Here is a 57,671-nt window from a genome sequence, read left to right on the forward strand (position 1 = left end):
CGGTTTCCTGCCGCACGGCTTTACCGGGCTTGTCATGATGATGGCTATCATCATGTTCTCTTTCGGCGGGCTTGAGCTGGTGGGTATCACCGCCGCTGAAGCGGATAACCCGGAGCAGAGCATTCCGAAAGCCACCAACCAGGTTATCTACCGTATCCTGATTTTCTATATCGGTTCTCTGGCGGTGCTGCTGTCACTGCTGCCGTGGACCCGCGTCACCGCGGATACCAGCCCGTTCGTACTTATCTTCCATGAGCTTGGCGATACCTTCGTGGCTAACGCACTGAACATCGTAGTACTGACAGCAGCGCTGTCGGTATACAACAGCTGCGTATACTGCAACAGCCGTATGCTGTTCGGTCTGGCAAAACAGGGCAACGCACCAAAAGCACTGGCGAAAGTCGACAAGCGCGGCGTGCCGGTCAATACCATCCTGACCTCCGCGCTGTTCACCGCACTTTGCGTATTGATTAACTACTTTGCCCCCGAGTCAGCGTTCGGTCTGCTGATGGCTCTGGTGGTTTCAGCCCTGGTCATCAACTGGGCGATGATTAGCCTTGCACACATGAAGTTCCGCCGCGCGAAGGCGCAGGAAGGCGTGACTCCGCGCTTCCCTGCTCTGTTCTACCCGCTCGGTAACTGGCTGTGCCTGTTGTTCATGGCGGCGGTGCTGGTCATCATGCTAATCACCCCAGGCATGGCGATTTCCGTTTACCTGATCCCGGTATGGATTGCCATTCTCGGTGTCGGCTACGTATGTAAACAAAAAAGCGCCAGCGCGGTGAAAGCCCACTAAGCACTTCCTTAACGCTGCGCCCATCCCGGGCGCAGCGTCCTGTTATCTCCCTCACACTTTCCTGCTGATAGCCATTTCATCCATATCGTCGCCCCTATACTGCAACGCATTTGGCGAACCGAAGACCAATAATTCTCTCCATATCACATCGGGGAGCGCTTTCCATGAGCAACAACGCACTGTCAGTCAGAGAAAAGATCGGCTACGGCATGGGTGATGCGGGATGTAACATCATCTTTGGCGCCATTATGTTGTTTGTTAACTACTTTTATACCGACATCTTTGGTCTTGCCCCGGCGCTGGTCGGCGTCCTTCTATTATCGGTTCGCGTTATAGATGCCGTTACTGACCCTATCATGGGGGCACTCGCCGACCGCACGCGCAGCAAGTATGGTCGGTTTCGTCCATGGCTTTTGTGGATTGCCTTCCCCTACGCCCTCTTCAGCGTACTGATGTTCACCACGCCGGAGTGGAGCTATAACAGCAAAGTTATCTATGCGTTCGTCACCTATTTCCTGCTCTCTATCACCTACACGGCAATCAACATCCCGTACTGCTCGCTGGGAAGCGTCATCACCAACGACCCGAAAGAGCGCGTCGCCTGTCAGTCTTATCGTTTTGTCCTGGTGGGCATTGCTACCCTGCTGCTATCGCTCACTCTGTTGCCAATGGTCGACTGGTTCGGTGGCGGTGATAAAGCCAGGGGTTACCAGATGGCCATGACCGTGCTGGCGTTTATCGGCATGTGTATGTTTCTGTTCTGCTTTGCGACCGTTCGTGAGCGTATCCGCCCGGCGGTACAAACTAACGATGAACTAAAGCAAGATCTCAAAGACGTGTGGAAGAATGACCAGTGGGTGCGCATTCTGCTGCTGACGCTGTGCAACGTCTGCCCGGGCTTTATTCGCATGGCTGCGACCATGTATTACGTCACCTGGGTGATGCAGCAGAGCACCCATTTCGCCACCCTGTTTATCAGCCTGGGCGTAGTCGGCATGATGATTGGCAGTATGCTGGCGAAGGTATTAACGGATCGCTGGTGCAAACTGCAGGTCTTTTTCTGGACCAATATCGCGCTGGCTATTTTCTCCTGCGCGTTTTACTTCTTCGACCCGCACGCCACCGTGATGATTCTGGTGCTCTATTTCCTGCTCAACATCCTGCATCAGATCCCTTCCCCGCTGCACTGGTCGCTGATGGCCGATGTCGACGACTATGGTGAATGGAAAACCGGTAAGCGCATCACCGGCATCAGCTTCTCAGGCAACCTGTTCTTCCTGAAGGTCGGTCTGGCGGTCGCCGGAGCGATGGTCGGATTTCTGCTCTCGTGGTATGGCTATGACGCCGGGGCAAAGCAGCAAAGCGCCGCCGCGATCAACGGGATCGTGATGCTGTTTTCGGTGATTCCGGGCGCTGGCTATCTCATTACCGCCGGGGTCGTTCGCCTGCTGAAGGTCGATCGTGGGTTTATGCTGCAGATTCAGTCCGATCTGGAAAAGCGCCGCACTAACTACCGCGAGCTGAGCGACTATCAGGAACAGAAAATAGCTGAACAGGAAAGGAAAGCATAATGAATCAATGGCCAAATCCATTTATTGAACAGCGCGCGGACCCTTTCATTCTGCGGCACGGAGGAGAGTACTACTTCATCGCCTCAGTACCTGAATATGACAGGCTGGAGATCCGCCGCGCCACAACGCTTGCAGGGCTGCGTGACGCTATGCCAGTGGTGGTGTGGCGTAAACCCGAACAGGGGCCGATGAGCGAGCTTATCTGGGCACCGGAGTTGCACAACATCGATGGCACCTGGGTTATCTGGTTTGCCGCAGCCGCAACGCAAACGCTTGATACGCTTGGCATGTTCCAGCACCGCATGTTCGCCCTCACCTGTGACAACCCGGATCCGCTGACCGGCCGTTGGGTGGAACGCGGGCAGGTAAAAACACCGTTTGATACTTTTGCCCTTGATGCGACGACCTTTAGTCATCAGGGTAAACACTGGTATCTGTGGGCACAGAAGGCACCAGACATCGCCGGAAACTCGAATCTTTATCTGGCAGAACTGGAAAACCCGTGGTCGATTAAAGGCGAGCCGGTGATGCTGAGCCGGCCAGAATTTGACTGGGAATGCCGGGGGTTTCTGGTGAATGAAGGCCCGGCGGTTATCACTCACGGAACGCGTTTATTTGTCAGCTATTCCGCCAGCGCCACCGATGAAAATTACTGCATGGGGCTACTGTGGATTAACCTCGAGGATGACCCGCTGCAGGCGGCAAACTGGCACAAATCTCCCCAACCGGTTTTCACAACAAGTTATGAAAACCGCCAGTACGGGCCCGGGCACAACAGCTTTACGCAAACGGAAGAGGGGGAGGATGTGCTGGTGTATCACGCGCGCAATTACACCGAGATTGAGGGCGATCCGCTGTATGACCCGAACCGCCACACGCGGCTGAAGCTGATTCGCTGGAATGAAAACGGGATGCCTGATTTTGGCACCCCGCCTGCGGATACGCTTACACTAACGTCCCATAAATCGTCAGTAATGCCATGATAACCACCGTCACATACGAGGTTTTCTTAGCCAGCGACACTGCTGCTTTTGGTGTTTCGACTTTATCGATATGAGGCTCACGCGCCAGCGAAAATTGGGCAAGCTGCGTTAATACCTGGTACTGCGGCGTGTGCCTGTCTCCGAGCGAAGCAAACCACGCGGGGAGCGCCTTCTCCCCGTGCCCCAGCAGAGCGTAGACTACGCCAACCAGACGTACTGGCAGCCAGTCCAGCACGTGCAAAATTGCATCAATACCTGACTGTAAACGGTGATGAGGCGTCTGATAGCGAGCAAGCCACGTCTGCCAGGCGCGGAGAAACGCATAGCCCACCAGGGTTACCGGGCCAAGCGGCCCGCCCACCACAAACCAGAACAGCGGCGCGAGATAAAAACGGTAGTTGATCCACAGCAGCGCATTTTGCAACTCGCGCAAATACTCACGCTCATCGCAGCCTGGCGGTACACCGTGGATAAGGGTCAATTCGCTGGCCATGGAGTCACGCGCGTGGTTGTCGCCGTGCGAAGCCGCTTTCAGATAGGCATGATAATGCATACGCACTTTGCCCGCGCCGATACACAAAAGCCCGATCAGGATCCAGAACACCAACAGCGGAACGTTAAACAGTAATCCACCCAGCGCCCGCTGGATGAGGAACACTACCGCCATCGCCACAATGGTCATCAGCAATGTGCCGATCATAGACCAGCGCTTAATGCGTCGGAACAGCACTTCCAGCCGGTGATCCAACTGCCAGTGTTCACCCAGCTTAAATAAGCGCTCGGCAATCAGCACCAGCAGCGTCGTAAACAGCGTCATGTCATCTCCTTATCTGACGAAGGGGTGACCAGCGCACGAAACTTTTTCCAGTCAAATGAAGAACCGGGATCCGTTTTGCGACCTGGCGCAATATCACTATGGCCGGTGATGTGGTTGCTCATCGCCGGATAAACCTGCATTAACAGCTGCGTGACCGCTGCCAGCTGTCGATACTGAGCGTCGGTGTAGGGCTCGATGTCCGTTCCCTCAAGCTCAATACCTATCGAAAAATCATTACACTTTTCCCGCCCCTGATAGCACGAAACCCCAGCGTGCCATGCTCGCTTATCGAAGGGGACATATTGCACAATTTCGCCATCACGGCGAATCAGACAATGGGCAGAAACCCGCAGGTGCGCGATCCCGGCAAAATAGGGGTGCGCTGTAGGATCGATTGTCCCGGTAAATAACGCGTCGATCCACGGACCGCCAAATTCACCGGGCGGCAGGCTAATGTTGTGTACCACCAGCAACGAAGGAACTTCATCATCCGGACGGCAATCATGGTGCGGCGAGGGCACGCGACGTGCGCCTTCCAGCCATCCCCCGTTTAACTGCATGCGGGCTCTCCTAATCTATGGTACTGATAACGGCTTCAGAGTAGCATGTTTCAATCTTATGATTGATGACCATTTTGGAGTTTTATCATGCCGCCTCGCCGCTACAACCCCGACCACCGACGTGACGCGCTGCTTGAACGCATCAACCTCGATATTCCCAACGTTGTCGCGCATGCGCTGCGTGAAGACTTAGGTGGAGACGTTGATGCCAACAACGATATTACGGCTCAATTATTGCCAGAGTCCTCCCATTCCCATGCCGTCATTATCACTCGTGAAGACGGTATCTTCTGTGGTAAACGCTGGGTAGAAGAGGTGTTTCTGCAACTGGCGGGCAGTGATGTGCAGATTACGTGGCACGTTGCCGATGGCGATACCGTCAAAACCAACCAGCCGCTGTTCGAACTGGAGGGCCCGTCGCGGGTTCTGCTGACGGGTGAACGTACCGCGCTAAACTTTGTTCAGACGCTCTCCGGAGTGGCCAGCGAAGTTCGCCGCTATGTCACCCTGCTGGAAGGAACGCGTACTCAATTGCTCGATACGCGTAAAACCCTGCCAGGGCTTCGCACCGCTTTGAAATACGCCGTCCTGTGCGGTGGCGGGACCAACCACCGTCTGGGCTTATCTGACGCTTTCCTGATTAAAGAGAACCACATTATCGCCTCGGGATCGGTTCGTCAGGCGGTGGAAAAAGCGTTCTGGCTGCATCCGGATGTACCGGTAGAAGTGGAAGTTGAAACCCTCGATGAGCTTAGCGAGGCGCTAAAAGCGGGTGCGGACATTATCATGCTCGACAACTTCACCACCGCATTGATGCGCCAGGCCGTTGCCATGACTAACGGACAAGCGCAGCTGGAGGTCTCTGGCAACGTCACCTTCGACACCATTCGCGAGTTTGCCGAGACCGGGGTCGATTTTATCTCCGTCGGCGCGCTCACCAAGCACATTCGCGCGATGGATCTGTCGATGCGCTTTAAGTAACACTGACGAAGGGGGCGAATTACGCGCCCTCTTCCACTTTCTCTGCACGCTCCGTGCAACTGCAAAAAATCCCCTGAAACAGCCTTCACAAACTAACTTTCTCTCCTCGCCGCTCCTGGTTTGCTCTGCCACTGTGCTCCCGTCATTCAAGGAGTCACAAATGAACAAACAGTATGGATTTACCCTGATAGAACTCATGGTGGTGATTGGCATCATTGCGATTCTGAGCGCCATTGGCATTCCGGCTTACCAGAATTACCTGCGCAAGGCGGCACTAACCGATATGTTGCAAACCTTCATGCCTTACCGCACCGCGATTGAGCTGTGCGCCCTCGACCACGGCGGCACCTCAGGATGCAGCGCCAGCAGCAACGGTATTCCCTCCCCCTCAACGACCCGCTACGTCTCAGCAATGAGCGTCTCACAGGGGACGGTGACGATGACCGGGCAGGAAAGCCTCAACGGGTTAACCGTCGTCATGACCCCACGGTGGGACAACGCCAACGGTATTACCGGTTGGCAGCGCGTCTGCAACGTACAAAACGATGGTGCACTGCAACAAGCCTGCGAAGACGTTTTCCGCTTTGATGGCACGCAGGAGGCAACGCAATGAAACTCGAACAGCTTGATGTACTATGCAAACGCCATCAGGCCCTGCTGTTGCACAGCAACGAGGCGATGCTGTGCATTGCGGTGGTGGGGACCCCCTCGCCTGAACTACTGGAAGCGCTACGCTTTGCCACCCAGAAACGTGTTGATATCGAATGCTGGGAGGCCGCCCGCATGGAGCAGCACCTGAGAGTGGAGGCCCACTCTCATCTTCCTGCCATCGCAGACGAGCAGGAAAATGCCGTCGCATTGCTCAATCGCATGTTTGAACAGGCGTTGGCCCAGCGAGCCTCCGATATTCATATTGAGCCCGACGAGCAGTGTCTGCGCATTCGTCTACGGGTGGACGGCGTGCTTCACACGCAGCCTCTGGTCGGCGCATCGCTCGCTCCTACTCTCACCGCCCGGCTCAAGGTGCTGGGTAATCTGGATATTGCCGAACGGCGCTTACCCCAGGATGGACAGTTCACCATCACGATCGCCAATGAGCCAGTGTCGTTTCGCATCGCCACACTCCCGTGTCGTCATGGAGAAAAAGTGGTTCTGCGCTTACTTCACCGTCAGGAACAGGCGCTGGAGCTGAGCGCCGCCGGCATGTCGCCGTTGCAGCTTGCTCAGTTCACTCACGCGCTGCTCCAGCCCCAGGGGCTAATTCTGGTTACCGGCCCGACCGGTAGTGGTAAAACGGTCACCCTGTACCGCGCCCTGCAACGGCGAAATACCCCCGAGGTTAACCTTTGCAGCGTGGAGGATCCGGTTGAAATTCCCCTGGCGGGCATCAACCAGACGCAGGTTAACCCACGTGCTGGTCTCACCTTTCAAAGCATCCTGCGCGCCCTGCTGCGCCAGGATCCGGATATTGTGATGGTAGGGGAAATCCGTGATACCGAAACAGCCGAAATTGCCATCAAGGCGGCGCAAACCGGGCATCTGGTGCTGTCGACCCTGCACACCAACTCCACCAGCGAAACCCTGACCCGCCTGCAACAAATGGGGGTAGCGAGCTGGATGGTGTCTTCCGCTCTGTTACTGGTGGTCGCGCAGCGTCTGGTACGAAAACTTTGTCCCCACTGCCAGCAGAGTGCCAGCGAGGACATTGTTCTTCCGCTCTCGCTGTGGCCACGCCCCCTGGCCCATCGGCAGGCTACTGGCTGCAAACGCTGCTACCACGGCTATTACGGGCGAGTCGCACTGTTTGAATTACTCCCGATTGGCAACGATATTCGCCACGGCATCACCACCGCTATGAGTGCTCGTGAAATAGAACACCTGGCACGTCAGGCGGGGATGACAACGCTGTTTGAAAGCGGCTGCGATGCGGTAGAAAAAGGGCTGACCAGTTGGGAGGAGATAGTCCGGGTGCTGGGGATACCGAATGTCCAGTAAACCTCTATGGCACTGGCGCGGCCTGACGCCGCAGGGTGAATATATCAGCGGAACCCTGTGGAGTCCTCACCGTGTGGCTGTCGTCAACACGCTGGAAGAGAGGCATATTTCAGCGCTCAGGATCCGCCGCTGTCGCGTTCACTCATCGCACTGGCACCCACAACGCAGCGGCGAAATGGTGGGACAGCTGGCAACGCTACTTCAGGCGGGGCTGACGCTATCCGATGGCCTCGAGCTGTTGGCAGCACAGCACCCGAGCGCGCAGTGGCAGGCCCTGTTGTACCAGTTAGCACGCGAATTACAGCAGGGCATCGCTTTTTCTGTTGCCCTGGAGGCATGGCCCGAAGCCTTCCCTCCTCTTTTTATCGCGATGATCCGCACCGGTGAGCTCACCGGAGAACTCGAACTCTGCTGCCAGCACTTAGCCCGCCAGCAGGAAAGCCAGCACCGGCTAAACCTGAAAGTAAAAAAGGCGCTGCGTTATCCGCTGATTGTGTTGAGCGTTACCCTAATAGTGGTGGTTGCGATGCTCGGATTTGTACTGCCAGAGTTCACGGCTATCTATCAGACGTTCAATACCCCGCTTCCTGCGCTGACGCGGGGTGTAATCGCAGCGGCAGCCCTGTTCCACGACAGTTTGATACCGCTTCTTGCCGTTTTATTGTCTGGTGCGTTGGTCGCAAAACGTTTCCATCGCCATCCCGGCTGGCAGCTCTATCGCCAGGCACTGTTACTCCGCCTTCCGTTAGCAGGCCCGTTAGTTCTCGGACAAACGCTAAGCCAGATTTTTACCGTTCTCTCACTTACGCAGAATGCAGGTATCGCCTTCTTACAGGGGCTCGGGAGCGTAGAAGTCACATTACAAAATCGCTGGTGGCAGAAAGTGATTCATCAGGTTCATGAGGAGGTCTCACAGGGTAGCGCCATCTGGCAGGCGCTGGCAAAACACCCGGTGTTTCCATCGTTGAGCCTGCAGCTCATCAGAACCGGCGAAGCTTCAGGTGCGCTGGACCGCATGCTTAATAATCTTGCGCAGCACTATCAGGTGCAGACTGAACAATTGGCAGATGAGCTGGCCACGCTACTGGAGCCACTGATGCTGCTGGTGACAGGCATTATCATCGGCACGCTGGTCGTCGCCATGTATTTACCGGTCTTCCATCTGGGGGATGCTATCGGGGGGATGGGAGGATGACGCTGGCGCAGGAGATGCGCCAGCGAATTCGCTTACAGGCTGTTGAACACGCGGTTCTCTTGTTCCTGCACGCGGATAAAGGTCGTACGCTTGGTCAGCTCTTTCAGGCGCGATGCACCAACATAGGTACATGCAGAACGCAGGCCGCCAAGAATGTCGCGTGCGGTATTCTCTACCGGGCCACGCAGCGGCAGCTTCACGGTCTTACCTTCTGCGGCACGGTAGCCCGCAACACCACCGACGTGACGGTTCATGGCAGATTCAGAGCTCATGCCGTAGAACAGCATGAATTTCTCACCGTTTTCTTCGACAACTTTACCACCGCTCTCTTCGTGCCCTGCCAGCATACCGCCCAGCATCACAAAATCTGCGCCGCCGCCAAAGGCTTTCGCCACGTCGCCCGGCATAGTACAACCACCGTCGCTGACAATCATGCCGCCCAGACCGTGTGCCGCATCCGCGCACTCAATCACGGCGGAAAGCTGCGGATAACCCACACCGGTTTTCACACGGGTAGTACAAACGGAACCCGGGCCAATGCCTACTTTCACGATGTCAGCACCGGAGAGGATCAGTTCTTCACACATCTCACCCGTTACCACGTTACCGGCAATAATGGTTTTATCCGGCCAGGCCGCACGTGCTTTTGCAACAAACTGAACAAAGTGCTCGGAGTAGCCGTTCGCCACGTCGATGCACACAAAATTCAGCTGTGGGTTTTGAATCAGGATCTGTTTGGTTTTTTCGAAATCGGCATCAGAAGTACCGGTCGACACCATGACGTGTTTCAGCACGTCAGCAGAAGCGCCCTGCACGAATGCCTGCCAGTTTTCGATGGTGTAGTGCTTATGCACAGCGGTAAGAATATCAAAAGCCGCCAGTGCGGTCGCCATTTCAAAGGTACCAACAGAGTCCATGTTGGCTGCGATGATTGGAACACCAGACCAGGTATGACCGGAATGCTTAAAGGTGAATTCGCGTTCCAGTTCTACTTCGGAACGGCTTTTGAGGGTAGAGCGCTTAGGGCGGATAAGGACGTCTTTAAAGCCTAACTTCAGATCTTCTTCAATACGCATGTGCGGATTCCTGGGGTATGTGGAAAATAAGTTCAAAGCACAACTCCAGTGACGTTATCATACGCAGTAATCAGGGCTTCGCAAGACTGCGATTTTCACTTTTTTTACGCTACAATCCTATAAATTTACCTGGTGAAAGGTGAAGTTAACACTCAGCACCAGGCATGTTGGTTGTTCTCTTTTCAACCGATTGATTTATCTCGTCTATTAAAATCCAGGAACGAGCCTTATGAAGTTTACGGTAGCGTTGACCGGCGGCATCGGGAGTGGCAAAAGCACCGTTGCAGAGGCATTTTCTCGCCTTGGGGTTAACGTCATTGATGCAGATGTGATCGCGCGCAAAGTTGTTGAGACCGGAACACCGGCTCTAAATGCCATTGCCGCACATTTTGGCCCACAGATGCTGACCACGGAAGGCGACCTGAACCGACGTTCGTTACGCGAGCGAGTTTTTGCACACCCTGAAGATAAAGCCTGGCTCAATGCGCTCCTGCATCCGCTCATCCAGCAGGAGACCCACCGCCAGATGCGCGAGGCCACCTCGCCTTATGTCCTCTGGGTGGTTCCACTGTTTGTTGAAAATCAGCTATTTGCCCAGGCAGATCGTGTTCTCGTGGTCGATGTTCCCCGCGAAACACAAATTTTCCGCACCATGCAACGCGACAACGTGTCGCGAGAGCATGCGGAGCATATTCTTGCCGCCCAGGCGACGCGTGAAGCGCGACTTGCCGCCGCGGACGACATTATTGATAACAACGGCGCACCAGATGCTATCGTATCGGATGTTGCTCGCCTGCACGCGCAGTATTTGCAGTTTGCCGCGCAGGCTGTTTCACAGGAAAAATCGTAATGCACACCCACATCCTTTTTGAGCACCCGCTTAACGAAAAAATGCGTACCTGGCTGCGTATTGAATTTTTAATCCAGCAGCTCAGCGCCCGATTGCCCATCAGCGATCATGCCAGCGCCCTGCATTTCTTCCGCAATATCGGCGACTTAATGGATGTGTTCGAGCGCGGCGAAGTGCGCACCGAGCTGCTCAAAGAACTGGAGCGTCAACAGCGTAAACTGCAGGCGTGGATGGAGGTCCCGGGCGTAGATCAGAGCCGCATTGACTCACTGCGCCAGCAGTTGAAAAGCAGCGGCAGCATCCTGATGTCTGCACCACGCATTGGGCAGGTACTGCGTGAAGATCGCCTGATTGGCCTGGTGCGCCAGCGCCTGAGTATTCCGGGCGGCTGCTGCAGTTTTGATTTGCCGACCCTGCATATCTGGTTACATGCGCCTCAGGATCAGCGTGACGCCCAAATTCAGGAGTGGATCGACAGCCTCTATCCGCTTAATCAGGCCCTGGTCCTGATCCTTGATTTAATTCGTAACTCCGCGCCGTTCCGTAAACAAACCAGCCTTAATGGTTTCTTCCAGGACAACGGTGACGATGCCGATCTCCTGCGTTTACAGCTGGCGCTGGATGAACAGCTTTATCCGCAAATCTCCGGCCATAAGAGCCGCTTTGCCATCCGTTTTATGCCACTCGATAGCGAAAACGGTATTGTGCCTGAACGTCTGGATTTTGAACTGGCTTGTTGTTAAGGAGTGAACATGTCTGAAGAGACAACGGTGAATTGCCCGACCTGCGGGAAAGTGGTTATCTGGAATGAACAGAGCGTGTTCCGCCCCTTCTGTTGTAAACGCTGCCAGCTCATAGATTTAGGCGAATGGGCTGCAGAAGAGAAAAGGATCCCCAGCAACGGGGATCTTTCTGATAGCGATGACTGGAGCGAAGAGCCGCTTTAAGCTTCAGCGATAAGCTTCGCGATCACCGGTTCGTTGGCAGGCGGAAATGCGTCTGCCAACAGATCCTTCTGCGCAATCCAGCGCCCCGGCTGGCCCTCTTTGCCCCACGGTTCCCCTTCCCAGCTTTCGACCAGCCAGAACCACAGCGTGACGTGTCTGTCTGGGAACTGGTATTCCAGTTTGTCGAACAACGTCGCGCTATGGGCAGTAATACCGACTTCTTCCTGCAGTTCGCGCACCATCGCCTGTTCCGGGGTCTCACTCTCTTCAATCTTGCCGCCCGGAAACTCAAGCTTATTCGCCATATGAGCATCAGCTGCGCGCTGGGTGATAAAGATCTCGCCCTGCGAATTGCGAATGATCCCGACGGCGATATTCAGTATTTTCATTATCTTACTCCCATAAAAAAGGCGCAGATTTCTGCGCCTTTTGAAGTTTCTCAGAACCTTAGCTCAGACGGCCGTGGCACTGTTTGTATTTTTTACCCGAACCGCAAGGGCAGGGATCGTTACGACCCACTTTGCGCTCACCGGTCTGGGCAGCCAGCGATTCTGCGGCAGCGCTATCATCGCTCTGATGGCTCAGTTGCTGCATCTGTGCAAGACGCTCGGCTTCTTCACGACGCTGTTGCTCCATCGCTTCAACCTCTTCCGGCATGCGAACCTGAACCTTGCTCAGGGTGCTGATGACTTCGTACTTCAGAGACTCAAGCATGGAAGCAAACATCGAGAACGACTCACGCTTGTACTCCTGCTTCGGATCTTTCTGCGCATAACCACGCAGGTGGATACCCTGACGCAGGTAGTCCATCGCTGCCAGGTGCTCTTTCCACAGGGAATCCAGCGTCTGCAGCATCACGCCTTTTTCGAAGTGACGCATCATCTCTGCACCAACAACTTCTTCTTTACGCTGATAGGTATCTACCGCGCTCTGCAGAATACGTTCACGCAGGGTTTCTTCGTGCAGTTCCGGCTCTTTATCCAGCCATTCAGAGATTGGCAGATCGAGGTCGAAATCATTTTTCAGGCGTTCCTGCAGGCCCGGGACATCCCACATTTCTTCCAGAGACTGCGGCGGAATATGCGCATCAATGGTCACTTTAAACACGTCTTCGCGGATGCTATTGATGGTTTCGCTTACGTCAGACACGTCCAGCAGTTCGTTACGCTGGGAGTAAATCGCGCGACGCTGATCGTTAGCGACATCATCATATTCCAGCAGCTGCTTACGGATATCGAAGTTACGGCTTTCCACTTTGCGCTGAGCGTTAGCGATGGCTTTAGTCACCCACGGGTGCTCGATGGCCTCGCCCGGCTTCATCCCCAGTTTACGCATCATGCCAGACACACGGTCAGAGGCGAAGATACGCATCAGGGCATCTTCCATCGACAGATAGAAGCGTGAAGAACCGGCATCACCCTGACGACCGGAACGGCCGCGCAGCTGGTTATCGATACGACGTGATTCGTGGCGTTCAGTACCGATGATGTGCAGGCCGCCCGCCGCCAGTACCGCTTCATGACGAACCTGCCAGTCAGCTTTAATCTGAGCTATCTGTTCCGGAGTTGGGTCTTCCAGCTGAGCAACTTCTGCCTGCCAGCTACCGCCCAGCACGATGTCGGTACCACGACCGGCCATGTTAGTCGCGATGGTCACCGTAGACGGGTAACCCGCCTGAGCAACGATATCCGCTTCACTGGCGTGGAACTTGGCGTTCAGTACGTTGTGCTTGATGCCCGCTTTAGTCAGTTCGTGAGACACCACTTCTGATTTTTCAATGGAGATAGTACCCACCAGTACCGGCTGGCCTTTTGCGGTACGCTCCTTGATGTCTTCGATGATAGCCTGGATTTTTTCCGCTTCGGTCATGTAGACCAGATCCGCCATATCTTTACGGATCATCGGACGGTTGGTCGGTACAACGACGGTATCGAGCTTATAGATGGAGCTGAATTCAAACGCTTCGGTATCTGCGGTACCGGTCATCCCCGCCAGCTTCTCGTACAGACGGAAGTAGTTCTGGAAGGTGATAGAGGCCAGCGTCTGGTTTTCGTTCTGAATATCCACGCCTTCTTTGGCTTCAACCGCCTGGTGCAGACCGTCGGACCAGCGACGCCCCTGCATGGTACGACCGGTGTGCTCATCAACGATGATAACTTCACCGTCTTTGACGATGTAGTCAACGTCACGGGTGAACAGCGCGTGGGCGCGCAGCGCGGCTGTCACGTGGTGCATCAGCATAATGTTAGTCGGGGAATACAGTGACTCACCCTCTTCCATAATGCCCTGGTTCACCAGCAGTTCTTCGATCAGCACCAGACCACGTTCGGTCAGGTTAACCTGACGGGATTTCTCATCAACGGAGAAGTGGCCTTCACCCTGGAAGGTTTCTGAGTCTTCTTTCTCCTGACGGACCAGGTGCGGAATGATTTTGTTGACCTTGCGGTACAGCTCGGAGCTGTCTTCCGCCGGGCCGGAAATAATTAGCGGAGTACGGGCTTCATCGATAAGGATGGAGTCAACCTCATCCACCAGCGCGTAGTGCAGTTTACGCTGAACGCGCTCTTCCGGGCTGAACGCCATGTTGTCACGCAGGTAGTCAAAACCGTATTCGTTGTTGGTACCGTAGGTGATATCAGCGTTGTAAGCTTCGCGTTTAGCCGGAGCCGGCAGGCCGGACATGTTGATACCCACGGTCATACCGAGGAATTCAAACAGCGGGCGGTTGTTTTCGGCGTCACGCTGGGCCAGATAGTCGTTGACCGTGACCACGTGAACCCCTTTACCGGACAGGGCGTTCAGGTATGCCGGAAGCGTTGCGGTCAGGGTTTTACCTTCACCGGTACGCATTTCCGCGATACAGCGGTCGTTCAGCACCATACCGCCCAGCAGCTGGACGTCAAAGTGACGCATACCAAAGACGCGCTTACTGGCTTCACGAACCACGGCAAAGGCTTCCGGGATCAGGCTTTCAATGCTTTCGCCTTTTTCAAGACGCGCGCGAAACTCAGCGGTTTTCGCCTTCAGTTCTTCATCAGAGAGCTTTTCCAGCTCAGGTTCCATGGCATTGATCTGAGCAACGGTCTTGCGCATACGGCGCAGAGTACGATCGTTACGGCTACCGAAAACTTTAGTTAACAATTTGATTAGCATAATAAAATCTCAAACGCCCCGCTTAGCGGAGTCAAAAATTAGTTGAAGGTGGTATTTTTCAGCTAAGGCGTTGAGGGCCGGCGCGGATCCCCTGCACCTGGCTCAGCCAGGCGGAGATGCTAAACGCGGCATGCGGAATAAATTCGTGGTAAGCGGTCTGTTTGACCAGAACCGGTGGCTGACTTTCGAGGGTCAGCAAAGCACTCAGCGTATCAATTAACGCCAGATGCTGGGCCTGCTGCAGCGGAGAGGTTTCTTCGGCAACCGGCAGAACCTGTGGCGCCATCGCGAAAGAGAGATGGCGAATAACCGTGCGAATGGCATGCTGATGCCAGTAGTCTACGGTGAAATTAGGACGGCGATTAGCCTCCAGCAGAGCAAGCTGGGTGAAATTGACCCGGGCTGTGGTCGCGTGATTAGTGGTCGTCGTTTTCGGCGGCGCAACGGTTTCTGCGTTCGCGCAGATTGCGGGCAGACCAAAGCTCGCCGCGACCATCCCCAACAGGAGATGCGGCCAGAAGTACCGTCTACCAAACTGTCGCCAACGCGTCAGTATTCCGTTCACGTAATTCGCTACCCTTGGGTTAATTAGCGTCGTTTATTTTTCAGCGCACAAATCTTATCACTAATAGCATCGTACAGCAGCAGGAATGACGACCCAAGTCGCATAAAAACGGTGAATAAATCAGCGATCGCGTTCGTTCAGGAAGTGATAAAAAAAGAAAGGTGAGAGAGTGACTGAAACGTCAAAAATAAAAACGACTGGTTCCCTGACCGGAGAGAGTGCCAGGTTGCCAGTCGAATTTTAGTTCAATGTCAGGCTTACGCCAGAACCATTGAAGGTGCTTTGAATGCCAGCGGCATTTCAGCTTCGTCTTCGAAGGTCACATACTCCCAGGCTTCCTGTTTTGCGAGGACTGCCTGCAGCAGTTTATTGTTCAGTGCGTGACCTGATTTGTACGCCGTAAATGCACCGATGATATTGTGACCACACATAAACAGGTCGCCAATCGCATCAAGCATTTTGTGACGAACAAACTCATCTTCAAAACGCAAGCCGTCTTCGTTCAGTACGCGATAATCGTCAACAACGATGGCACAATCGAAGCTACCGCCCAGGGCCAGGCCACGGGACTGCAGATATTCGATATCACGCATGAAACCGAAGGTACGCGCTCGGCTAATCTGACGCATGAACGCATCAGCAGAGAAGTTCATTTTGTAGCGCTGGTTGCTGGCATCAATCGCCGGATGGTTAAAGTCGATGGTAAAGTCCAACGAAAAACCATTAAACGGTTTGAATTCAGCCCATTTGTCGCCATCTTCAACGCGAACGGTCTCTTTAATGCGTACAAATTTCTTGGCGCAGTTCAGCTCATCAATGCCGGCATCCAGCAGCAAATAAACGAACGGTGCAGCACTGCCGTCCATAATCGGGATTTCTGGCGCATCGACTTCAATCATAATGTTGTCGATACCCAGACCCGCCAGCGCGGCGTTCAGGTGCTCTACCGTAGAAATCCGTACGTCATGCTCATTAACCAGGCAAGTACAGAGCATGGTATCACGCACAGATTTGGCATCGGCCGGAAAATCTACCGGTGGATTCAAGTCGGTGCGACGATAGATGACCCCGGTATTTGCCGGCGCAGGGCGCAGCGTCAGTGTGACCTTTTTGCCGGTATGTAAACCGACGCCAGTCGCCTGAACGATACGTTTAAGTGTCCTTTGTTTGATCATCGTATAATCTCGCCAAATTACCTATCCAACCGAAGTGTACTATACATTCGGTGGGCCAGTTTAGCACAAAGAGCGCAGTTTCCCAAATTCCAGCTAATTCTTAATCAGCCTGCTTGCGCAGGAAGGCTGGGATATCCAGGTAGTCAGGCTCTTTTGCCGTCTGCGGCGTATTGTCGTTAACCACTTTCGCGGCAGGTTTCTGCTCTTGCGTCAGCGGAGCCATACCGTGCTGCTGATAACGATCCATCACCGGCTGCTGTGACTGTTTGTTGGTCACCAGGGTAATTTCAGGACGTTTGTCCATGCCAATACCGGTAGCCACTACGGTCACGCGCAGTTCGTCGTTCATATCCGGGTCCAGAGAGGTACCGATAACCACGGTCGCGTTATCCGATGCGAAGGCACGGATGGTGTTACCCACGGTTTCAAACTCGTCCAGACGCAGGTCGAAGCCCGCCGTAATGTTGACCAGCACGCCGCGAGCGCCAGAAAGATCGATATCTTCCAGCAGCGGAGAAGAGATAGCCATTTCAGCTGCTTCTTCTGCACGGTCTTCACCACTGGCCACGCCAGAGCCCATCATCGCATAGCCCATTTCGGACATCACGGTGCGCACGTCAGCAAAGTCGACGTTCATCAGACCCGGACGGGTAATCAGCTCGGCGATACCCTGCACCGCACCTTTCAGTACGTCATTCGCCGCGCCAAACGCGTCGAGCAGGGAGATGCCGCGACCCAGCACTTTCAGCAGCTTGTCGTTTGGAATGGTGATGAGGGAGTCCACGTGCTTGGACAGCTCAGTGATACCCTGCTCCGCGAATGCCATACGCTTCTTGCCTTCGAAATTGAAAGGCTTAGTCACGACAGCAACAGTCAGGATACCTAAATCTTTTGCGACTTCAGCAACAACCGGCGCAGCACCTGTACCAGTACCACCGCCCATACCGGCTGCGATGAATACCATGTCAGCGCCGTCCAGTGCTGCACGCAGCGCTTCACGGTCTTCTTCAGCCGCATTGCGACCCACTTCCGGGTTAGCACCCGCGCCCAGACCTTTGGTGATACCGCCACCAATCTGAATCGTCTGGCCAACCGCTGTTTTACGCAGCGCCTGAGCGTCGGTGTTAACAGCGAAGAATTCAACGCCTTCGATGCGCTCGCGCACCATGTGCTCAACGGCATTACCGCCGCCGCCACCGACGCCGATGACTTTAATCACCGCGTCGTTGGTCAGTTCCATAGGTTCAAACATAGTTTCTCTCTCCGTTGTGCCTGTCGCCTGAGACCGCTAATTCTCTCCGGTCTCTTTAAAAAATTAAAACTCTTTTCGCAGCCACGTGTTCAGTCGCTTGATCCACGACCCAACCGTTACGCGTTTCTCTACTTCTGCTTCACCACTCAGATGAGACTCTTTTCCGTAGTGCAGCAGGCCCACCGCCGTTGAATAATACGGCTCCTGGGCATAATCCGTTAATCCGGTGATATTCAGCGGCGCGCCAATACGCACCTGGGTGTGGAACACCCGCTGAGCGCAGGCAGCCAGACCTTCAATCTGTGCCGCACCACCGGTCAGAACAATCCCCGCCGCCAGGTGGTGTTTAACCCCCTGCTGACGCAGCTGTTCCTGCAACTGCAAAATCTCTTCGTTCACCAGGTTCAACAACTCGGTATAACGAGGTTCAATCACTTCGGCCAGCGTCTGACGCTGCAGGCTGCGCGGCGGGCGTCCACCAACGCTCGGGACTTCAACGCTTTCGTCTTTCCCGACAATCGAACCTAACGCACAGCCATGACGAACTTTGATGGCTTCGGCATCGCTCGGTGGCGTACCGAAGGCATAAGCGATATCGCTGGTCACCACGTTCCCCGCGTAAGGGATAACTTTGGTGTGGCGCAGCGCGCCGCCAGTATATACGGCGATGTCCATTGTACCACCGCCAACATCGACCACACAGACACCCAGCTCACGTTCATCTTCCGTCAGTACGGAGTAGCTGGAAGCCAGACCGGCGAAAATAAGTTGGTCAACTTTCAGACCACAACGTTCCACGGCTTTCACAATGTTTTTCGCCATATCATTGTGACATGTGATCAGGTGCACTTTTGCCTGCATACGTACGCCAGATAAGCCCACCGGGTTTTTAATCCCTTCCTGGTAATCAATGGCGTATTCCTGCGGGATAACGTGAAGGACACGATGCTCATCACGCACGCGCACCGATTTGGCGGTATGCACGACGTTCTCAACGTCTTCCTGCGTCACCTCTTCTTCTGAAATCGGTACCATGCCGATTTCATTCTGACAGCTAATATGTTTCCCCGAAAGCGCCAGATATACCGAAGAGATCTGGCAGTCAGCCATCAGCTCGGCCTGGTCGATGGCGCGCTGTACGCATTTCACCACCGACTCTAAGTCATTCACACCGCCTTTATCCATCCCGCGAGAGGGGCAGCTTCCCACGCCAATGATATTGACCATACCGTCGGGCAGAACTTCCCCTACTAAAGCGGCAACTTTTGCGGTGCCAATCTCCAGTCCAACTACCAGTTTTCTGTCCGTCGCCTTGATCATTGTTGTTTTGCCTGTGCCTGATTCTGTTGTTGATTAGTGTCCTCAACGGGAGCAGGTTCCCAACCCACCGCCGCGCCGGAGTCATAGCGCAAATCAACGTAGCTTATCCGTTTCCCATCGGTCTGCGCCTGCTGTTGTAACACCGGATACAGTTCCATAAAGCGCTGAAGGCGTTTCATCGTGTCGCCACGACCAAGGTTGAGCTTAATATCGTTATTCAGCGTCAACTGCCAGGACCGACGCGCCGTCATTGCGGCAACTTTCAGCGTGAACTTATCCTTAGCCAGCACTTGCCCCATATCACGGTAACCCTGCAGTACTTCATTTTCACTGCCTTCCGGGCCATAAAGCATGGGCAAGAGTTGTTTGCTGGTACGATCGGTCGGAACGCTAAAGGCATTGCCCTGCGCATCCACCATGTGTTGATCATTCCAGCGTGCAATAGGCACATATTCAACCAGATGAATCTTCAATTCGTCCGGCCACTGCTTTCTGACGCTCGCCTGCTTAATCCACGGCAGACGTTCAATCTGGTTCTGGATGATATTGACATCCTGGGTCATAAAGGTTCCAGGAGACCCCAGCGCCAGAATAGACTGACGAATATCATCATTTCGCGTGTAATGACGCTCACCGGTCACGACCAGCTTCGACAGCGGCAGACGCTGCGCATCCTGCATCCAGCCAAGCACCATCCAGCCTGAGGCCAGAATGGTACACAGCACCGCCAGCAGGAAAATAATCCCTGCCAGACGCGCTCCGTTATTGCGTCGGGAAGAGACGTAGGTCTCTTCTTCTTCGCGGTTTCGCGTATTCAGCGCAGCCTGCGACATATCAACCCGCCAGGTCCAGAATGCGTACTACCAGCTGCGAGAAGCTCATCCCCGCCTGACGCGCCGCCATCGGCACCAGGCTATGGCTCGTCATCCCAGGCGAAGTGTTCGCTTCCAGCAAGTAAAACTGGCCATCATCGTCCAGCATCACGTCAATGCGTCCCCATCCGCGACAGCCAAGAACTTGCCAGGCTTTTGCGACCAGTGACTGCATTTCTGCTTCACGTGCAGGATCTTCCAGGCCAGGGCAGAAATATTGCGTCTCATCAGAGAGATACTTCGCCTCATAATCATAGAAGGTTCCAGCCACCTGGATACGAATTGACGGTAAAATTTCTTCGCCAAGCACCGCCACGGTAAATTCCGGACCGCTTAGCCATTTCTCAATTAAAACTTCGTCATCATGCTGAAAAGCCAACGCTAAAGATTCAGCAAGTTCCGCGCTTTCCAGCACTTTAGACATACCGACGCTGGAACCTTCCCGGCTCGGCTTAACAATCAGTGGCAGGCCGAGTGCTGCAATACGCTGCTTAGTTTCTGCCGAAAGCCCGGCGTTAAACTCGTTGCGGGTTAATGCCACCCACGGCGCGACCGGTAGACCAGCGCCTGACCACAGGAGCTTACTACGCACTTTATCCATTGAAATCGCGGACGCCATCACGCCGCTGCCGGTGTAAGGCATGCCAATAAGTTCCAGCAATCCTTGCAACGTGCCATCTTCACCGCCACGGCCGTGAAGTGCAATAAACACTTTCTGAAAGCCCATGCCTGACAGCTGGGTAACATCCACTTCACTGGGATCTACCGGGTGCGCATCGACACCCGCTTCACGCAGGCCGGCTAAAACCGCTGCCCCTGAATTGAGCGAAACATCGCGTTCAGCAGAAGTGCCGCCAAGCAGGACGGCGATTTTATCAGCCATGTCGCTCATCCTCGCTCTGCGGTTTCAGTTTGATTTCGGCCAGATTACGCGCGATTTTGCCGATATTACCGGCGCCCTGCACCAGAATCAGGTCATTGCCGGTGAGAACCGGGGCGAGCATCTCCGCCACCTGGGCGGCATCAGAAACCAGAATCGGGTCTACTTTGCCGCGGCCACGAATGGTGCGGCACAGCGAACGGCTGTCAGCCCCCGGGATCGGCGCTTCACCGGCGGCATAAACATCCAGCATCAGCAGCGAATCGACCTGGGTCAGCACGTTAGCAAAGTCATCGTACAGGTCACGGGTACGGGTAAAGCGGTGCGGCTGGAACAGCATGACCAGATTTTTGTCCGGCCAGCCTGCGCGGGCCGCTTTAATCGTGGCATCCACTTCCGTAGGGTGATGGCCGTAATCGTCCACCAGCATCGCGGTACCGCTCTTGCCGTTCACTTCCTGCAGCGGGAATTCACCCAGGAAGTCGAAGCGACGACCGGTACCCTGGAAGCTCGCCAGCGCGCGCAGAATCGCCTCGTCATCGATACCTTCTTCAGTGGCAACAGCCACTGCCGCCGCCGCGTTTAAGGCGTTATGACGGCCAGGTGCGTTCAGCATCACGCGCAGCGCGTCTCTCTCGTGACGCACGAGGGTGAAGTGCACCTGCGCGCCAATCTGCTGATAATCTTCAACGCGCACGTCGGCGTCGTCGCTGAAACCATAGGTAGTCACCTGACGACCAACGCGCGGCTGCAGTTCGCGGATAACAGGATCATCGATACACATCACCGCACGGCCATAGAACGGCAGGTTGTGCAGGAAGTTAATAAAGGTCTGCTTCAGATTCTCGAAGTCGCCCTGGTAGGTATCCATGTGATCGGCTTCGATGTTGGTCACGATAGCGACCATCGGCTGCAGATGCAGGAAAGACGCATCGCTCTCGTCGGCTTCTGCAATCAGATACCGGCTGCTGCCAAGGCGCGCGTGCACGCCTGCGGCTTTTACCAGGCCACCGTTAACGAAGGTTGGGTCGAGGCCCGCTTCGGCATAAATGCTCGATACCATCGCCGTGGTCGTGGTTTTACCATGAGTACCGGCAATCGCAATGCCATGACGGAAGCGCATCAGCTCAGCCAGCATCTCCGCACGGCGGATAACCGGAATACGCGCTTCGTGTGCCGCCACAATCTCCGGATTGTCGGCAGAAATAGCCGTAGAAACCACAACAACGCTCGCATCACGCACGTTTTCCGGGCGATGGTTGAAATAGATGGTCGCACCCAGCGCAGTCAGTTGCTGCGTGACCGGGTTTGGCGCCAAATCGGAACCGCTAATCTGATACCCTTCGTTCGCCAGCACTTCGGCAATACCACCCATGCCAGCACCACCGATGCCAACAAAGTGAATGTGCCGGACGCGACGCATCTCGGGTACGATAGAACGCAGTTTCGCCAGTTGTTGTGTATTCATTCTTTAAACGCCATCAACTACTTAAAAATTCGTGCAACGCAAAACGCGCTGCGAGGGTTAAGCCTTTGCAATCAGGCTCACTTCATTTGCTACCCGCTCGGTAGCGTCCGGGATAGCTGCCGCGCGAGCGCGTTCAGCCATCTCCAGCAGTGTGGTTCTGTTCCAGCCCGCCAGAGTGTCGGCCACGGACTGCGCCGTAAACTGCGGCTGTTCGAAAATCTTCGCGGCACCCGCTTTCTCAAGCGGCAGTGCGTTCCAGTACTGCTGACGGTCTTTGTGCTGGAAAGGCACAAACAGCGCCGGTAAACCGGCAGCGGCGATTTCACTCACCGTCAGCGCGCCGGAGCGGCACACCACCACGTCCGCCCAGGCGTACGCGGCAGCCATATCGTCAATAAATTCAGTGACCTTGTGCTGCGGCTGCCCGGCGTCGGCATAAGCCTGTTCCACCGACGGCTTCGCACCTTTGCCGCTTTGATGCCAGATGGTCACGCTGTCACCCAGCAGCGCCGCAACCTGCGGCATAGTCTGGTTCAGTACACGAGCGCCCTGGGAACCGCCGACCACCAGCACACGCGTCGGGCCTTCACGGCCAGCCAGTCGCTGTTCCGGCAGCGGAAGCGCCAGTACGTCAACGCGAACCGGGTTACCCACCACTTCGGCATTCGGGAAAGCCCCCGGAAAAGCCTGCATCACTTTGCTGGCAATCTTCGCCAGCCACTTGTTGGTGAGGCCCGCGATACCGTTTTGCTCGTGCAGCACAACCGGAATGCCAAGCGACCAGGCCGCCAGACCACCAGGTCCGGAAACATAGCCGCCCATTCCCAGCACCACATCGGGCTGATAACGCTTCATGATCGCCCGCGCCTGTCGCCAGGCGTTGAAAATACGTACCGGCGCCAGCAGCAAGGCTTTTACGCCTTTGCCCCGCAGCCCGGAGATGCGAATAAAATCAATCTCAATGCCGTGTTTTGGCACGAGGTCGGCTTCCATACGGTCAGCGGTACCCAGCCAGCGAACCTGCCAGCCCTGGTCCATTAAATGGTGCGCGACCGCCAGCCCCGGGAACACGTGTCCACCGGTACCGCCTGCCATCACCATTAACCGCTTTGCCTGACCACTCATCGCACACCCCGCGTAAACGCCTGGGCTTTCTCCAGACGCGTCTCATAATCAATGCGCAGCAAGAACATGATTGCTGTCGACATAATCAACAAACTTGAACCACCGTAACTGATAAGCGGCAGCGTCAGACCTTTAGTCGGCAGCATCCCCGCTGCGGCGCCAACGTTTACCAGTGCCTGGAAACTGAACCAGATACCGATGGAACAGGCGAGAAAACCGGCAAAACGCTGGTTGATCTCGAGTGCTTTACGCCCAATCGACATGGCGCGAAAAGCGACGAAGAATACCATTAAAAGTGCCAGTACCACACCGATATAACCTAATTCCTCACCAATAATGGCGAAGATGAAGTCAGTATGTGCTTCCGGCAGATACTCCAGTTTTTGGACTGAGTTTCCGAGTCCCTGGCCCCACATTTCACCGCGCCCGAAGGCCATCAGTGACTGGGTCAGCTGGTATCCGCTGCCGAAAGGATCTTCCCACGGGTTCCAGAAAGACGTTACACGGCGAATACGGTACGGTTCGGCAAGGATCAGCAGCACCACCGCCGATATGCCCATGCCGATGATGGCGATGAACTGCCAGAGCTTGGCACCGGCCAGGAACAACATCGCAAGCGTCGTCACAAACAGCACAACCACCGTCCCGAGATCCGGCTGCGCCAGCAGCAGGATAGCCAGCACGAAAATAACGCCCATCGGCTTTAAGAAGCCGCGCAGGTTATTTCGAACTTCGTCACCCTTGCGTACCAGGTAGTTGGAGATGTAGCAGAACAGCGAAAGCTTCGTGAACTCCGCCGGCTGAATACGCAGCGGCCCGAGTGCAATCCAGCGCGATGCCCCGTTAACCGAGCTACCCACGACCAGTACGATCAGCAGCATGACGATGGAAATAATCAGCATTGCCGTACTGTGCTTCTGCCAGAAGTCCATCGGCAGACGCAGCGTAATTAACCCCAGACAGAAGGCCAGAATGATGTACAGGCCATCACGCTTGGCAAACAGGAACGGATCGTTTGCCAGACGCTGGCCCACCGGCATTGACGCCGAGGTCACCATGATGAAGCCGATTGCCGCAAGACCCATCGTCAGCCACAGCAGCGTTCGGTCATACATCACCAGGCTGTCGGAATCTTTCTCCCGCGAGCCCATCACCCAGCCTTTCAGCGCGTTGAACAGCCAGACCATAATTCCCGATCCAGGCAGTCGCGGCACTCGCAGGCGAGGGAGAGATAAACGCATCAGCCTAACTCCCTTGCCAGGCGGGCGAACTGATCGCCACGCTGTTCGAAATTCTTAAACTGATCGAGGCTGGCACAGGCGGGTGACAACAGCACCATATCGCCCTTGCGCACGTTCGGTGCCAGCAGGCGCATCGCCTGTTCCATCGTTTCAGTCTGCGTCGCCACTTCCGGGCGCAGTGCGGCAAGCTCGGCACCATCGCGACCAAAGCAGTACAGGCGCACGTTATCGCCCATCAGATAACGCTTGAGCGAGCTGAAATCGGCAGATTTACCGTCACCACCCAGCAGCAAATGCAGGGTACCGTCAACGTGCAGGCCATTCAGCGCAGCTTCAGTACTGCCGACATTGGTGGCTTTTGAATCGTTGATCCAGCGTACGCCGTTATGCTCAAGCACCAGCTGGAAGCGATGCGCAAGGCCGGTGAACGTGGTCAGCGCCTTCAGGCTGCTGGCACGCGGTAGACCGACGGCATCCGCCAGCGCCAGCGCGGCCAGGGCGTTGCTGTAGTTATGCTGTCCGGAAAGCTTCATTTCGCGCACGTTGAGGATCTTCTCCCCTTTCACGCGCAGCCAGGTTTCGCCCTGCTGACGGTTCAGGTGATAGTCGCCAATGTTGACGCCAAAACTAATGCAGCGGTCATCTGCCCCGCGCACCGGCATTGTCAGCGCATCATCGGCGTTCACCACGCAGACTTTGGCATTTTCGTAGACCCGCAGTTTGGCCGCACGGTACTGCTGCAGACCAAACGGATACCGGTCCATATGATCTTCAGTGACGTTGAGGATCGTCGCCGCGGCGGCATGCAGGCTGGAGGTGGTTTCCAGCTGGAAGCTTGAAAGCTCCAGCACGTACAGCTCGCGAGAGACATCCAGCAGCATCAGCGCCGGAAGGCCGATATTGCCACCCACGCCGACGTTCACGCCCGCCGCTTTCGCCATCTCGCCCACAAGCGTGGTCACGGTGCTTTTACCGTTCGAACCGGTGATCGCCACAATCGGTGCCTGCGCTTCGCGACAGAAGAGCTCAATATCACCAACGATTTCCACGCCCTTCTCGGCGGCGGTAACCAGTGAAGGATGCGCCAGCGCAATACCCGGGCTCGCCACAATCAGATCCGCCGCCTGCAGCCATTCATCATTCAAACTGCCGGTATGGTGCTCGACGTTCTCGGGCAGCTTATCCAGACCAGGCGGCGTCATACGCGTATCCATCACGCGCGGCGTCACGCCGCGTGCGAGGAAGAAATCGACGCAGGAAAGTCCGGTCAATCCAAGACCAATAATGACGACTTTTTTGCCCTGGTAATCTGCCATGATTAACGTACCTTAAGCGTTGCCAGGCCAATCAGCACCAGCATCAGCGAAATAATCCAGAAGCGCACGATAACGCGCGGCTCCGGCCAACCCTTCAGTTCATAGTGGTGGTGAATCGGTGCCATTCGGAAGATGCGCTGACCGCGCAGCTTGAAGGACCCCACCTGCAGGATGACCGACAGTGTCTCCACCACGAATACCCCACCCATGATCACCAGCAGGAACTCCTGACGCAGCAGCACCGCAATAATGCCCAGCGCCCCGCCCAGGGCCAGTGAACCCACATCGCCCATGAATACCTGAGCCGGGTAGGTGTTAAACCACAGGAACCCTAAACCCGCACCTACAATCGCCGTACAGACGATAACCAGTTCACCTGCGTGACGCAGATAAGGAATGTGCAGATAGTTCGCAAAATTCATGTTGCCGGTTGCCCAGGCGACCAGCGCAAAACCCGCTGCCACGAAGACCGTTGGCATGATCGCCAGACCATCGAGGCCATCGGTCAGGTTCACGGCGTTGCCGGTACCGACGATAACGAAGTACGCCAGCACGATGTAGAACAGACCCAACTGCGGCATCACGTCTTTGAAGAACGGCACGACCAGCTCAGTTGCAGGCGTTCCTTTCCCGGCGATATACAGCGCAAAGGCCACACCCAGCGCAATCACCGACATCCAGAAGTACTTCCAGCGGGCTATCAGACCCTTAGTGTCTTTACGCACCACTTTGCGGTAATCGTCAACAAATCCGATGATGCCGTAGCCCACCAGAACGACCAGCACGCACCAGACGTACGGGTTCCACGGGTAGGCCCACAGCAGCACAGACACCACGATCGCGGTGAGGATCATAATCCCACCCATCGTCGGGGTACCGCGTTTACTGAAGTGCGATTCCGGACCGTCATTACGAACGACCTGACCGAAAGAGAGTTTTTGCAGGCGAGCGATCATCCGCGGGCCCATCCATAAAGAGATGAACAGCGCGGTCAGCAGGCTGACGATGGCGCGAAACGTCAGATAGGAAAAGACGTTAAAGCCGGAATAATATTTGACCAAGTGCTCGGCCAGCCAAACTAGCATGTTCCATTCTCCTGTAATGCGCGTACTACCTCTTCCATGGCGGCACTACGTGAACCCTTCACTAAAACGGTAATGATCGATTTTTCTTCGACTAACGCACGAAGATGAGCAATTAAGGAGGCCTTATCGGCAAAATGCTCCCCTGCCCCACTCGCGCTGCTGATAACTTTGCTCAGTACGCCAACGCTCAGTACACGGTCAATCCCTGCGTCTTTTGCAGCCTCTCCCACCTGACGGTGGCAGGCTTCACTTTCTTCGCCCAGCTCAGCCATATCGCCGACTACCAGCACGCGGTAGCCCGGCATATCAGCCAGAACCTGTACCGCAGCCGTCATCGAACCCACGTTGGCATTGTAGGAATCGTCCAGCAGCAGCTTATTCTCAGCAAGCGTAATCGGGAACAGGCGTCCCGGAACGGCTTCGAGCGTTGCCAGCCCCTGCTTTACCGCCTGCAGGTCAGCGCCAACCGCCATCGCCAGGGACGTTGCCGCCAGCGCGTTAGCAATATTGTGACGACCCGGCAGCGGCAGCAGCACGTCAACGTTCCCCTGCGGGGTCTGCAGCGTGAACTCGGTACCGTGGCTGGTAACATGAATGTTGGTGGCCGTAAAATCGCTGTTCGCGGCGTTCGGTGAGAAACGCCATACTTTGCGATTGCCAATGATGTTCTGCCAGTTCAGCCAGTCGTTGTTATCCGCATTCAGAATGGCGATGCCGTCCTGCGCCAGGCCGGTATAAATCTCCCCTTTCGCCTTCGCAACACCCGCCAGGGAACCAAAGCCCTCAAGGTGCGCCGCGGCCAGGTTATTCACCAGCGCCGCTTCCGGACGCGTCAGGTCGACGGTCCAGGCGATTTCGCCCTGATGGTTGGCGCCTAATTCAATCACCGCAAACTGATGCGCTTTCGTCAGACGCAGCAACGTCATCGGCACGCCGACATCGTTATTCAGGTTGCCTGCGGTATACAGCGTATTGCCGCACTGGCTCAGGATAGAAGCGGTCATTTCTTTGACCGAGGTCTTGCCGGAGGAGCCGGTCAGCGCCACTACGCGAGCCGGAACCTGCTGGCGGACCCACGCCGCCAGCTCACCGAAAGCGAGGCGAGTGTCTTTCACCACCACCTGCGGCAGTGCGCAATCAAGCTTACGGCTCACCAGCAGCGCACCCGCACCGGCTTCTTTAGCCTGCTGCGCGAAATCATGCGCATCGAAACGCTCGCCTTTCAGCGCCACAAACAGACAACCCGCCGTAATTTTACGGGTGTCAGTGGTGACAGCGTCGATGGTCAGGGAGTCACCGTGCAGTTCGCCATGGGTGATACTGGCAAGTTGGCTCAGCGTTACGCTAATCATGCCACCACTCCCAGCAGGCGGGCTGCGGTTACGCGGTCGGAATAGTCGAGACGGCGATGTCCGACTACCTGATAATCTTCATGGCCTTTGCCGGCCAGCAGAACGACGTCGTTCTCTTTCGCCTGCATGATCGCGTTGGTCACCGCTTCCGCACGGCCTTCTTTGACGATGGCGTGTCCGGCATCAACCATGCCAGCCAGAATGTCATTGATGATGGCGCGAGGCTCTTCGGTACGCGGATTATCATCCGTCACCACCGCGATGTCGGCGAACTCTTCGGCAATGGCGCCCATCAGAGGTCGTTTGCCTTTGTCGCGATCGCCACCGCAACCAAAGACGCACCACAGTTTGCCAGTACAGTGCAGACGCGCAGCCTGCAGCGCTTTCTCCAGCGCATCCGGCGTGTGGGCGTAATCGACCACAACCGTAGGCTTACCTGGCGCACTGAAGACTTCCATGCGCCCGCATACCGGCTGCAGACGCGCAGCGGTGCTCAGCAGACGGTCAAGCGGGTAATCCAACACCAGCAGCGTTGCCAGTGCCAGCAGCAGATTGTTGACGTTGAACGCGCCCATCAGGCGGCTTTCAATTTCACCGTCGCCCCAGCTTGAGGAGAACTGAATGGTCGCCCCGCTGTCGTGGTAGTTCACCGCGGTGGCTTTCAGCCAGCGGCCACGGCAGTTCGGATTGATGTGGTCTTCCATGGAAACCGCAACCGCATCCGGCAATTTTTCCAGCCAGCGGCGGCCCACTTCGTCATCGGCATTAATCACCGCCTGACCGCAGTGGTGTGTAGAGTAGAGCAGCCATTTTGCGGCTTCGTAGTGCTCCATATCACCGTGATAGTCCAGGTGATCGCGACTCAGGTTGGTGAACACCGACGCGGCAAATTTCAGCGCGGAAACGCGGTGCTGTACCAGACCATGGGAAGAGACTTCCATCGCTGCGAAGGTTGCTCCTTCAGCCGCCAGTCCCGAAAGCACGTGCTGTACGTCCACCGCGGAGCCGGTGGTGTTTTCCGTCGGTACCACTTTATCCAGCAGGCCGTTGCCGACGGTCCCCATCACCGCACTGGTTTCGCCGAGCAGCTGCGCCCATTGTGCCAGTAGCTGAGTCGTCGTGGTTTTACCGTTGGTTCCGGTGACGCCCACCAGACGCAGTTGTTCAGATGGCTCACCGTAGAAACGTCCGGCAAGTGCCGACAGGCGCTCATTCAGTTGGCTTAAATAGATAACCGGGACGCCGTGCATCTCGCGGATCTCGCCGTCATTGGCCTCATCTTTGGCCTCAGCAATAATGGCAGCAACACCTTGCGCTATCGCCTGCGGGATATATCGACGCCCGTCCGCCTGATGACCTAATACCGCAATGAAAAGATCGCCCGAAGCAGCCACACGGCTGTCGAGCGTCATCTCCCGCAGTTCTCGCGCAGGTGCATTCGGCACCCACGGAGCAAGAAGGTCGCGCAAATTACGATCTGCCACCTGTTCCCTCGCCTTGATTAATCACAAATTCACTTTTCTCGCCTGTCGCCAGCGCATCCGGTTCAATGTTCATGGTGCGCAGAACGCCGCCCATGATGGCACCAAACACCGGCGCGGAAACGGCGCCACCGTAGTATTTACCTGCCTGTGGATCGTTGATAACCACGACCAGCGCAAAGCGCGGCTGGCTCGCTGGCGCAACGCCCGCGGTGTAAGCAATATATTTGTTGATGTAGCGGCCATCCGGCCCTACTTTTTTCGCCGTACCGGTTTTAATCGCGATGCGGTAGCCTTTGATTGCGGCCTTCACGCCACCGCCGCCCGGCAGTGCAACGCTTTCCATCATGTGAACGACGGTACGAACGAGTGGTTCCGGGAAGATACGTTCGCCCGGAACCGGCGGATCAACCTTGGTAATCGACAGCGGACGATAAACGCCATAGCTACCGATGGTTGCGTAGACTCGCGCTAACTGTAACGGGGTTACCATTAGCCCATAGCCGAAAGAGAAGGTGGCCCTCTCTATGTCAGACCACCGTTGTTTTTGAGGATATAAGCCACTGCGTTCTCCGACCAACCCCAAATTGGTCGCTTTTCCGAGCCCAAAACGTGAGTAAGTATCTACTAACGCTGAGGACGGCATCGCTAACGCTAGCTTGGAGACGCCAACGTTACTCGACTTCTGTAGTACCCCGGTCAGGGTCAATTCGCTGTAGCGTGCCACGTCTTTGATCTCGTGGCCGTTAATTCGATATGGAATCGTATTCAGGACGCTGTTTTCATTGACAATGCCGCGCTGCAGCGCCGTCATGACCACCATCGGTTTAACCGTTGAACCAGGCTCGAACACGTCGGTGATGGCGCGGTTACGCATCGCGTCTTTTGCAGTGCCGGTGAAGTTGTTCGGGTTGTAGGAAGGACTGTTCGCCATCGCCAGCACTTCGCCGGTGGAAACGTCTACCAGCACCGCGGTTCCTGACTCGGCCTTGTTAAAGGCCACGGCGTTGTTCAGTTCGCGGTACACCAGCGCCTGCAGACGTTCGTCGATGCTGAGCGCGAGGTTGTGTGCAGCCTGACTGTCGGTGGAAGAGATATCTTCAATGACGCGGCCATAGCGATCTTTACGCACGATACGCTCGCCCGGCTGGCCGGTTAGCCATTTATCAAAGCTTTTTTCAACGCCTTCAATGCCTTCGCTATCGACGTTGGTGAATCCGATGAGGTGAGCGGTAACTTCGCCGGAAGGATAGTAGCGGCGCGACTCTTCACGCAGGTAAATACCCGGCAGTTTAAGTTTCTTGATGTAATCGGCCATGTCAGGGTTAACCTGACGGGCGAGGTAGATGAAGCGGCCTTTCGGGTTAGCGTTGATGCGCGACGCCATCTGATCGAGCGGCATTTTCAGGGCGTCTGCCAGCGCTTTCCAGCGGTTATCAAGGGTTATCCCCCCCGCATCATGCAGCGCTTTCGGGTCGGCCCAGATAGCTTTCACCGGCACACTCACCGCCAGCGGGCGACCAGAGCGGTCGGTTATCATGCCGCGCGACGTTGAGACTTCCTGAACGCGCAGTGAGCGCATATCGCCCTGACGCACCAGCATATCCGGGCTCACAATCTGTAGCCAAGCCACGCGGCCTAACAGGAAACCCAGCGCCAGCAGAATACAGCCGCACAGCAACGCAAAACGCCAACTGACAAAGTTGGCCTGTTCTTCCTGACGTTTTGCTTTCTGCGTTTTTGCCGCTGCTTTCATGCGTCGCAATAATCCTTATTTCTGTACAACGATGTTTTCCTGTGAAGGATCGACATGCTGCATCTGCAGCTTTTCCGTCGCGATCCGTTCCACCCGGCTATGGTCGCCGAGCGCGTTTTCTTCGAGGATCAGGTTGCGCCACTCAATATCGAGTGCATCACGCTCCAGAACCATCTGTTCACGTTGTGCGGTCAAAAGGCGCGTATGGTGCGCCGTAGTGACGACGGTCACCGCCGTCACGATAATGCATATGAACAAGCAGAGTGGCAGCTTCCCAAACCGCAAAAGATCGTCACCGATAACGCCAGGCAAGGCATGACGTTCGTTGCTTCCAATCGATCCTTTTACTTTGCTTAGGGCCTCTGTCACTCTGCTGATCATGCGTTCGTCCTTTCTGCGATACGCAGCACTGAACTACGAGCGCGTGGATTCTCTGCCACTTCATCTTCGCCCGGCATCAACTTGCCTAGTGCTCGCAAATGACGGCCACCCAGTTTCCTGAGTTGCTCCTCCGTCATCGGGATCCCCGCCGGGACTTGTGGACCGCGGCTTTGCTCACGCATGAAGCGTTTCACAATACGGTCTTCCAGCGAGTGGAAACTGATGATGGAAAGCCGCCCACCCGGGGCAAGCACGTCGAGCGAGCTTTTTAGCGCCTGCTCTATCTCCTCCAGTTCACTGTTCACCCAGATGCGCACCGCCTGGAAGGTACGGGTCGCGGGATGTTTGTACTTGTCTTTCACCGGTGTTGCTGCTGCAACCACCTCTGCCAGCTCTTTCGTGCGGGTCATCGGCTGTTCGCGGTTACGCTCAACAATGGCGCGGGCAATACGTTTGCCGAAGCGCTCTTCACCAAAGGTTTTGATGACCCAGGCGATGTCGGCTTCTTCCGCCGTTTGCAGCCACTCAGCTGCCGATTGTCCGCGGGTTGGGTCCATACGCATGTCCAGCGGACCATCGCGCATAAAGGAGAAACCGCGTTCCGCATCGTCAAGCTGCGGTGAAGAGACACCAAGATCGAGGAGGATCCCGTCAATCTTGCCGGTAAGTTCGCGCTCGGCAACGTAATCGCCCAGCGCGGAAAAAGGTCCATGCACGATGGAAAAGCGAGGATCATCGATGGTTTGTGCAACGGCGATCGCTTGTGGATCCCGGTCAATAGCCAACAGACGTCCTTCCGCCCCAAGCTGCGAAAGAATCAGACGCGAGTGGCCACCACGGCCAAAAGTGCCATCAATGTAAATACCATCCGGACGAATGTTCAGACCGTTGACGGCCTCGTCCAGTAGTACCGTTGTATGTTTAAAGTTTTCCATCATTTTATAAGGACAAATCCTGCAATCGTTCCGACAGCTCGCCGGTATCCGACTGCTCAGCGTCAATATCTTCCCTGACCCGTTGATACCAGGTCGTTTCATCCCACAGTTCAAACTTATTGAACTGCCCGACCAGCATCACTTCTTTGGTCAGTCCGGCGTGTTGCCGTAAAACCGGCGCTATCAGCAAGCGGCCCGCATTATCCATCTGACATTCGCTCGCATGTCCTAACAACAAACGCTGTACGCGGCGTTCGGCGGGATTCATGCTCGACAGTCGCGACAATTTTTGCTCAATAATTTCCCATTCCGGGAGCGGGTAAAGCAGCAGGCACGGGTGATGAATGTCAATGGTGCACACCATTAGACCGGAAGCGTCTTCGACTAGCCTGTCGCGGTACCGTGTTGGCACGGCTAAACGACCTTTGCTGTCGAGATTGACTAACGTTGCCCCTCGGAACATGCCAGCCTCACCCCTTTTCACCACTTTCACCCACAAATTCCCACATAAAGGAGTTTACGGAGCAGAGGAAAACCTTGTCAAGCCAGCACTGAGGCCAGAGGAGTTAAAAATCCCATTAATGACGGCAGATATTCGCCCTGTTTATTTTTTCATCAACCAACGAGGCAAATTAAGGCTATGAATATTTGTAAGAAAAAAACAAATCCATTCATGCTCGTTAAAAGAAACTCAATATCATCGAGGGAAAATATAAAGTGTCAGTTTGCGACGTGCGCGGCATTTTAGGACATTCTGCTGGTGGTTAACAGTCCCTGATGCTCGGCCCTGCCACCATTTTTCCGCCGCGCCACGACGGGTACGGCGCCGTTAGTGGGAGAAGTGTTTGTTAATTGGGCAAATCGACTGAGGATGTAACAAAATAATTCAAATGTAATGAATGGTTACTGCAATTTCTGGGGTAAAAGCAAGAATTGACCTGATTAAAATACGAATTTAATTAACGTCCTGGATAAATTAAAGAATTGTCTGAATATCAGCATAACCTTAATTTCCCAGGGGGAAAAAGTAATGAAGGTAGCCGGGGCTACCTCCATTTTTCAACTTAGTGGCGGCTCAAACTACCACGACGGTAGAGGTTACGTCGGATACGGCTGAGGCCTGGCTTTGGCTTACGTGGTTCATCGAGGCTCGCGAGCACGATCTCCAGCACGCGCTCGGCGACATCACGGTGACGCTGCGCAACGGCCAGCACCGGGCACTGCAGAAAATCGAGCAGCTCGTGATCGCCAAAGGTGGCAATCGCCAGCTCAGACGGCAGCTTGCCTTCACGGCGCAGCGTTACGTCCATGACGCCCTGCAGTAATGCAAAGGAAGTGGTGAACAACGCCTCCGGCATGGCGTGCGTCTCCAGCCATTTTTCAAACAGCGCGCCCGCCGCTTCACGTTCATAGCTGTTGGCATAGAGGAAGTCGACCGTGCGCGGATCATCTTTCCAGGCGGTACGGAAGCCCTGCTCACGCAGGAAGCTTACGGAAAGCTCTGGTAAAGCACCGAGGTACAACACGCTTTCAGCCGGGAATTTACGCAGTTCCGCCGCCAGCATCTCCGCATCGTCCTGATCCGCACCCACGACGCTGGTAAAATGTTCGCGGTCGAGGGCACGATCCAGCGCCACAATCGGGAACGAGTCATTAGCCCAGCGCTGATAGAAAGGGTGCTCTGGCGGCAGAGAGGTGGAAACGATAATCGCATCCACCTGGCGTTGCAGCAGATGCTCAATACAGCGCATTTCGTTGTCAGGCTGATCTTCAGAGCAGGCAATCAGCAGCTGATAGCCACGCTGACGCGCCTGGCGCTCCAGGTAGTTGGCGATCCGGGTATAGCTGGTGTTTTCCAGATCGGGGATCACTAATCCTATTGAGCGTGTGCGTCCTGCACGCAGACCCGCGGCAACCGCATTGGGGTGGTAGTTATGCTCACGCACAACGGCCATCACTTTTTCGACGGTTTTATCGCTAACGCGGTACTGCTTCGCTTTACCGTTAATCACATAGCTCGCGGTAGTCCGGGAAACACCGGCGAGCCGGGCGATTTCATCCAGTTTCACAATTGCCCCTTGCGTAAAATGTACAAACTATAACCACTGTTAAAATATGGGATAAATGCTACATCATCTAAACGCAGAATGCTGACTGCGGCAACCGCTTTTGTCGACACTTATCACGGGTTTTGCAAAAAAAAGCCCGACTGATGACCGTCGGGCTGAAGTTTTTCAGCAAAACCTTTAGCGCATGATCTTATCACCGCGCGATAAACCGACCACGCCGGAGCGCGCCACCTCGACAATCCGCGCCACATCTCGCAGTGACGCGAGAAACGCATCCAGCTTGTCGCTGGTGCCAGCTAGCTGAACAGTGTAAATCGAGGGAGTAACGTCGATAATCTGCCCGCGGAAGATTTCGGTGTTTCGCTTCACTTCTTCGCGTCCGTACCCGCTGGCCTGTACTTTCACCAGCATGATTTCACGCTCTACATGTGCCCCCTGCCCCAGCTCGCTGACGCGCAACACATCCACCAGCTTGTGTAGTTGCTTCTCTATCTGCTCAAGCACTTTCTCATCGCCAACGGTCTGGATTGTCATGCGTGAAAGCGTTGGATCGTCAGTCGGCGCTACGGTCAGGCTTTCAATGTTGTAGCCACGCTGGGAAAAAAGCCCAATGACGCGCGATAACGCGCCCGATTCGTTCTCGAGTAATACCGATAGTATCCGGCGCATAATCAGGTTCTCTCCGTTTTACTGAGCCACATATCACCCATTGTGCCACCGCGAATTTGCATGGGGTAAACGTGCTCGCTGCCGTCGACGGTAACATCAACAAACACCAGTCGGTTTTGCCGAACGGCTTCCAGCGCCTCCTTCAGCTTGCCTTCCAGCTCTTCCGGCTTATCAATGCGAATACCAACGTGACCATAGGCCTCCGCCAGGCGGACGAAATCGGGCAGCGATTCCATATAAGATTGCGAGTGGCGACCGGAATAAATCATGTCCTGCCACTGTTTCACCATTCCGAGATAGCGGTTGTTGAGATTCAGCACCAGCACCGGCAGCTCGTACTGAAGCGCAGTAGAAAGTTCCTGAATGTTCATCTGGATACTGCCATCACCGGTGACGCAAATTACCGTTTCACCCGGTAGCGCCATTTTCACCCCCAGCGCGGCAGGAAGGCCGAAGCCCATGGTGCCCAGGCCACCGGAGTTTATCCAGCGACGGGGTTTATCAAAGGGGTAGTAGAGCGCGGCAAACATCTGGTGCTGACCAACGTCGGAAGTCACGTAGGCGTCGCCGTTCGTTAACCGCCAGATAGTTTCAATCACCGCCTGTGGTTTAATCGCCAGGCTTTGGGTGTCGTACTTCAGGCACTGGCGCGCGCGCCATTGCTCAATCTGTTGCCACCAGTCGCGGACCTCATCCAGCGGTTGAGCTGCTGCCTCCTGATCGACAAGCTCCAGCATTTGATCCAGCACCTGACCCGCATCGCCAACGATGGGAATATCTGCGGCTACCGTTTTAGAAATAGAGGTGGGGTCGATGTCGATATGCAGCACCGTGGCATCCGGGCAGTATTTCGCCAGATTATTGGTCGTGCGATCATCAAAGCGAACGCCGACGGCAAAAATGACGTCAGAATGATGCATCGTCATGTTGGCTTCGTATGTGCCATGCATCCCCAGCATCCCCAACGCCTGCCGATGCGTTGCCGGGAATCCGCCAAGCCCCATCAGTGAAGAAGCCACTGGCAGGTTGAGCTTTTCAATCAACGTACGCAGCTGCGCATGGCACTGCGAATTTATCACTCCGCCACCGACGTAAACTACCGGCTTTTTTGCCGCAATCAGGGTCTGCAGCGCGCGTTTGATCTGCCCTTTGTGACCCGTCGTGGTGGGATTATAGGAGCGCATACTGACCGACTCCGGCCAGGAGTACGGCAGCTTATTTGCCGGGCTCAGGATATCTTTCGGCAGATCGACCACCACCGGGCCAGGGCGTCCACTGGCGGCAAGCCAGAAGGCTTTTTTCAGCACACCCGGGATATCTTCGGTTTGCTTCACCAGGAAACTGTGCTTCACCACCGGGCGCGAAATCCCCACCATGTCGCACTCCTGAAAGGCGTCATAGCCGATGAGCGACGTCGCTACCTGACCTGAGAGGATAACCAGCGGAATCGAATCCATATAAGCCGTTGCGATCCCAGTGATGGCGTTGGTCGCTCCCGGTCCGGAAGTCACCAGCACCACACCCACTTCCCCCGTAGCCCGTGCCAGACCGTCGGCCATGTGAACAGCGGCCTGCTCGTGGCGGACCAGCACATGATCAATGCCGCCAACGGTATGCAAAGCATCATAAATATCGAGGACAGCGCCCCCAGGATAGCCGAACACCTGCTTTACGCCCTGATCGATTAACGATCGGACTACCATCTCGGCTCCAGACAACATCTCCATGGTTCGCCTCCCGGCATGAACATAAACGCGCGTTTTCTCACATTCACTTAACATAACCGCTCGTTACCAGGCAGGCAATCACCCCCTAACCGGCGTCAAGCGCCTGAAAAAGCAGAAAAGAAAGCCATTAAACAAAAATATGGTGAATTACTTCAGAGATGGGAAAAGGAGATACTGATTACTCGGGATAATCGTTAAAGAACAGGAATTGATCCATTTTGTACGGAAAAAAGTAAGATAACCAAAACAACAAACAGAACGATATGCTGGATTATTTTATAATAACAAAACAAACAGGACGCCAAAGCGCCCGGGTTGTTTTGGGATTCACTAACGCTGACAAATAGCCGCCAGCAGTTCTTCCATCCACTGATGACCTTTATCGCGACCCGCAGCCTCATGCCAGGACAGATAACAGGTACGGCTGTTTAATTTCAGCGGCAAAGGTAATATCTGCAGATCGAGTTTATCAGCGAACTCTTCCGCCAGACCGCGTGGCGCAATAGCAACCATTTGCGTTTGGGCTACCACATTCAGAACGCTAATTAGCGCCATCCCCTGGTAAGCAACGCAGGATTGTTTATCTATCGTGTCATACCAGGGCTGACTGAATGAGGCATATCGCTCCAGCGAAACTACGGCATGTTGTTCCTGATAAATATCACTTTCTTTTAATGGACCGCTCAGGCGAGGATGCTTACGGCTGGCGACCAGAACCATTTCATCTTTAAATACAGGAATACATGAGAACTCCGGACGACGGAACTCCTCATAGCCCAGAACAAATTCAATTTCCTGATAGCGTAGCTGGTGTTCTGTATTTTGATTTAAGGATGACTTAAATACCAGGCTAATATTCGGTGCTATTTCTTTCACTCGATTAAAAATGAGTGATGTTAAATAGTTATCGAGCGGACTGCAGACACAGAGATGGAACACGCGTTCGCTGCTAAGCGGATCAAACTCGGATCCCGGCAGCTCATTTTGCACCAACTGCAGCGCCTGACGTACTGAAGCGAACAGCTGAAAAGCCCTGGCCGTAGGCTGGATCCCCCGCCCATAACGCACGAAAAGCTCATCATTAAACATCAGTTTCAGGCGGGCTACCGCGTTACTGACAGCAGGTTGCGACATCCCCAGCGTCTGTGCGGCACGCGTGATGTTTTGCTCCTGCATCACCGCATCAAACACGGTCAATAAATTTAAATCCACCATTCTGAGCTGTGGTTTAACCACAAACGACGGCTCAGCCTGGCGCTCAATTCTATCCACGGGCATTTCTAACTCCACTGTCACGATAAGCTCCCTTTGCATTAATGCAATAATAAATTCTGACAATATGATTTATCATGCATATAAAATCAGCAAAAGAGAAAAATATAAAAATAGGAAAATATAAAGACAGCCGGTGTCCACACGCGAAGATTCGGGTAAAAACGGTATTCGAATTCACCAAACCATAACTGGCCTTAATGAAACAAATGTAATCATAAACCAGAACAATAAGCAACGCTTGCGCTTAGCATAGATAATTGTAGTAAAAATAAATTGTATATTTAGTGACAATTAAACGATTAACAATTATTTTTCAAAAGAAACACGAATTTATTATTAAATTTATTTTCCAAATGAATAACATTAGACGAATCATATAGATAACTTTATCACATCAAAGATAAGCTGAAATAACCAGCTGCAAGCAAATTTAATAAAATGATTCAAAACATGTAAAACATGAACCGCCGTCGGAAGAATCATCGCCGCGACGCGGCGAGCATCAGCACGATAAGCTAATTCACCCTACCATAATCGTTAAAGAAAACGTGTTTTTCCGGACACAGGGGTTGACTTCAAATGGTGTATCCAGTACCACTAAAAGCATATCGAATTGAACTGGAGTTGGACAACATGATTCGCACGTCACATTTCACCAGCCTACTACTACTAAACGCCTCATTTGTGCGCGGTAGTCTGGTGGGCGACGTTCAGCGATAAGTCCTCCTCCAGAAACAAAGACAACCCGCGCCATTGCGCGGGTTTTTTTATGCTCGTAGCAAGGCGCCCAGAACCATCAAGGACCTAAACCATGAGCCAGCAAGTCGTTATTTTTGATACCACTTTACGTGACGGTGAACAGGCATTACAGGCAAGTCTGAGCGTAAAAGAGAAGTTGCAGATTGCTTTTGCCCTGGAGCGTATGGGCGTCGACGTGATGGAAGTCGGGTTTCCGGTCTCTTCCCCGGGCGATTTTGAATCCGTACAAACCATCGCCCGGCAGATCAAAAACAGCCGCGTTTGCGCTCTGGCACGCTGCGTGGAGAAAGATATCGACGTCGCCGCAGAGTCGTTGAAAGTCGCGGAAGCCTTCCGCATTCATACTTTTATCGCCACCTCACCGATGCACATCGCCACCAAACTGCGCAGCACCCTGGACGAGGTTATCGAACGCGCCGTCTATATGGTCAAGCGCGCACGTAATTATACCGACGACGTTGAGTTCTCCTGTGAAGACGCAGGTCGTACCCCGATTGCCGATCTGGCTCGCGTAGTGGAAGCGGCAATAAGCGCCGGTGCCACGACGATCAACATTCCTGACACCGTCGGCTACACCATGCCGTTTGAGTTCTCTAATATCATTACGGGTCTGTATGAGCGCGTCCCCAACATCGATAAAGCCATTATCTCTGTGCATACCCATGACGATTTAGGTCTGGCCGTTGGCAACGCCATTGCGGCAGTTCACGCGGGTGCCCGTCAGGTAGAAGGCGCAATGAACGGTATCGGCGAACGTGCCGGTAACTGCTCGCTGGAAGAAGTGATCATGGCCATTAAGGTGCGCAAAGACATCATGAATCTGCACACCAGGATCAATCACCATGAGATCTGGCGCACCAGCCAGACCGTCAGCCAGATCTGCAATATGCCGGTCCCGGCGAACAAAGCGATTGTTGGCACCGGTGCCTTCGCGCACTCCTCTGGGATCCACCAGGACGGCGTGATTAAAAACCGCGAAAACTACGAAATCATGACCCCGGAATCCATTGGCCTGAACCAGGTGCAGCTGAACCTGACCTCACGCTCCGGCCGTGCGGCGGTGAAGCACCGTATGGAAGAGATGGGTTATCAGGAAGCCGACTACAACATGGACCATCTGTACGATGCATTCCTGAAGCTGGCGGATAAAAAAGGCCAGGTCTTTGACTACGATCTGGAAGCTTTGGCCTTCATTAATAAACAGCAGGAAGAGCCAGAACACTTCCGTCTGGATTATTTCAGCGTGCAGTCTGGCTCAAGTGATATCGCTACTGCGTCAGTCAAACTGGCCTGCGGTGAGGAAATCAAAGCCGAAGCCGCTAACGGCAACGGCCCGGTCGATGCGGTGTATCAGGCCATTAACCGTATTACCAACTACAACATCGAGCTGGTGAAGTACGGCCTGAGCGCCAAAGGCCAGGGTAAAGATGCGCTGGGCCAGGTAGATATCGTGGCTAATTACAACGGCCGCCGCTTCCACGGCGTGGGCCTGGCGACCGATATCGTTGAGTCCTCCGCGAAAGCGATGGTTCACGTGCTGAACAATATCTGGCGCGCCGCCGAAGTCGAAAAAGAGCTGCAACGTAAAGCGCAGAATAATGAAAATAAAAAGGAAACCGTGTGATGTCGAAGAATTACCATATTGCCGTATTGCCGGGTGACGGCATTGGCCCGGAAGTCATGAGCCAGGCCCTGAAAGTACTGGAAGCTGTGCGCCAGCGTTTTGCGATTCGTATCTCCACCAGCCACTATGACGTGGGCGGGATTGCGATTGATAACCACGGAACACCGTTGCCGCAGGCGACGGTAGAAGGCTGCGAAAACGCCGATGCGGTACTGTTTGGCTCCGTTGGTGGTCCGAAATGGGAACATCTGCCACCCGCTGAACAGCCTGAGCGCGGTGCACTGCTGCCGCTGCGTAAACACTTTAAATTATTCAGCAACCTGCGTCCGGCAAAACTGTACCAGGGTCTGGAAGCGTTCTGCCCGCTGCGCGCCGACATCGCCGCTAACGGTTTCGATATTCTGTGCGTTCGCGAGTTAACTGGCGGCATTTACTTTGGTCAGCCAAAGGGCCGTGAAGGCAGCGGTCAGCATGAAAAAGCGTTCGATACCGAGGTGTATCACCGTTTTGAGATCGAACGTATCGCGCGTATTGCTTTTGAATCAGCGCGCAAGCGTCGCCATAAAGTCACCTCAATCGATAAAGCGAACGTCCTGCAGTCTTCCGTACTGTGGCGCGAAGTGGTCAACGAAATCGCCCGCGACTACCCGGACGTTGAGCTGGCGCACATGTACATCGACAACGCCACCATGCAGTTGATTAAAGATCCGTCGCAGTTCGACGTTCTGCTGTGTTCAAACCTGTTTGGCGACATCCTCTCTGACGAGTGCGCGATGATAACCGGTTCGATGGGGATGCTGCCTTCCGCCAGTCTGAACGAGCAGGGTTTTGGTCTGTATGAACCGGCAGGCGGCTCCGCGCCAGACATCGCCGGGAAAAACATCGCTAACCCGATTGCCCAGATCTTGTCTCTGGCGCTGCTGTTGCGCTACAGCCTGGACGCCGGCGAAGCCGCAAACGCCATTGAACGCGCGATCAATAAAGCATTAGAGAACGGCGTGCGTACGGGTGATTTATCCCGCGACGGCGCAGCGGTTAGCACCGATGAAATGGGCGATATTATTGCCCGCTATGTCGCTGAAGGGGTGTAATCATGGCGAAGACGTTATACGAAAAGTTATTTGATGCGCATGTGGTACACGAAGCGCCGAACGAAACCCCGCTGTTGTACATCGACCGCCATCTGGTGCATGAAGTCACCTCACCGCAGGCGTTTGATGGCCTGCGCGCCCACCATCGTCCGGTTCGTCAGCCTGGCAAAACCTTTGCCACAATGGACCATAACGTCTCTACCCAGACGAAAGATATCAATGCCTCCGGCGAGATGGCCCGCATCCAGATGCAGGAGCTGATTAAAAACTGTAATGAGTTTGGCGTCGAGTTGTATGACCTGAACCACCCTTATCAGGGTATCGTCCACGTCATGGGCCCGGAACAGGGTATCACTCTGCCAGGTATGACCATCGTCTGTGGTGACTCCCACACTGCCACCCACGGAGCCTTTGGCGCGCTGGCATTTGGTATCGGTACTTCTGAGGTTGAGCACGTGCTGGCCACGCAGACCCTGAAACAGGGTCGTGCCAAAACCATGAAGATTGAAGTGAAAGGCAAAGCGGCACCAGGCATCACCGCGAAAGATATCGTGCTGGCGATTATCGGTAAAACCGGTAGCGCAGGTGGCACCGGCCACGTCGTGGAGTTTTGTGGCCAGGCTATCCGTGACCTGAGCATGGAAGGCCGCATGACCCTGTGCAACATGGCGATTGAAATGGGCGCTAAAGCGGGTCTGGTTGCTCCGGATGAAACCACGTTTAACTACGTGCAGGGCCGTCTGCATGCCCCGAAAGGCCAGGATTTTGCCGACGCCGTCGCCTACTGGAAAACCCTGAAGACCGACGAAGGCGCAGCTTTTGACACCATTGTCACCCTGCAGGCGGAAGAAATTGCCCCGCAGGTCACCTGGGGTACCAACCCGGGTCAGGTCATCTCCGTCACCGACGCAATCCCCGATCCGGCGTCGTTCAGCGACCCGGTGGAGCGCGCTTCGGCTGAAAAAGCGCTGGCCTATATGGGCCTGAAACCCGGCATTCCGCTGACCGAAGTCGCTATCGATAAAGTTTTTATCGGCTCCTGTACCAACTCGCGAATTGAAGATTTACGCGCCGCCGCAGAAATTGCCAAAGGCCGTAAAGTCGCGCCAGGAGTGCAAGCGTTAGTGGTACCGGGTTCCGGCCCGGTAAAAGCGCAGGCGGAAGCAGAAGGTCTGGACAAAATCTTCATCGAAGCCGGTTTTGAATGGCGTCTGCCGGGCTGCTCGATGTGCCTCGCGATGAACAACGATCGTCTGAACCCTGGCGAACGCTGCGCGTCTACCAGCAACCGTAACTTTGAAGGCCGTCAGGGCCGCGGTGGTCGTACCCACCTGGTCAGCCCTGCAATGGCGGCAGCCGCAGCGGTCACCGGTCATTTTGCCGATATTCGCGGTATTAAATAAGGAGCACATCATGGCAGAGAAATTTACCCAACACACGGGCCTGGTGGTTCCTTTAGATGCCGCCAACGTCGATACCGACGCGATTATTCCCAAGCAGTTTTTGCAGAAGGTCACCCGCACCGGGTTTGGCGCACACCTGTTTAACGACTGGCGTTTTCTCGATGACAAGGGCGAGCAGCCGAATCCGGAGTTCGTGCTCAACTTCCCGGTGTATAAAGGCGCCTCTATTCTGCTGGCGCGGGAAAACTTTGGCTGTGGCTCTTCGCGTGAGCATGCCCCCTGGGCGCTGACCGACTACGGCTTTAAGGTCGTTATTGCCCCGAGCTTCGCCGACATCTTTTATGGCAACAGCTTTAACAACCAACTGCTGCCGGTAACGCTGAGCGAAGCGGAAGTGGATGAACTGTTTGCGCTGGTGCAGGCAAATCCGGGAATAACCTTTGAGGTGGATCTGGAAGCCGAAGTAGTGACAGCCGGTGATAAGACATACCGCTTCAGCATTGACGCATTCCGCCGTCACTGCATGTTGAACGGCCTCGACAGCATCGGGCTGACGCTGCAGCATGAAGACGCGATTGCCGCGTATGAGACCAAACAGCCCGCATTTATGCACTAAGGCTGATGCCGGATGCGGCTTCGCCTTACCTGGCCTACTCTATTGACGCCGTAGATGTAGGCCGGATAAGCGTAGCGCATCCGGCGTTTTTATCCCCTACACGTCCTTCACCCGCCAGGTCATCACCAGTGCCACCAGAGAAATGGCTGCAATCACCCAGTAGACGCTGAAGTGTCCGTAACTTTGCGCCAGCGCCCCCTGTATCACTCCCGCCAGGATAACCCCGGTAGAAATACTGTTAGTGAACAGCGTAGTCGCCGATCCGGCGCGCCCCGGCATCAGATCCTGGAACCACAGCATGCCGATCCCCGCCACAATACCGATAAACACCGCGTTGAAGAACTGCAATAACAACAGCGCAGTACGGCTATGGAACATAATCAATCCGACGTAAAACAGCACACCGGCGGCTACCGCCGTCAACATCATCCGCCGTTTCCCAAAGCGCTTCACCACGTAGCCCGCGAGGATCATCGCCGGGATCTCAAGCCCCGCGGCGGTTCCCATCAGGACGCCCGCGAGACTGTCCGGCAGCCCAAGATCGGCGCTTATCCACAGCGGCATATCGATGATATACATGGTGTTGCAGGTCCACATCAGCGTGGAGGCGATGAACAGCATTCTGACGTTCTTATCTCCCCACCCCGCAACGTCGGTCACGGCAACGGCGGCGGGCTGCTCCACCCGAGCCACCGCCGGCAACGCCAGCGCTATCAGCAGCAAGCTCACCACGAAGATCCCGGCGGCGATAGTGAACATGGTGGTAAAGCCGTAATTAAGCGCCAGCATGAACGCCAGCGGTGGGCCAATCACCCAGGCAAGCGACAACTGAGCACGCATGACCGAGCTGAACATCACCACTTCTCGCGCCGAACTGTCGGCATATTCACGCGCCAGGGCAAACAGCTGAGGCATGGCAGTATTGGCAAGCGATGCCAACAGCACGCCGCAGGTGATAAGCGTCAGGTAATGGCGGTTAAACGCGAACAACAACGCGTTACCCACCGCCATCAGACAGCACAGCATGATGAGCTTACGCCGATCGCCCCGGCTGTCGGACCGTTTCGCCAGCCACAGGCTGACAAGGATCCCGGCAATGGCGTTAACGGTATAAAACAGCCCGACCCAGAAAGGTTCCGCCCCCACTTCGCGGCTCAAAAACAAACTGAGCGTCGGAGCCTGCAGCGCACCGGCCACGCCCATCATGAAAGCCACCAGCATAAAAGCCGCGTAGACGCCGTTGAGCCGCCGTCCCATCGTCACCAACCAGAGCATGAATCATCCTTAACGCAAACAGGAAACGAAAAAAGCCAGCAGAAATTTTCTGCTGGCGGGTGATTACACCAATACTCAGTCACACATGATTCGGGCTGGCCGAGGAGCACATTAACGGGATGTAACTTCCAGGTGCATCATCGACTCGCTTCATCGAGAGCCATTATTGGCCTAATATAGGGATTAATAAATTGCTGAGTTTTTGTCGGGAGTTCCTCTTTTATGTCGTCTGCTCGCCTGCAACAACAGTTCATCCGCTTATGGCAGTGCTGTGAGGGGAAAACGCAAGAAACGACCCTGAATGAGCTGGCAGAGTTACTGAGCTGCTCGCGCCGCCATATGCGTACCTTGCTCAACACCATGGAATCGCGCGGTTGGTTGACGTGGGAAGCCGAAGCCGGACGCGGCAAACGCTCGCGCCTGACCTTCCTCTACACCGGCCTTGCCCTGCAGCAGCAGCGCGCCGAAGACCTGCTGGAGCAGGACCGCATCGATCAGCTGGTACAACTGGTTGGCGATAAGGCGACCGTGCGGCAAATGCTGGTATCGCACCTTGGTCGTAGCTTCCGCCAGGGGCGGCATATCCTGCGCGTGCTGTACTATCGCCCGATGCGCAACCTGCTTCCCGGTACGCCGCTTCGCCGCTCTGAAACCCATATCGCCCGGCAAATCTTCAGCTCGCTGACGCGTATAAATGAGGAAAATGGGGAACTGGAAGCCGATATTGCTCACCACTGGCAGCAAATTTCCCCTTTGCACTGGCGCTTTTTCTTGCGTCCTGGTATTCACTTCCACAATGGCCGTGAACTGGAAATGGCGGATGTGATCGCTTCTTTGAAGCGGGCTATCGCGCTGCCGTTATATGGCCATATCACGCAGGTCGCCTCTCCTACCGCCTGGACGCTGGACGTGCACCTTTCGCAGCCAGACCAGTGGCTGCCGTGGCTACTCGGGCATGTCCCTGCGATGATCCTGCCGCAGGAGTGGGCCTCAATGCCGCATTTCTCCCGCTTGCCGGTAGGCACGGGTCCCTACGCCGTTGCGCGGAATAATGAAAACCAGCTCAAGATCCACGCCTTTGAAGAGTATTTTGGCTACCGGGCGCTTATCGACGAAGTGAACGTCTGGGTACTGCCGGAAATCAGCGAAGAGGTTAGCTGCGGGCTGACGCTGGAAGGCCCGACAACCGGAGAAAAAGCGGTAGAGAGCCGTCTCGAAGAGGGTTGTTACTACATGCTGTACGATGCCCGCTCGCACAAGGGTGCCTGCCAGGATGTACGCCAGTGGGTAAGCCAGGTGCTCTCTCCGGCGAGCCTGTTGTATCACGCCGACCAACAGTATCAGGGATACTGGTTCCCGGCCTACGGCCTGCTACCGCGCTGGCACCATGCCCGCCCGGGCCAGGGTGAGAAGCCTGCCGGACTGGAATCCCTGACGCTGACCTACTATCGTGAACACGTTGAACATCACAACATCGCGCAAATCATGGCTCGGTTGCTCGCCGAACACGGGGTACAGCTCGAGATTCAGGAGCTGGACTACGACGAATGGCACCGGGGCGAAGTGGTGAGCGATATGTGGCTGAACAGCGCCAACTTCACCCTGCCGCTCGATTTCTCTATTTTTGCCCAGCTGTATGAAGTACCGCTTATTCAACACTGCATTCCTGTCGACTGGGAAAAAGAGGCTGCCCGCTGGCATGCCGGAGAGATGAATCTGGCGAACTGGTGCCAGCAGCTCATCAACCAGCGCGCCATTGTGCCGCTGATCCACCACTGGTTGATGATTCAGGGACAGCGCAGTATGCGCGGCTTGCGTATGAACACGCTCGGCTGGTTTGACTTTAAGTCAGCCTGGTTCGCGCCACCGGAGCCCTGATACTTTCGTAACCGAGGCAAAATCATTACACTAGGCCGTTCTCAACGGGGTGCTGCGCCTGCGCGGCTGAGAAAATACCCGTCGAACCTGATCCGGATAACGCCGGCGAAGGGATTTGAGGCTGACTCAAAATCCTTTGCCACCTGGTTAACTTGAGGTGCAAAGTGTTAAAAAAACTCCTGCCGTTACTGACATTGGCCGCGCTTCCTGCGTTCGCTAAACCCGTTCTGACCGTTTACACCTACGACTCTTTCTCCGCCGACTGGGGTCCGGGGCCGGTGGTGAAAAAAGCCTTTGAAGCCGACTGCGACTGCGAACTTAAGTTTGTGGCGCTGGAAGACGGCGTTTCTCTGCTTAACCGTCTGCGGATGGAAGGTAAGAACAGCAAAGCCGACGTGGTGCTGGGCCTTGATAACAACCTGCTCGAGGCTGCGACCCAGACCGGTTTGTTCGCCAAAAGCGGCGTTCCGACTGAGAGCGTAAAAGTACCGGGCGGCTGGAAAAACGACACCTTTGTGCCATACGACTACGGCTACTTCGCCTTCGTGTATGACAAAAACAAGCTGAAGAACCCGCCGAAGAGCCTGAAAGAACTGGTAGAAAGCGACCAGAAATGGCGCGTGATTTACGAGGATCCGCGCACCAGTACGCCGGGTCTCGGCCTGCTGCTGTGGATGCAAAAAGTCTATGGTGACAAAGCCCCTGACGCCTGGCAGAAGCTGGCGAAAAAAACTGTCACAGTGACCAAAGGCTGGAGCGAAGCCTACGGCCTGTTCCTCAAAGGGGAAAGTGACCTGGTGCTGAGCTATACCACCTCTCCGGCCTACCACATTATTGAAGAGAAGAAAGATCAGTACGCCGCCGCCGACTTCAGCGAAGGCCACTACCTGCAGGTGGAAGTTGCCGCCCGTACTGCCGCCAGCAAGCAGCCGCAGTTAGCAGAAAAATTCCTGAAATTTATGGTTTCTCCGGGCTTCCAGCAGGCGATCCCAACCGGCAACTGGATGTATCCGGTGACCGACGCTGCACTTCCTGCCGGATTTGAAAAATTGGCCAAACCGTCAACCACGCTGGAGTTCACCCCGCAGCAGGTGGCATCTGAGCGCCAGAACTGGACACGGGCATGGCAACGCGCCGTCAGCCAGTAATCCCTGGCTGGCTCATTCCCGGTCTGACGGCGTCCACGTTAATGGTCGCCGTCGCACTGGCGGCCTTTTTTGCCCTGTGGTTTAACGCCCCCGCCGGATCGTGGGGTGATTTGCTGCAGGACAGTTACCTGTGGCACGTGGTGCGCTTCTCGTTCTGGCAGGCGTTTCTCTCCGCGCTGCTCTCCGTGGTACCGGCTATCTTTCTCGCCCGCGCGCTCTACCGACGCCGTTTCCCCGGCCGCAACGCTCTGCTACGCCTGTGTGCCATGACCTTAATTCTGCCGGTGCTGGTGGCGGTATTTGGCATTCTTAGCGTGTATGGTCGCCAGGGCTGGCTGTCCACCCTGTTTCAGGCGCTGGGCTGGGAGTGGACGTTCTCACCCTACGGCCTGCAGGGCATTCTGCTGGCACACGTCTTCTTTAACATGCCGATGGCAACGCGCCTGCTATTGCAGGCGCAGGAGCAAATCCCCGGCGAACAGCGCCAGCTTGCCGCCCAGCTTGGCATGCGTGGGCTCGACTTCTTCCGTCTGGTGGAGTGGCCGTGGCTGCGCCGTCAGATCCTGCCGGTATCCGCACTGATTTTTATGCTCTGCTTCGCAAGCTTCGCTACCGTGCTATCCCTCGGCGGCGGGCCGCAGGCCACCACCATTGAGCTTGCGATCTATCAGGCGCTGAACTTTGATTATGACCCGGCGCGGGCGGCGATGCTGGCGGTTATCCAGATGGTCTGCTGCCTGGGACTGGTGTTGACCAGCCAGCGTCTGAGCAAAGCCATTGCGCCTGGCACAACCCGGATGAACGGCTGGCGCGATCCCGACGACCGGGTATGGAGCCGGATTGCTGACACATTGCTCATTGGCCTTTCGCTGCTACTGTTACTCCCCCCGCTGCTGGCGGTGATTGTCGATGGCCTCAACCGCCAGCTCCCACAGGTGTTGATGCAGCCGGTGCTATGGCAGGCACTGTGGACCTCTCTGCGCATTGCGCTGGCGGCAGGCATACTGAGCGTTGTCCTGACCATGATGCTGCTGTGGAGCAGCCGGGAGCTACGCGCCCGCCGTCGTCCACTGGCCGGCCAGGCGATGGAGCTCAGCGGTATGCTGATTCTGGCGATGCCTGGCATCGTGCTGGCTACCGGCTTTTTCCTGCTACTGAACAACTCCGTGGGATTGCCGGAATCAGCGGATGGTATCGTCATCTTCACCAACGCATTGATGGCAATCCCTTATGCTCTGAAGGTGCTGGAAACGCCGATGCGCGATGTCAGTACCCGTTACGGCACCCTGTGCCAGTCGCTGGGGATGCAGGGCTTCAATCGCTTACGCATTGTGGAACTGCGGGCGCTGCGTCGCCCCATAGCGCAGGCGCTGGCGTTTGCCTGCGTATTGTCGATTGGAGATTTTGGCGTGGTGGCGCTGTTTGGCAACGACAACTTCCGTACGCTACCGTTTTATCTGTTCCAGCAGATTGGCTCATATCGCGGCAACGATGGCGCTGTCACCGCACTCCTGCTGTTGCTGCTGTGCTTTATTCTTTTCACCGCGATTGAAAAACTTCCGGGACGCGATGCTAAAACTCAATGATGTCACCTGGCTGTATCAGCATCTGCCGATGCGCTTTACCCTCTCTGTACGCCAGGGAGAGCAGATAGCCGTACTCGGCCCCAGCGGGGCGGGAAAAAGCACACTATTAAATCTAATCGCCGGCTTTCTCACCCCGGCAAGCGGCACTATCCTGATAGAAAATCAGCCCCATACCCATACCCCGCCGTCGCATCGCCCGGTCTCCATGCTGTTTCAGGAGAATAATCTCTTCAGCCATCTGACGGTGCGCCAGAACATAGGGCTGGGTCTGGATCCGGGCCTGCGCCTCAGCGAGGCGCAGCAGCATAAGCTGGAAGTGATTGCTGAACAGATGGGGATCTCCTCGATGCTCAGCCGTTTGCCCGGTGAGCTTTCCGGTGGGCAACGTCAACGTGCGGCGCTGGCGCGCTGCCTGGTACGAGAACAGCCGATATTGCTGCTGGATGAGCCATTTTCAGCGCTGGATCCGGCACTGCGTCAGGAGATGCTGCTGCTGGTAAACGATGTCTGTCGCCGCCAGCACTTAACATTGCTGATGGTGTCTCATAGTGTGGAAGATGCCGCCCGTATCGCCGAGCGCGCGCTGGTGGTAGCGGAAGGCCGAATCGCCTGGGATGGGTTAACCGGGGAGTTACTCAGCGGCGAAGCCAGTGCCTCACCGCTGCTCGGGATTACACGCCGTTAGCGGCTGACCACTTTCGCCAGAATATCGAGGTATACCGGCATCAGCGGGTGGCGGAACACGGCCACCAGCGCCACCACTGCAACGCCAAGCAGTAACGGTGCCAGCCACAGCAGGCGACTACGCGGCAAATATCGCGTCAGCCGATCGCGGCTCGCCTTGCCACTGCGCCACAGACGCCAGCACAGATAGGCGGCAACCCATAACAGCAGCGCAGCCAGCAGCAATAACCATTTAAACCCACTGCTTTGCATGTCGGCAGGAATATCGATTGCCGCCCCTGCGAGGATCCCCGGCAGGAAATAGACCGGCGGCCACAGCAGGCAGCCGATGATATTCGGCAGCGCAAATTTGGCAACCGACAGATCCAGCATTCCTGCCACCATCGGCACCAGCGGACGGGTCGGCCCGACAAAGCGTCCTACCAGGATAGTAAACATGCTGTGCTGATGCAAAGCGTGTTCGGTCTTATCCAGTAGCGATTTGTTTTTCTTCATGAACGACCAGCGGTGCAGCGGCTTTTTGAAGCGCCAGCCAAGCCAGAAGGAGATCCAGTCGCCCAGCAGACAGCCGATGATGCCCGCCAGCCACGCCTGCCAGAAACTTATCTCGCCACCGCCAATGAGCGCACCAAGCCCGGCCATCATCACCGTTCCCGGCAGAATAAGCCCAACCAGCGCCAGTGACTCAAGAAACGCCACCAGTGCGACAGCAATCAGCGAATACATCGCCGACTGCGTAATGAAGTGTTCCAGCATTGCCTGCATAGCGCGTCCGGTCAGGAAAAAGAGTCAGGGATTCTCAAAGGGTCCCGGCGAGGAGTCAAGCAAAGTCGTTACTTTCCTGTAACAAAACAATACCACATAACGCAGGTTTTTTGCGGTAAGGCGACGCTTAAGGATATACTCGAAAAGCCAGCAGCAGACGCAGCTTTCCCAGTGAAATCACTGGCGGAGCGGCGAGTCGCCGTTCTGTATTTATTTCTGCGACATTGACCCTAAGGTGTTCCGGAGTACGACAGCACACTACGTGTGCGCGCTTCGCGAAGGTACACCTTCACACCTTACGGAATCATTTTGTGGTGCGCTGCTGCTGGCACCTCGATAAGGAGCATCGTTCGTATGAATGCCGCACAGCTTAGCCTGGTTTCGCTTGAACTTACCGGTCACCCGTACTGGAGCCCGCACAAACAGCTCCGCTGCCTGTACGCGCTCAGCAATCACAGCGAGCGTCATTACCGCACGCTTTCATTACCCAAGCGCAGCGGCGGCATGCGCAACATTCAGGTCCCCGACCCTCTTCTCAGGCAGGTTCAACGGCATATTCTGCGCCACGTGTTGTCACTACTGCCGCTCTCACCCTTCGCCACGGCCTGGCGCCCCGAGTACTCGTTGCGGCACAATGTTCTGCCGCATCTTGGGAAAAAACAGGTGCTGAAGCTCGATATTGAGAACTTCTTCCCTGGCATTATCTTTCCGCAGGTTCAGCAGTTAGCCTTCGCTAAAACCTGCCTGCCCTATGCCGCGACAACGCTTTTAAGTCACCTCTGCTGCTACCGGGACCGTCTGCCGCAGGGTGCCCCAACGTCACCGATGCTGGCAAACCTGGTGATGCGCCCTTTTGATGATTACATCGGTGACTGGTGCCAGCAGCAGGAGATCGCCTACACCCGCTACGGCGACGATATGACCTTTTCCGGTGATTTCGACGCCCGACGGGTGCAAAATAAAGTGGCCGGTTTTCTTGGCGAAATGGGTATGGTGCTCAACGAGGGTAAAACCCGGGTGATGAGGCGCGGTCAGCAGCAAATAGTCACCGGCATTATTGTTAACGAATCCACGCCCCGTGCCCCGCGCGAGATGCGCAGGGCGCTACGACAGGCGCTCTATTATTATGGAAAATATGGAGCTTCAGCCGTTCCCGAGGGCTTTGATGAGCAACAGTGGCTACAGTCGCTGCACGGCAAAATCACCTTCATCCTGCAGATCCACCCGGAAGATGCTGCCCTGCAGCATGCCCGCGGAATACTACAACGGCAACTGAAGGCTATTCGCAGCCAGCCCTGAACTCACTGGGGCTCGCCCCGGTGCATTTCTTAAAGACCCGTGAAAAATAGAGCTGATCTTCGAACCCCACGTTACGTCCCACGCTTGAAACCGGCATTCGCGTCGTACTGAGCAGCAGTTTGGCCTGGCTGATACGCTGGTCTTCACGCCAGCTAAGCACGCTGACGCCCAGCTGCTGCCGGAAAAGATGCGACAGCCGCGACGGTGAAAGGCACACGTGTTGCGCCACCCTTGCTATCTCAAAATGCGGGTCGGCCAGGTGATCGCTGATGTACTGGCAGGCATCGCGTACCCGATTGTCCATCGGCGGATGCAGCGACTCGTTGATGGCTTCCATTCGGCGTAGCAGTAACTGCTCCAGCAGGTTTATCGCCAGCAGTTCAGAGTAACGTCCGGCACCCTGCCCGGCTTCGATGATTTGCCCGAATAACCCGGCAAAGCAGGCCAGATGCGCATCATCCGGGCGGTAAAAACCGGTCTGACCGAAGAGGGTCGGCCAGCTCAGCCATTCGTGCCAGTAGGCGCGTGGGCGGAAGTAAACCCACTGGTGATACCACTCTTCTGCATCCGGATGGCGGCCATAGTGGTGAATTTCACCGGGAGGAAACAGAACGATATCACCCGGACGGCAAACAAACTGCCGGCCATGGTTGTTAATGATCCCTTCTCCGCGAACCGTCAGGTTAAGGATATAGCCCTTCATACCTGCCGGACGGTCGATAAAAAAATCGAGATACCCTTCGGCCTCAATAGGCGTTAATCCCGCCACCAGATGGGCATTAAACGAATAGCCAGGTAACAGAGGATCGTTCTGCGTTTCAGCCATTTTCTTCAGTACTCCCGGAGTTAATCAAGGAAACCAATTGTCCATATTGATATTTCTGTCCCTGGTACTGTTCTTCACGCCCGAAAGCCCAGAACATTATCGCTACAGCCCGCTTAGCTCAGGAAAGCGACTGCGAATAACGGTATCTGACGGGTAACGAAAGTGTCTATAAAGACGGCTGAAATGTCCACATTGATTCTTTGCACGACATCACACTTTGCTACGCCATAGCCATTTAGTCCATAAGATTAGCGGTTCCAGCCTGACCCTTTTTAACAGCGATATCTACTGTTTCCCCATGACCTTTCTTGCATGGAGTAACACGATGGCAATAGCAATTGGCCTCGATTTTGGCAGCGATTCTGTCCGCGCACTGGCGGTGGATTGCGCCGATGGCCGCGAAATCGCCACCAGCGTCGAATGGTATCCGCGCTGGCTGGAAGGACGCTTTTGCGACGCGCCGCACAACCAGTTTCGCCACCACCCGCTTGATTACATCGAAGCGATGGAAAGCGCGTTAAAAAGCGTGCTGGCGGAGCTTGGCGAAGCGCGGTGTGCGCAGGTGGTAGGGATTGGTGTAGACAGCACCGGTTCAACGCCCGCCCCGATTGACGCGCAGGGCAACGTTTTGGCTCTGCGCCCGGAATTCGCTGATAACCCCAATGCCATGTTCGTGTTGTGGAAAGATCACACCGCGGTGGAAGAAGCCGAAGCCATCACCCACCTGTGCCATCAGCCGGGCAATATCGATTACTCGCGCTATATCGGCGGAGTCTACTCCAGCGAATGGTTCTGGGCCAAGATCCTTCATGTTACTCGTGAAGACCGACGTGTGGCGCAGGCCGCCGCCTCGTGGGTGGAGCTGTGCGACTGGGTTCCGGCTCTGCTTTCCGGCACGACCGCCCCGGCATCACTTCGCCGGGGTCGCTGCAGCGCGGGGCATAAGTCGCTGTGGCACGAAAGCTGGGGAGGACTGCCGCCTGCCAGCTTCTTCGACGCGCTGGATCCGATTCTGAATCAGCACCTTGAATACCCGCTTTTTACCGATACTTTTACCGCCGACCTTCCGGTAGGGACGCTGTGCGCCGAGTGGGCCAGTCGCCTGGGGCTTGCACAGAGCGTAGTGATTTCCGGCGGCGCATTTGACTGCCACATGGGTGCCGTTGGCGCGGGCGCACAGCCGAATACTCTGGTGAAAGTCATTGGCACTTCTACCTGCGATATTCTGATTGCCGACCAACAGAGCGTGGGCGATCGCGCGGTGAAAGGGATTTGCGGCCAGGTCGACGGCAGCGTCGTCCCGGATTTCATTGGAATGGAAGCCGGGCAATCTGCCTTCGGTGATATCTACGCCTGGTTTGGCCGTATTCTCGGTTGGCCGCTTGAACAACTGGCACAACAGCACCCGGAACTCAAAGACCAGCTCCAGACGGCCCAGAAACAGCTGCTTTCAAACCTCACCGACGCCTGGGCGAAAAACCCGTCGCTGGAGCATCTGCCGGTGATCCTCGACTGGTTTAATGGCCGCCGAACGCCGGACGCCAACCAGCGTCTGAAAGGCGTCATTACCGATCTGAATCTGGCGACGGACGCCCCGGCGCTGTTCGGTGGGCTGATTGCCGCCACCGCCTTTGGTGCTCGTGCCATTATGGAGTGTTTCACCACCCAGGGGATCCCGGTCAACAACGTCATGGCCCTCGGCGGCATCGCGCGCAAAAACCCGGTGGTGATGCAGGTGTGCTGCGACGTTTTAAATCGCCCGCTGCAGATAATCGCCTCTGACCAGTGCTGCGCGCTGGGCGCCGCTATCTTCGCCGCCACCGCTGCGGGCGAATTCACCGATATTCCTGCTGCACAGCAGCGGATGGCGAGCAATGTCGAAGTGACGCTGCATCCGCGAGCGCAGCAGGCTCAACGCTTCGAGCAACTGTATCAACGCTATCGCCAGTGGGCCACCAGTGCGGAACAGCACTATCTCGCGAAACCCACAGTTTCTCAGCCAGCTCTGACTCATTAAGGACACCAGAATGAAGATTTTTAATCAGTATGAAGTGTGGTTTGTCATCGGCAGCCAGCATCTGTATGGCAGCGAAACGCTACGTCAGGTGACTCAGCACGCCGAACACGTGGTCAATGCACTGAATGCCGAAGCCGGGCTCCCTTGCCGTCTGGTGCTGAAACCACTCGGCACCACTCCGGATGAAATCACTCGTATCTGCCGCGATGCCAACTACGACGACAAATGCGCCGGGCTGGTGGTGTGGTTGCACACCTTCTCTCCGGCCAAAATGTGGATTAACGGCCTGACCATACTGAATAAACCGCTACTCCAGTTCCATACTCAGTTCAATGCCGCGCTGCCGTGGGACAGCATTGATATGGACTTCATGAACCTGAACCAGACCGCACACGGTGGCCGCGAGTTTGGCTTTATCGGCGCGCGCATGCGCCAGAACCACAGCGTGGTTACCGGGCACTGGCAGGATAAGCACGCGCACCAGCGTATCGGATCATGGATGCGCCAGGCCGTCTCAAAGCAGGATACCCGCCAGCTGAAAGTGGTGCGCTTCGGCGACAACATGCGTGAAGTGGCGGTGACCGACGGCGATAAAGTGGCTGCGCAGATCAAGTTTGGTTTTAGCGTGAATACCTGGGCGGTCGGCGATTTAGTGCAGGTAGTGAACGCGGTCAGCGAAGGAGATATCAGTGCGCTGGTTGATGAATATGAAAGCTGCTATCGGCTGACCCCTGTCGCACAGGTGAACGGCGACAAACGCCAGAACGTCCTTGATGCCGCCCGCATTGAGCTTGGCATGAAGCAGTTTCTTGAGCAGGGCGGGTTTCATGCTTTCACCACCACCTTCGAAGACTTACATGGTCTGAAGCAGTTGCCGGGTCTTGCGGTTCAGCGCCTGATGCAACAGGGCTACGGTTTCGCCGGTGAAGGCGACTGGAAAACCGCCGCGCTGCTGCGCATCATGAAGGTCATGGGTACCGGTCTTAGCGGCGGAACCTCTTTTATGGAGGATTACACCTATCACTTCGACAATGGCAACGATCTGGTGCTGGGTTCACACATGCTGGAGGTCTGTCCAGGCATCGCAACCGATGAAAAACCAATTCTCGATGTTCAGCCGCTCGGCATTGGCGGCAAAGCCGACCCTGCCCGCCTTATTTTCAACACCCGTACCGGCCCGGCGATTGTCGCGAGCCTTATCGATCTCGGCGATCGTTTCCGCCTGCTGGTGAACACCATTGAAGCCGTGAACACGCCGCATGCTCTGCCGAAACTGCCGGTGGCCAACGCGCTGTGGAAAGCACAACCGGATCTGCAGACCGCCTCAGAAGCGTGGATCATCGCCGGTGGCGCACACCATACCGTGTTCAGCCATGCGTTGACGCTTGACGACATGCGCCAGTTCTCCGAGCTGCACGGCATCGAGCTGACGGTCATTGATAACGACACCCGCCTGCCAGCGTTCAAAGACGCGCTGCGCTGGAACGAAGTGTATTACGGCCGTCAGCGTTAACCGTCTTGCCCGGTGCGCTTCGCTTACCGGGCCTACATTGTGGCGTAGGCCGGATAAGCAACGCGCATCCGGCATAAGGGAGAGCACTATGCTCAATACACTCAAACAGCAGGTACTGGACGCCAATCTGGCCCTGCCGCGGCACCATCTGGTCACTCTGACCTGGGGCAACGTCAGCGCGGTCGATCGCGAGCATGGCGTGCTGGTGATAAAACCGTCCGGTGTCGACTACAGCGTGATGACACCTGCCGATATGGTGGTGGTCAGCCTTGAAACCGGTGAGGTGATTGAAGGGAATAAAAAGCCGTCGTCAGACACG

The 57,671-nt window shown here is 55.5% G+C and carries 52 protein-coding genes and 1 riboswitch (1 of these 53 running past the window's edge); of the genes, 23 read left to right on the forward strand and 29 right to left on the reverse strand.

What is annotated here, in order from left to right; all coding sequences use genetic code 11:
- From GYRE_RS00475 to GYRE_RS00485, 3 genes are all read left to right on the forward strand, one after another.
- Positions 1 to 796 (forward strand): amino acid permease (locus tag GYRE_RS00475; protein WP_038252129.1); only part of this gene is annotated, 796 nt, incomplete at its 5' end.
- A gap of 164 nt (positions 797 to 960) precedes the next feature.
- Entirely contained in the window at positions 961 to 2,367 is a 1,407-nt protein-coding gene (locus tag GYRE_RS00480; RefSeq protein WP_006817162.1) for a glycoside-pentoside-hexuronide (GPH):cation symporter, read from the forward strand.
- Positions 2,367 to 3,350, forward strand: a complete 984-nt coding sequence (locus tag GYRE_RS00485; RefSeq protein ID WP_038252130.1) for a glycoside hydrolase family 43 protein — start codon at positions 2,367 to 2,369, stop codon at positions 3,348 to 3,350. Before GYRE_RS00480 ends, GYRE_RS00485 begins: the two co-directional genes overlap by 1 nt.
- Here the strand turns inward: GYRE_RS00485 and ampE are convergent.
- Entirely contained in the window at positions 3,313 to 4,167 is an 855-nt protein-coding gene (gene ampE / locus GYRE_RS00490; protein WP_006817160.1) for a beta-lactamase regulator AmpE, read from the reverse strand. The two genes, GYRE_RS00485 and ampE, sit on opposite strands and share 38 nt — an antisense overlap.
- The gene (gene ampD, locus GYRE_RS00495; protein WP_038252131.1) at positions 4,164 to 4,727 is read right to left on the reverse strand and encodes a 1,6-anhydro-N-acetylmuramyl-L-alanine amidase AmpD; all 564 of its coding nucleotides are present in this window, start codon (positions 4,725 to 4,727) and stop codon (positions 4,164 to 4,166) included. Before ampD ends, ampE begins: the two co-directional genes overlap by 4 nt.
- 87 nt (positions 4,728 to 4,814) lie before the next feature.
- On the opposite strand from ampD, the gene nadC reads away from it, so the two are divergent.
- The 4 genes from nadC (at position 4,815) to hofC (ending at position 8,898) form a co-directional block, all read left to right on the forward strand.
- A complete protein-coding gene (nadC, locus tag GYRE_RS00500) occupies positions 4,815 to 5,708 on the forward strand; it encodes a carboxylating nicotinate-nucleotide diphosphorylase (protein ID WP_006817158.1) in 894 nt (297 codons plus the stop codon).
- A gap of 160 nt (positions 5,709 to 5,868) precedes the next feature.
- Positions 5,869 to 6,321, forward strand: coding sequence for a prepilin peptidase-dependent pilin (gene ppdD / locus GYRE_RS00505; RefSeq protein ID WP_038252132.1), 453 nt, complete (start codon positions 5,869 to 5,871; stop codon positions 6,319 to 6,321).
- A complete protein-coding gene (gspE, locus tag GYRE_RS00510) occupies positions 6,318 to 7,703 on the forward strand; it encodes a type II secretion system protein GspE (protein WP_038252133.1) in 1,386 nt (461 codons plus the stop codon). The genes ppdD and gspE overlap by 4 nt, the downstream gene beginning before the upstream one ends.
- Entirely contained in the window at positions 7,693 to 8,898 is a 1,206-nt protein-coding gene (gene hofC / locus GYRE_RS00515; protein ID WP_038252134.1) for a protein transport protein HofC, read from the forward strand. The genes gspE and hofC overlap by 11 nt, the downstream gene beginning before the upstream one ends.
- A 32-nt stretch (positions 8,899 to 8,930) precedes the next feature.
- On the opposite strand, the gene GYRE_RS00520 is transcribed toward hofC, so the two are convergent.
- Positions 8,931 to 9,974, reverse strand: a complete 1,044-nt coding sequence (locus GYRE_RS00520) for a GMP reductase (RefSeq protein WP_038252136.1) — start codon at positions 9,972 to 9,974, stop codon at positions 8,931 to 8,933.
- Between the two features lie 229 nt (positions 9,975 to 10,203).
- Between GYRE_RS00520 and coaE the strand changes: the two genes are divergently transcribed.
- The 3 genes from coaE to yacG are packed head-to-tail and all read left to right on the forward strand — an operon-like array spanning position 10,204 to position 11,771.
- Positions 10,204 to 10,824 (forward strand): dephospho-CoA kinase, encoded by a 621-nt coding sequence (gene coaE, locus GYRE_RS00525; RefSeq protein ID WP_006817153.1) that lies wholly within the window; start codon positions 10,204 to 10,206, stop codon positions 10,822 to 10,824.
- A complete protein-coding gene (gene zapD / locus GYRE_RS00530) occupies positions 10,824 to 11,567 on the forward strand; it encodes a cell division protein ZapD (RefSeq protein ID WP_006817152.1) in 744 nt (247 codons plus the stop codon). The genes coaE and zapD overlap by 1 nt, the downstream gene beginning before the upstream one ends.
- Before the next feature lie 9 nt (positions 11,568 to 11,576).
- Positions 11,577 to 11,771, forward strand: a complete 195-nt coding sequence (gene yacG / locus GYRE_RS00535) for a DNA gyrase inhibitor YacG (RefSeq protein WP_038252137.1) — start codon at positions 11,577 to 11,579, stop codon at positions 11,769 to 11,771.
- Here yacG and mutT read toward each other — a convergent pair.
- The 23 genes from mutT to leuO all read right to left on the reverse strand — a co-directional run bounded on the left by mutT (position 11,768) and on the right by leuO (position 38,889).
- Complete coding sequence (gene mutT, locus GYRE_RS00540; RefSeq protein ID WP_006817150.1) at positions 11,768 to 12,160, reverse strand: 8-oxo-dGTP diphosphatase MutT; 393 nt, start codon at positions 12,158 to 12,160, stop codon at positions 11,768 to 11,770. The two genes, yacG and mutT, sit on opposite strands and share 4 nt — an antisense overlap.
- Before the next feature lie 58 nt (positions 12,161 to 12,218).
- Positions 12,219 to 14,924 (reverse strand): preprotein translocase subunit SecA, encoded by a 2,706-nt coding sequence (gene secA / locus GYRE_RS00545; protein WP_006817149.1) that lies wholly within the window; start codon positions 14,922 to 14,924, stop codon positions 12,219 to 12,221.
- A 58-nt stretch (positions 14,925 to 14,982) separates the two neighbouring features.
- The gene (secM, locus tag GYRE_RS00550; protein WP_038252138.1) at positions 14,983 to 15,489 is read right to left on the reverse strand and encodes a secA translation cis-regulator SecM; all 507 of its coding nucleotides are present in this window, start codon (positions 15,487 to 15,489) and stop codon (positions 14,983 to 14,985) included.
- Between the two features lie 257 nt (positions 15,490 to 15,746).
- Positions 15,747 to 16,664, reverse strand: coding sequence for a UDP-3-O-acyl-N-acetylglucosamine deacetylase (gene lpxC, locus GYRE_RS00555; RefSeq protein ID WP_006817147.1), 918 nt, complete (start codon positions 16,662 to 16,664; stop codon positions 15,747 to 15,749).
- 100 nt (positions 16,665 to 16,764) lie between these two features.
- On the reverse strand, positions 16,765 to 17,916 hold the full coding sequence (gene ftsZ, locus GYRE_RS00560) for a cell division protein FtsZ (protein WP_038252142.1): 1,152 nt from the start codon (positions 17,914 to 17,916) through the stop codon (positions 16,765 to 16,767).
- Positions 17,917 to 17,979: 63 nt separating this feature from the next.
- A complete protein-coding gene (gene ftsA, locus GYRE_RS00565; RefSeq protein WP_006817145.1) occupies positions 17,980 to 19,236 on the reverse strand; it encodes a cell division protein FtsA in 1,257 nt (418 codons plus the stop codon).
- Entirely contained in the window at positions 19,233 to 20,069 is an 837-nt protein-coding gene (gene ftsQ, locus GYRE_RS00570; protein ID WP_006817144.1) for a cell division protein FtsQ, read from the reverse strand. The genes ftsA and ftsQ overlap by 4 nt, the downstream gene beginning before the upstream one ends.
- 1 nt (position 20,070) lies before the next feature.
- Positions 20,071 to 20,991, reverse strand: coding sequence for a D-alanine--D-alanine ligase (locus tag GYRE_RS00575; protein ID WP_038252143.1), 921 nt, complete (start codon positions 20,989 to 20,991; stop codon positions 20,071 to 20,073).
- Entirely contained in the window at positions 20,984 to 22,456 is a 1,473-nt protein-coding gene (murC, locus tag GYRE_RS00580; protein ID WP_038252144.1) for a UDP-N-acetylmuramate--L-alanine ligase, read from the reverse strand. Before murC ends, GYRE_RS00575 begins: the two co-directional genes overlap by 8 nt.
- Before the next feature lie 57 nt (positions 22,457 to 22,513).
- Complete coding sequence (gene murG / locus GYRE_RS00585) at positions 22,514 to 23,581, reverse strand: undecaprenyldiphospho-muramoylpentapeptide beta-N-acetylglucosaminyltransferase (RefSeq protein WP_006817141.1); 1,068 nt, start codon at positions 23,579 to 23,581, stop codon at positions 22,514 to 22,516.
- Complete coding sequence (ftsW, locus tag GYRE_RS00590; RefSeq protein WP_038252146.1) at positions 23,578 to 24,822, reverse strand: cell division protein FtsW; 1,245 nt, start codon at positions 24,820 to 24,822, stop codon at positions 23,578 to 23,580. The genes murG and ftsW overlap by 4 nt, the downstream gene beginning before the upstream one ends.
- Complete coding sequence (murD, locus tag GYRE_RS00595; protein ID WP_006817139.1) at positions 24,822 to 26,138, reverse strand: UDP-N-acetylmuramoyl-L-alanine--D-glutamate ligase; 1,317 nt, start codon at positions 26,136 to 26,138, stop codon at positions 24,822 to 24,824. Before murD ends, ftsW begins: the two co-directional genes overlap by 1 nt.
- A gap of 2 nt (positions 26,139 to 26,140) precedes the next feature.
- Positions 26,141 to 27,223, reverse strand: a complete 1,083-nt coding sequence (gene mraY, locus GYRE_RS00600; RefSeq protein ID WP_006817138.1) for a phospho-N-acetylmuramoyl-pentapeptide-transferase — start codon at positions 27,221 to 27,223, stop codon at positions 26,141 to 26,143.
- Positions 27,217 to 28,575, reverse strand: coding sequence for a UDP-N-acetylmuramoyl-tripeptide--D-alanyl-D-alanine ligase (murF, locus tag GYRE_RS00605; protein WP_038252147.1), 1,359 nt, complete (start codon positions 28,573 to 28,575; stop codon positions 27,217 to 27,219). The genes mraY and murF overlap by 7 nt, the downstream gene beginning before the upstream one ends.
- Entirely contained in the window at positions 28,572 to 30,059 is a 1,488-nt protein-coding gene (gene murE, locus GYRE_RS00610; protein WP_038252148.1) for a UDP-N-acetylmuramoyl-L-alanyl-D-glutamate--2,6-diaminopimelate ligase, read from the reverse strand. The genes murF and murE overlap by 4 nt, the downstream gene beginning before the upstream one ends.
- Positions 30,046 to 31,812, reverse strand: a complete 1,767-nt coding sequence (locus tag GYRE_RS00615; RefSeq protein ID WP_006817135.1) for a peptidoglycan glycosyltransferase FtsI — start codon at positions 31,810 to 31,812, stop codon at positions 30,046 to 30,048. The genes murE and GYRE_RS00615 overlap by 14 nt, the downstream gene beginning before the upstream one ends.
- A gap of 15 nt (positions 31,813 to 31,827) precedes the next feature.
- Complete coding sequence (ftsL, locus tag GYRE_RS00620; RefSeq protein ID WP_006817134.1) at positions 31,828 to 32,193, reverse strand: cell division protein FtsL; 366 nt, start codon at positions 32,191 to 32,193, stop codon at positions 31,828 to 31,830.
- Complete coding sequence (gene rsmH, locus GYRE_RS00625; protein WP_006817133.1) at positions 32,190 to 33,131, reverse strand: 16S rRNA (cytosine(1402)-N(4))-methyltransferase RsmH; 942 nt, start codon at positions 33,129 to 33,131, stop codon at positions 32,190 to 32,192. The genes ftsL and rsmH overlap by 4 nt, the downstream gene beginning before the upstream one ends.
- A gap of 1 nt (position 33,132) precedes the next feature.
- On the reverse strand, positions 33,133 to 33,591 hold the full coding sequence (mraZ, locus tag GYRE_RS00630; protein WP_038252151.1) for a division/cell wall cluster transcriptional repressor MraZ: 459 nt from the start codon (positions 33,589 to 33,591) through the stop codon (positions 33,133 to 33,135).
- 601 nt (positions 33,592 to 34,192) lie between these two features.
- On the reverse strand, positions 34,193 to 35,197 hold the full coding sequence (gene cra, locus GYRE_RS00635; RefSeq protein WP_006817131.1) for a catabolite repressor/activator: 1,005 nt from the start codon (positions 35,195 to 35,197) through the stop codon (positions 34,193 to 34,195).
- Between the two features lie 177 nt (positions 35,198 to 35,374).
- Complete coding sequence (gene ilvN, locus GYRE_RS00640; RefSeq protein ID WP_006817130.1) at positions 35,375 to 35,866, reverse strand: acetolactate synthase small subunit; 492 nt, start codon at positions 35,864 to 35,866, stop codon at positions 35,375 to 35,377.
- A 2-nt stretch (positions 35,867 to 35,868) separates the two neighbouring features.
- Positions 35,869 to 37,593, reverse strand: a complete 1,725-nt coding sequence (gene ilvI, locus GYRE_RS00645) for an acetolactate synthase 3 large subunit (protein ID WP_038252153.1) — start codon at positions 37,591 to 37,593, stop codon at positions 35,869 to 35,871.
- Between the two features lie 330 nt (positions 37,594 to 37,923).
- Positions 37,924 to 38,889 carry a transcriptional regulator LeuO gene (gene leuO / locus GYRE_RS00650; RefSeq protein ID WP_087943231.1) on the reverse strand — a complete coding sequence of 322 codons (966 nt, stop codon included), beginning with the start codon at positions 38,887 to 38,889 and terminating at the stop codon, positions 37,924 to 37,926.
- Positions 38,890 to 39,501: 612 nt separating this feature from the next.
- On the opposite strand from leuO, the gene leuL reads away from it, so the two are divergent.
- The 5 genes from leuL to leuD all read left to right on the forward strand — a co-directional run bounded on the left by leuL (position 39,502) and on the right by leuD (position 44,361).
- Positions 39,502 to 39,588: a leu operon leader peptide gene (gene leuL, locus GYRE_RS25220; RefSeq protein ID WP_112471471.1), complete on the forward strand. Its 87-nt coding sequence runs from the start codon at positions 39,502 to 39,504 to the stop codon at positions 39,586 to 39,588.
- 91 nt (positions 39,589 to 39,679) lie between these two features.
- Complete coding sequence (gene leuA, locus GYRE_RS00655) at positions 39,680 to 41,251, forward strand: 2-isopropylmalate synthase (RefSeq protein WP_006817126.1); 1,572 nt, start codon at positions 39,680 to 39,682, stop codon at positions 41,249 to 41,251.
- On the forward strand, positions 41,251 to 42,342 hold the full coding sequence (gene leuB / locus GYRE_RS00660) for a 3-isopropylmalate dehydrogenase (RefSeq protein WP_006817125.1): 1,092 nt from the start codon (positions 41,251 to 41,253) through the stop codon (positions 42,340 to 42,342). The genes leuA and leuB overlap by 1 nt, the downstream gene beginning before the upstream one ends.
- A 2-nt stretch (positions 42,343 to 42,344) precedes the next feature.
- On the forward strand, positions 42,345 to 43,745 hold the full coding sequence (gene leuC, locus GYRE_RS00665; protein ID WP_038252155.1) for a 3-isopropylmalate dehydratase large subunit: 1,401 nt from the start codon (positions 42,345 to 42,347) through the stop codon (positions 43,743 to 43,745).
- Between the two features lie 10 nt (positions 43,746 to 43,755).
- Positions 43,756 to 44,361 (forward strand): 3-isopropylmalate dehydratase small subunit, encoded by a 606-nt coding sequence (leuD, locus tag GYRE_RS00670; protein WP_006817123.1) that lies wholly within the window; start codon positions 43,756 to 43,758, stop codon positions 44,359 to 44,361.
- Between the two features lie 96 nt (positions 44,362 to 44,457).
- On the opposite strand, the gene GYRE_RS00675 is transcribed toward leuD, so the two are convergent.
- Positions 44,458 to 45,636 (reverse strand): sugar efflux transporter, encoded by a 1,179-nt coding sequence (locus GYRE_RS00675; protein WP_038252157.1) that lies wholly within the window; start codon positions 45,634 to 45,636, stop codon positions 44,458 to 44,460.
- 222 nt (positions 45,637 to 45,858) lie between these two features.
- Between GYRE_RS00675 and sgrR the strand changes: the two genes are divergently transcribed.
- The 4 genes from sgrR to thiQ all read left to right on the forward strand — a co-directional run bounded on the left by sgrR (position 45,859) and on the right by thiQ (position 50,933).
- Entirely contained in the window at positions 45,859 to 47,514 is a 1,656-nt protein-coding gene (gene sgrR, locus GYRE_RS00680) for an HTH-type transcriptional regulator SgrR (RefSeq protein WP_006817121.1), read from the forward strand.
- Positions 47,515 to 47,549: 35 nt separating this feature from the next.
- Positions 47,550 to 47,646, forward strand: a riboswitch (TPP riboswitch).
- Between the two features lie 32 nt (positions 47,647 to 47,678).
- On the forward strand, positions 47,679 to 48,662 hold the full coding sequence (thiB, locus tag GYRE_RS00685) for a thiamine ABC transporter substrate binding subunit (RefSeq protein WP_038252159.1): 984 nt from the start codon (positions 47,679 to 47,681) through the stop codon (positions 48,660 to 48,662).
- Positions 48,638 to 50,248 (forward strand): thiamine/thiamine pyrophosphate ABC transporter permease ThiP, encoded by a 1,611-nt coding sequence (gene thiP / locus GYRE_RS00690; protein ID WP_038252161.1) that lies wholly within the window; start codon positions 48,638 to 48,640, stop codon positions 50,246 to 50,248. The genes thiB and thiP overlap by 25 nt, the downstream gene beginning before the upstream one ends.
- A complete protein-coding gene (thiQ, locus tag GYRE_RS00695) occupies positions 50,232 to 50,933 on the forward strand; it encodes a thiamine ABC transporter ATP-binding protein ThiQ (RefSeq protein ID WP_006817118.1) in 702 nt (233 codons plus the stop codon). The genes thiP and thiQ overlap by 17 nt, the downstream gene beginning before the upstream one ends.
- Here thiQ and GYRE_RS00700 read toward each other — a convergent pair.
- Positions 50,930 to 51,697, reverse strand: a complete 768-nt coding sequence (locus GYRE_RS00700) for a DedA family protein (RefSeq protein ID WP_006817117.1) — start codon at positions 51,695 to 51,697, stop codon at positions 50,930 to 50,932. The two genes, thiQ and GYRE_RS00700, sit on opposite strands and share 4 nt — an antisense overlap.
- 354 nt (positions 51,698 to 52,051) lie before the next feature.
- Here GYRE_RS00700 and GYRE_RS00705 point away from each other — a divergent pair, with 354 nt between their 5' ends.
- A complete protein-coding gene (locus GYRE_RS00705) occupies positions 52,052 to 52,996 on the forward strand; it encodes a reverse transcriptase family protein (RefSeq protein WP_038252162.1) in 945 nt (314 codons plus the stop codon).
- Here GYRE_RS00705 and araC read toward each other — a convergent pair.
- Complete coding sequence (gene araC, locus GYRE_RS00710; RefSeq protein ID WP_006817113.1) at positions 52,977 to 53,822, reverse strand: arabinose operon transcriptional regulator AraC; 846 nt, start codon at positions 53,820 to 53,822, stop codon at positions 52,977 to 52,979. The genes GYRE_RS00705 and araC overlap by 20 nt on opposite strands.
- Before the next feature lie 325 nt (positions 53,823 to 54,147).
- On the opposite strand from araC, the gene araB reads away from it, so the two are divergent.
- The 3 genes from araB to araD form a co-directional block, all read left to right on the forward strand.
- The gene (gene araB / locus GYRE_RS00715) at positions 54,148 to 55,839 is read left to right on the forward strand and encodes a ribulokinase (protein WP_038252165.1); all 1,692 of its coding nucleotides are present in this window, start codon (positions 54,148 to 54,150) and stop codon (positions 55,837 to 55,839) included.
- A gap of 10 nt (positions 55,840 to 55,849) precedes the next feature.
- The gene (araA, locus tag GYRE_RS00720; RefSeq protein ID WP_038252168.1) at positions 55,850 to 57,352 is read left to right on the forward strand and encodes an L-arabinose isomerase; all 1,503 of its coding nucleotides are present in this window, start codon (positions 55,850 to 55,852) and stop codon (positions 57,350 to 57,352) included.
- An 88-nt stretch (positions 57,353 to 57,440) separates the two neighbouring features.
- Positions 57,441 to 57,671, forward strand: the start of a protein-coding gene (gene araD, locus GYRE_RS00725) for an L-ribulose-5-phosphate 4-epimerase (protein ID WP_038252170.1). 465 nt of this gene lie beyond the right edge of the window; 231 of the gene's 696 nt are visible here — the first part of the coding sequence; its start codon is at positions 57,441 to 57,443; the stop codon falls past the right edge of the window.

It is taken from the genome of Yokenella regensburgei ATCC 49455 (genome assembly GCF_000735455.1).
GTDB lineage: Bacteria > Pseudomonadota > Gammaproteobacteria > Enterobacterales > Enterobacteriaceae > Yokenella > Yokenella regensburgei.

Coding starts and splice junctions, on each gene's coding strand:
- ftsZ (WP_038252142.1), bottom strand. CDS start 17,916: ATGTTTGAACCTATGGAACTGACCAACGACGCGGTGATTAAAGTCATC.
- ftsA (WP_006817145.1), bottom strand. CDS start 19,236: ATGATCAAGGCGACGGACAGAAAACTGGTAGTTGGACTGGAGATTGGC.
- GYRE_RS00675 (WP_038252157.1), bottom strand. CDS start 45,636: ATGCTCTGGTTGGTGACGATGGGACGGCGGCTCAACGGCGTCTACGCG.
- ampD (WP_038252131.1), bottom strand. CDS start 4,727: ATGCAGTTAAACGGGGGATGGCTGGAAGGCGCACGTCGCGTGCCCTCG.
- rsmH (WP_006817133.1), bottom strand. CDS start 33,131: ATGATGGAAAACTTTAAACATACAACGGTACTACTGGACGAGGCCGTC.
- araA (WP_038252168.1), top strand. CDS start 55,850: ATGAAGATTTTTAATCAGTATGAAGTGTGGTTTGTCATCGGCAGCCAG.
- nadC (WP_006817158.1), top strand. CDS start 4,815: ATGCCGCCTCGCCGCTACAACCCCGACCACCGACGTGACGCGCTGCTT.
- murG (WP_006817141.1), bottom strand. CDS start 23,581: ATGAGTGGTCAGGCAAAGCGGTTAATGGTGATGGCAGGCGGTACCGGT.
- murD (WP_006817139.1), bottom strand. CDS start 26,138: ATGGCAGATTACCAGGGCAAAAAAGTCGTCATTATTGGTCTTGGATTG.
- GYRE_RS00485 (WP_038252130.1), top strand. CDS start 2,367: ATGAATCAATGGCCAAATCCATTTATTGAACAGCGCGCGGACCCTTTC.
- thiQ (WP_006817118.1), top strand. CDS start 50,232: ATGCTAAAACTCAATGATGTCACCTGGCTGTATCAGCATCTGCCGATG.
- mraY (WP_006817138.1), bottom strand. CDS start 27,223: ATGCTAGTTTGGCTGGCCGAGCACTTGGTCAAATATTATTCCGGCTTT.
- leuA (WP_006817126.1), top strand. CDS start 39,680: ATGAGCCAGCAAGTCGTTATTTTTGATACCACTTTACGTGACGGTGAA.
- GYRE_RS00700 (WP_006817117.1), bottom strand. CDS start 51,697: ATGCAGGCAATGCTGGAACACTTCATTACGCAGTCGGCGATGTATTCG.
- araB (WP_038252165.1), top strand. CDS start 54,148: ATGGCAATAGCAATTGGCCTCGATTTTGGCAGCGATTCTGTCCGCGCA.
- hofC (WP_038252134.1), top strand. CDS start 7,693: ATGTCCAGTAAACCTCTATGGCACTGGCGCGGCCTGACGCCGCAGGGT.
- GYRE_RS00520 (WP_038252136.1), bottom strand. CDS start 9,974: ATGCGTATTGAAGAAGATCTGAAGTTAGGCTTTAAAGACGTCCTTATC.
- zapD (WP_006817152.1), top strand. CDS start 10,824: ATGCACACCCACATCCTTTTTGAGCACCCGCTTAACGAAAAAATGCGT.
- murF (WP_038252147.1), bottom strand. CDS start 28,575: ATGATTAGCGTAACGCTGAGCCAACTTGCCAGTATCACCCATGGCGAA.
- ftsL (WP_006817134.1), bottom strand. CDS start 32,193: ATGATCAGCAGAGTGACAGAGGCCCTAAGCAAAGTAAAAGGATCGATT.
- ppdD (WP_038252132.1), top strand. CDS start 5,869: ATGAACAAACAGTATGGATTTACCCTGATAGAACTCATGGTGGTGATT.
- lpxC (WP_006817147.1), bottom strand. CDS start 16,664: ATGATCAAACAAAGGACACTTAAACGTATCGTTCAGGCGACTGGCGTC.
- sgrR (WP_006817121.1), top strand. CDS start 45,859: ATGTCGTCTGCTCGCCTGCAACAACAGTTCATCCGCTTATGGCAGTGC.
- leuD (WP_006817123.1), top strand. CDS start 43,756: ATGGCAGAGAAATTTACCCAACACACGGGCCTGGTGGTTCCTTTAGAT.
- GYRE_RS00575 (WP_038252143.1), bottom strand. CDS start 20,991: ATGGCTGATAAAATCGCCGTCCTGCTTGGCGGCACTTCTGCTGAACGC.
- ftsQ (WP_006817144.1), bottom strand. CDS start 20,069: ATGTCGCAGGCTGCGCTGAATACGCGAAACCGCGAAGAAGAAGAGACC.
- leuB (WP_006817125.1), top strand. CDS start 41,251: ATGTCGAAGAATTACCATATTGCCGTATTGCCGGGTGACGGCATTGGC.
- ilvI (WP_038252153.1), bottom strand. CDS start 37,593: ATGGAGATGTTGTCTGGAGCCGAGATGGTAGTCCGATCGTTAATCGAT.
- ilvN (WP_006817130.1), bottom strand. CDS start 35,866: ATGCGCCGGATACTATCGGTATTACTCGAGAACGAATCGGGCGCGTTA.
- secA (WP_006817149.1), bottom strand. CDS start 14,924: ATGCTAATCAAATTGTTAACTAAAGTTTTCGGTAGCCGTAACGATCGT.
- mraZ (WP_038252151.1), bottom strand. CDS start 33,591: ATGTTCCGAGGGGCAACGTTAGTCAATCTCGACAGCAAAGGTCGTTTA.
- mutT (WP_006817150.1), bottom strand. CDS start 12,160: ATGAAAATACTGAATATCGCCGTCGGGATCATTCGCAATTCGCAGGGC.
- yacG (WP_038252137.1), top strand. CDS start 11,577: ATGTCTGAAGAGACAACGGTGAATTGCCCGACCTGCGGGAAAGTGGTT.
- murC (WP_038252144.1), bottom strand. CDS start 22,456: ATGAATACACAACAACTGGCGAAACTGCGTTCTATCGTACCCGAGATG.
- thiP (WP_038252161.1), top strand. CDS start 48,638: ATGGCAACGCGCCGTCAGCCAGTAATCCCTGGCTGGCTCATTCCCGGT.
- GYRE_RS00480 (WP_006817162.1), top strand. CDS start 961: ATGAGCAACAACGCACTGTCAGTCAGAGAAAAGATCGGCTACGGCATG.
- gspE (WP_038252133.1), top strand. CDS start 6,318: ATGAAACTCGAACAGCTTGATGTACTATGCAAACGCCATCAGGCCCTG.
- GYRE_RS00615 (WP_006817135.1), bottom strand. CDS start 31,812: ATGAAAGCAGCGGCAAAAACGCAGAAAGCAAAACGTCAGGAAGAACAG.
- leuC (WP_038252155.1), top strand. CDS start 42,345: ATGGCGAAGACGTTATACGAAAAGTTATTTGATGCGCATGTGGTACAC.
- ampE (WP_006817160.1), bottom strand. CDS start 4,167: ATGACGCTGTTTACGACGCTGCTGGTGCTGATTGCCGAGCGCTTATTT.
- araC (WP_006817113.1), bottom strand. CDS start 53,822: ATGGCTGAAACGCAGAACGATCCTCTGTTACCTGGCTATTCGTTTAAT.
- leuL (WP_112471471.1), top strand. CDS start 39,502: ATGATTCGCACGTCACATTTCACCAGCCTACTACTACTAAACGCCTCA.
- coaE (WP_006817153.1), top strand. CDS start 10,204: ATGAAGTTTACGGTAGCGTTGACCGGCGGCATCGGGAGTGGCAAAAGC.
- GYRE_RS00705 (WP_038252162.1), top strand. CDS start 52,052: ATGAATGCCGCACAGCTTAGCCTGGTTTCGCTTGAACTTACCGGTCAC.
- ftsW (WP_038252146.1), bottom strand. CDS start 24,822: ATGCGTTTATCTCTCCCTCGCCTGCGAGTGCCGCGACTGCCTGGATCG.